This is a genomic window from Geodermatophilus sp. SYSU D00705 (genome assembly GCF_054050135.1).
On the sequence record NZ_JBJGYT010000036.1, the window covers coordinates 1 to 41,003 of the forward strand.

At 74.9% G+C, this 41,003-nt stretch carries 38 protein-coding genes; 15 read left to right on the plus strand and 23 right to left on the minus strand.

The annotated features are described in order from the left end of the window. Window positions 1-108: 108 nt before the first annotated feature. Window positions 109-1,179, minus strand: coding sequence for a maleylacetate reductase (locus tag ACI78Q_RS20265; RefSeq protein WP_456925252.1), 1,071 nt, complete (start codon window positions 1,177-1,179; stop codon window positions 109-111). 377 nt (window positions 1,180-1,556) lie between these two features. On the opposite strand from ACI78Q_RS20265, the gene ACI78Q_RS20270 reads away from it, so the two are divergent. From ACI78Q_RS20270 to ACI78Q_RS20280, 3 genes are all read left to right on the plus strand, one after another. Beyond that, entirely contained in the window at window positions 1,557-1,892 is a 336-nt protein-coding gene (locus ACI78Q_RS20270) for a hypothetical protein (protein ID WP_456925253.1), read from the plus strand. A 512-nt stretch (window positions 1,893-2,404) separates the two neighbouring features. Next, complete coding sequence (locus ACI78Q_RS20275; RefSeq protein WP_135147180.1) at window positions 2,405-2,608, plus strand: cold-shock protein; 204 nt, start codon at window positions 2,405-2,407, stop codon at window positions 2,606-2,608. A gap of 128 nt (window positions 2,609-2,736) precedes the next feature. Beyond that, complete coding sequence (locus ACI78Q_RS20280) at window positions 2,737-3,186, plus strand: DUF5709 domain-containing protein (protein WP_456925254.1); 450 nt, start codon at window positions 2,737-2,739, stop codon at window positions 3,184-3,186. A gap of 7 nt (window positions 3,187-3,193) precedes the next feature. Here ACI78Q_RS20280 and ACI78Q_RS20285 read toward each other — a convergent pair whose 3' ends face one another. Beyond that, window positions 3,194-3,739: a bifunctional adenosylcobinamide kinase/adenosylcobinamide-phosphate guanylyltransferase gene (locus ACI78Q_RS20285; protein ID WP_456925255.1), complete on the minus strand. Its 546-nt coding sequence runs from the start codon at window positions 3,737-3,739 to the stop codon at window positions 3,194-3,196. A 125-nt stretch (window positions 3,740-3,864) separates the two neighbouring features. Here ACI78Q_RS20285 and ACI78Q_RS20290 point away from each other — a divergent pair, with 125 nt between their 5' ends. Further along, a complete protein-coding gene (locus tag ACI78Q_RS20290) occupies window positions 3,865-4,557 on the plus strand; it encodes a Clp protease N-terminal domain-containing protein (RefSeq protein WP_456925256.1) in 693 nt (230 codons plus the stop codon). Between the two features lie 4 nt (window positions 4,558-4,561). Here the strand turns inward: ACI78Q_RS20290 and ACI78Q_RS20295 are convergent, their stop codons facing one another. Further along, entirely contained in the window at window positions 4,562-4,768 is a 207-nt protein-coding gene (locus ACI78Q_RS20295) for a hypothetical protein (protein WP_456925257.1), read from the minus strand. A gap of 166 nt (window positions 4,769-4,934) precedes the next feature. Then, window positions 4,935-6,332: a ferredoxin reductase family protein gene (locus ACI78Q_RS20300; RefSeq protein WP_456925258.1), complete on the minus strand. Its 1,398-nt coding sequence runs from the start codon at window positions 6,330-6,332 to the stop codon at window positions 4,935-4,937. A 339-nt stretch (window positions 6,333-6,671) separates the two neighbouring features. On the opposite strand from ACI78Q_RS20300, the gene ACI78Q_RS20305 reads away from it, so the two are divergent. Further along, window positions 6,672-7,694 carry an LLM class flavin-dependent oxidoreductase gene (locus ACI78Q_RS20305; RefSeq protein WP_456925259.1) on the plus strand — a complete coding sequence of 341 codons (1,023 nt, stop codon included), beginning with the start codon at window positions 6,672-6,674 and terminating at the stop codon, window positions 7,692-7,694. 88 nt (window positions 7,695-7,782) lie between these two features. On the opposite strand, the gene ggt is transcribed toward ACI78Q_RS20305, so the two are convergent. From ggt to ACI78Q_RS20320, 3 genes are all read right to left on the minus strand, one after another. Continuing rightward, window positions 7,783-9,579, minus strand: coding sequence for a gamma-glutamyltransferase (ggt, locus tag ACI78Q_RS20310; protein ID WP_456925260.1), 1,797 nt, complete (start codon window positions 9,577-9,579; stop codon window positions 7,783-7,785). Window positions 9,580-9,661: 82 nt separating this feature from the next. Then, window positions 9,662-10,540, minus strand: a complete 879-nt coding sequence (locus ACI78Q_RS20315; protein WP_456925261.1) for an alpha/beta fold hydrolase — start codon at window positions 10,538-10,540, stop codon at window positions 9,662-9,664. Window positions 10,541-10,586: 46 nt separating this feature from the next. Then, on the minus strand, window positions 10,587-11,117 hold the full coding sequence (locus ACI78Q_RS20320; protein ID WP_456925263.1) for a copper chaperone PCu(A)C: 531 nt from the start codon (window positions 11,115-11,117) through the stop codon (window positions 10,587-10,589). Between the two features lie 153 nt (window positions 11,118-11,270). Between ACI78Q_RS20320 and ACI78Q_RS20325 the strand changes: the two genes are divergently transcribed. The 3 genes from ACI78Q_RS20325 (at window position 11,271) to ACI78Q_RS20335 (ending at window position 13,282) form a co-directional block, all read left to right on the plus strand. Beyond that, entirely contained in the window at window positions 11,271-12,029 is a 759-nt protein-coding gene (locus ACI78Q_RS20325) for a hypothetical protein (RefSeq protein ID WP_456925264.1), read from the plus strand. A 21-nt stretch (window positions 12,030-12,050) separates the two neighbouring features. Beyond that, complete coding sequence (locus ACI78Q_RS20330) at window positions 12,051-12,542, plus strand: hypothetical protein (protein ID WP_456925265.1); 492 nt, start codon at window positions 12,051-12,053, stop codon at window positions 12,540-12,542. 101 nt (window positions 12,543-12,643) lie between these two features. After that, window positions 12,644-13,282, plus strand: a complete 639-nt coding sequence (locus ACI78Q_RS20335; protein WP_456925266.1) for a TMEM175 family protein — start codon at window positions 12,644-12,646, stop codon at window positions 13,280-13,282. On the opposite strand, the gene ACI78Q_RS20340 is transcribed toward ACI78Q_RS20335, so the two are convergent. The 4 genes from ACI78Q_RS20340 to ACI78Q_RS20355 all read right to left on the minus strand — a co-directional run bounded on the left by ACI78Q_RS20340 (window position 13,201) and on the right by ACI78Q_RS20355 (window position 16,026). Next, window positions 13,201-14,442, minus strand: a complete 1,242-nt coding sequence (locus tag ACI78Q_RS20340; RefSeq protein WP_456925267.1) for a cation:proton antiporter — start codon at window positions 14,440-14,442, stop codon at window positions 13,201-13,203. The genes ACI78Q_RS20335 and ACI78Q_RS20340 overlap by 82 nt on opposite strands. A gap of 15 nt (window positions 14,443-14,457) precedes the next feature. Continuing rightward, entirely contained in the window at window positions 14,458-14,898 is a 441-nt protein-coding gene (locus tag ACI78Q_RS20345) for a flavodoxin family protein (protein WP_456925268.1), read from the minus strand. Between the two features lie 15 nt (window positions 14,899-14,913). After that, the gene (locus ACI78Q_RS20350) at window positions 14,914-15,090 is read right to left on the minus strand and encodes a hypothetical protein (RefSeq protein ID WP_456925269.1); all 177 of its coding nucleotides are present in this window, start codon (window positions 15,088-15,090) and stop codon (window positions 14,914-14,916) included. Window positions 15,091-15,156: 66 nt separating this feature from the next. Further along, the gene (locus ACI78Q_RS20355; RefSeq protein ID WP_456925270.1) at window positions 15,157-16,026 is read right to left on the minus strand and encodes a tryptophan 2,3-dioxygenase; all 870 of its coding nucleotides are present in this window, start codon (window positions 16,024-16,026) and stop codon (window positions 15,157-15,159) included. A gap of 57 nt (window positions 16,027-16,083) precedes the next feature. Between ACI78Q_RS20355 and ACI78Q_RS20360 the strand changes: the two genes are divergently transcribed. Together ACI78Q_RS20360 and ACI78Q_RS20365 are read left to right on the plus strand one after the other, a co-directional pair. After that, a complete protein-coding gene (locus ACI78Q_RS20360; RefSeq protein WP_456925271.1) occupies window positions 16,084-16,473 on the plus strand; it encodes a hypothetical protein in 390 nt (129 codons plus the stop codon). Then, the gene (locus ACI78Q_RS20365; RefSeq protein ID WP_456925272.1) at window positions 16,470-16,667 is read left to right on the plus strand and encodes a DUF6186 family protein; all 198 of its coding nucleotides are present in this window, start codon (window positions 16,470-16,472) and stop codon (window positions 16,665-16,667) included. Before ACI78Q_RS20360 ends, ACI78Q_RS20365 begins: the two co-directional genes overlap by 4 nt. Before the next feature lie 154 nt (window positions 16,668-16,821). Here ACI78Q_RS20365 and ACI78Q_RS20370 read toward each other — a convergent pair whose 3' ends face one another. The 7 genes from ACI78Q_RS20370 to ACI78Q_RS20400 all read right to left on the minus strand — a co-directional run bounded on the left by ACI78Q_RS20370 (window position 16,822) and on the right by ACI78Q_RS20400 (window position 30,522). Then, on the minus strand, window positions 16,822-17,832 hold the full coding sequence (locus ACI78Q_RS20370; RefSeq protein WP_456925273.1) for a PDR/VanB family oxidoreductase: 1,011 nt from the start codon (window positions 17,830-17,832) through the stop codon (window positions 16,822-16,824). Window positions 17,833-17,835: 3 nt separating this feature from the next. Beyond that, complete coding sequence (locus ACI78Q_RS20375) at window positions 17,836-19,080, minus strand: aromatic ring-hydroxylating dioxygenase subunit alpha (RefSeq protein WP_456925274.1); 1,245 nt, start codon at window positions 19,078-19,080, stop codon at window positions 17,836-17,838. 24 nt (window positions 19,081-19,104) lie between these two features. Next, on the minus strand, window positions 19,105-20,598 hold the full coding sequence (locus ACI78Q_RS20380; RefSeq protein WP_456925275.1) for an MFS transporter: 1,494 nt from the start codon (window positions 20,596-20,598) through the stop codon (window positions 19,105-19,107). A gap of 29 nt (window positions 20,599-20,627) precedes the next feature. Further along, window positions 20,628-22,595 (minus strand): 3-oxoacyl-ACP synthase III family protein, encoded by a 1,968-nt coding sequence (locus ACI78Q_RS20385; RefSeq protein WP_456925276.1) that lies wholly within the window; start codon window positions 22,593-22,595, stop codon window positions 20,628-20,630. Between the two features lie 35 nt (window positions 22,596-22,630). Beyond that, on the minus strand, window positions 22,631-28,150 hold the full coding sequence (locus ACI78Q_RS20390) for an ATP-binding protein (RefSeq protein WP_456925277.1): 5,520 nt from the start codon (window positions 28,148-28,150) through the stop codon (window positions 22,631-22,633). A 48-nt stretch (window positions 28,151-28,198) separates the two neighbouring features. Next, window positions 28,199-29,014 (minus strand): 3-oxoacyl-ACP reductase FabG, encoded by an 816-nt coding sequence (fabG, locus tag ACI78Q_RS20395; protein WP_456925278.1) that lies wholly within the window; start codon window positions 29,012-29,014, stop codon window positions 28,199-28,201. Window positions 29,015-29,319: 305 nt separating this feature from the next. Then, the gene (locus tag ACI78Q_RS20400) at window positions 29,320-30,522 is read right to left on the minus strand and encodes a low temperature requirement protein A (protein ID WP_456925279.1); all 1,203 of its coding nucleotides are present in this window, start codon (window positions 30,520-30,522) and stop codon (window positions 29,320-29,322) included. A 147-nt stretch (window positions 30,523-30,669) separates the two neighbouring features. On the opposite strand from ACI78Q_RS20400, the gene ACI78Q_RS20405 reads away from it, so the two are divergent. Beyond that, the gene (locus ACI78Q_RS20405; protein ID WP_456925280.1) at window positions 30,670-32,511 is read left to right on the plus strand and encodes a hypothetical protein; all 1,842 of its coding nucleotides are present in this window, start codon (window positions 30,670-30,672) and stop codon (window positions 32,509-32,511) included. A gap of 11 nt (window positions 32,512-32,522) precedes the next feature. Here ACI78Q_RS20405 and ACI78Q_RS20410 read toward each other — a convergent pair whose 3' ends face one another. Next, window positions 32,523-33,533 (minus strand): YihY/virulence factor BrkB family protein, encoded by a 1,011-nt coding sequence (locus ACI78Q_RS20410; protein WP_456925281.1) that lies wholly within the window; start codon window positions 33,531-33,533, stop codon window positions 32,523-32,525. 82 nt (window positions 33,534-33,615) lie between these two features. Here ACI78Q_RS20410 and ACI78Q_RS20415 point away from each other — a divergent pair, with 82 nt between their 5' ends. Further along, window positions 33,616-34,086 carry a heme-degrading domain-containing protein gene (locus tag ACI78Q_RS20415; protein ID WP_456925282.1) on the plus strand — a complete coding sequence of 157 codons (471 nt, stop codon included), beginning with the start codon at window positions 33,616-33,618 and terminating at the stop codon, window positions 34,084-34,086. Between the two features lie 69 nt (window positions 34,087-34,155). On the opposite strand, the gene ACI78Q_RS20420 is transcribed toward ACI78Q_RS20415, so the two are convergent. The 4 genes from ACI78Q_RS20420 to ACI78Q_RS20435 all read right to left on the minus strand — a co-directional run bounded on the left by ACI78Q_RS20420 (window position 34,156) and on the right by ACI78Q_RS20435 (window position 38,413). Next, window positions 34,156-34,989, minus strand: coding sequence for an ABC transporter permease (locus ACI78Q_RS20420; protein WP_456925283.1), 834 nt, complete (start codon window positions 34,987-34,989; stop codon window positions 34,156-34,158). Continuing rightward, a complete protein-coding gene (locus ACI78Q_RS20425; RefSeq protein ID WP_456925284.1) occupies window positions 34,986-35,978 on the minus strand; it encodes an ATP-binding cassette domain-containing protein in 993 nt (330 codons plus the stop codon). The genes ACI78Q_RS20420 and ACI78Q_RS20425 overlap by 4 nt, the downstream gene beginning before the upstream one ends. Before the next feature lie 138 nt (window positions 35,979-36,116). Then, on the minus strand, window positions 36,117-36,797 hold the full coding sequence (locus tag ACI78Q_RS20430; protein WP_456925285.1) for a response regulator: 681 nt from the start codon (window positions 36,795-36,797) through the stop codon (window positions 36,117-36,119). Then, window positions 36,794-38,413, minus strand: a complete 1,620-nt coding sequence (locus ACI78Q_RS20435; protein ID WP_456925286.1) for a sensor histidine kinase — start codon at window positions 38,411-38,413, stop codon at window positions 36,794-36,796. Before ACI78Q_RS20435 ends, ACI78Q_RS20430 begins: the two co-directional genes overlap by 4 nt. Before the next feature lie 188 nt (window positions 38,414-38,601). On the opposite strand from ACI78Q_RS20435, the gene ACI78Q_RS20440 reads away from it, so the two are divergent. The 3 genes from ACI78Q_RS20440 (at window position 38,602) to ACI78Q_RS20450 (ending at window position 40,884) form a co-directional block, all read left to right on the plus strand. Continuing rightward, complete coding sequence (locus tag ACI78Q_RS20440; protein WP_456925287.1) at window positions 38,602-40,029, plus strand: cation:dicarboxylate symporter family transporter; 1,428 nt, start codon at window positions 38,602-38,604, stop codon at window positions 40,027-40,029. 123 nt (window positions 40,030-40,152) lie between these two features. Beyond that, window positions 40,153-40,563, plus strand: coding sequence for a VOC family protein (locus ACI78Q_RS20445; RefSeq protein ID WP_456925288.1), 411 nt, complete (start codon window positions 40,153-40,155; stop codon window positions 40,561-40,563). Between the two features lie 51 nt (window positions 40,564-40,614). Beyond that, window positions 40,615-40,884: a YciI-like protein gene (locus ACI78Q_RS20450; RefSeq protein ID WP_456925289.1), complete on the plus strand. Its 270-nt coding sequence runs from the start codon at window positions 40,615-40,617 to the stop codon at window positions 40,882-40,884. Window positions 40,885-41,003: the final 119 nt, after the last annotated feature.

Below are 41,003 nucleotides of genomic sequence, written 5' to 3' on the forward strand. Positions count from 1 at the left end.
CCGCTTTATTATTTTGGGTTTGTGTTTGTGTTTTTTTTTTTTCATGTGGGGTTGGGGAGGGGGGGGGGGGGGGGGGGGCCGGCCGCCCGCCCCCCCCCCCACGGCCTCTCAGGCGGGGTGCTCGCCCGACCAGGCGCGGTCGAGCAGCGCGGCGACCGATCCGACGTCCAGCGGCCGCGGGTTCGGGTAGGGGGCGGCGACGACCCGCTCGGCGATCGCGCGCAGCCCGTCGCGCGGCACGCCCAGGTCGGAGAGCGTCGTCGGCCCGTCGTGGGCCCGGGCCAGCGCGGAGACCGCCGCCACCGGGTCCGGCCCGGCGACGCGCCGCAGCCGGGCCGCCGCCGCGGGGGCCGCGGGCAGGTCGAAGGCCATGACGTGGGCCAGCAGCATGGTGTGCAGCTCGGCGTGCGGCAGGTCGAACGCCCCGCCCAGGGCGTGCGCGAGCTGGTGGTGCAGGCCCATCCGCGTCTGCGCCAGGCAGATCCCGGCCAGCCAGCCGGCCGCCTGCAGCCGGCTGCGCCCGGGCAGCCCGGCCGGGTCGGCCAGCACCTCCGGCAGCGCGCCGAGGACGCCGTCGACGGCCTCGGTCGCCAGCGCGTCGGTCACCGGGGATGGATCCGGTGCCCACAGCGCCTCGACCGCGTGGGCGAGCGCGTTCACGGCGCTGGTCCGGGTGAGACCGGCCGGCATGCCGACGGTGAGCTCCGGGTCGTAGACGACGGTGCCGGGGGCCAGCGCCGGGTCCCGCCGCGTCGTCTTCAACCCGTTCTCGGTCTCGCCGAGCACCGGGGTCACCTCCGACCCGGCGTACGTCGTCGGGACGGCGACCTGCGGCACGCCCGTCCGCGCCGACACCGCCTTGGCCAGGCCGATCGCCGACCCGCCGCCGATCGCGACGACGCAGTCCACGCCGGTCTCGGGCACCAGTGACATCGCCTCGGCGGTGACGGCCACCGGGGTGTGCACCGCCGGCCGGTCGAAGCGGGCGGCGAGTCGCGGGCCGAGCCCGGCGGCGACCGCGTCGGCGGCCGCGCCGGCCGAGCGGGTCGCCACCAGCAGCACCCGGCCGGCGCCCAGCCGCGCGACCTCCTCGGGCACGAGGCGGCGCGCGCCGGCGCCGGTGAGCACCCGGGTCGCCAGGGTCTCGTGCACGGTGACCGGGGTCGCCGTGGTGGTCATCGCCGCCTCCAGCGGATCGTCGGTCTGGGGGCGGCGGCGCGGGCCGGCGTCGCGGCGTCGCGGGACGCGGTCATGGGAGGGCTCCTGCGGGTGGACTCGGGAACGAGGTGCCCAGTGGACCTGGCGAGCACGCTCCGGCGCCAGTGATTCGCTCTCCGCACCGGACACGGCCGGGCGGCCGGCCCCTCCGCAGCCCCGGGCGTGGGACGCGGGCCGGGCCGTCGCAGGGCCGGGCGCGTAGCGTGGGGGCGCGGGCCGGTCCGGTGCCCGCACGGGGAACACCCGACGGACGCGCGACGCGCGCCGGGCCCCCGCGCCGACCCGGCGCCTCCCACCGCGGAGCGGAGCCCCGCCCCGCTGACGAACCGAAGGACCGCATGGCTGCACCTGCCCTCACGTTCCTGGCCCCGCCGTCGTCCACGACCGACGACACCGCCCCCGACCCGATCCCCGCCGTGCGGACCCGCTCCGCCGGCCGGTCGCCCGAGCGCGGCTCCCCGCGCGCCGGCGGGCTGCGGATGACCCGCGGCGCGCGGGAGGCGGCGACCGGCATGAAGCTCGCCGACGGCGACATCCAGCGCTGCCTCGACGCCCCCGACGACGTCTTGCCCGACCCCAACGCCCCCTCCCGTACCCGGTTCCGCCGCGGCGGGCTGACCGTGCTCGCCGGCGCGGACGGCATGGTGCTGCGGGTCAGCCGCGCCAAGCGCTGAGCACCGGGCGGCAGGGGTAGCGTCCCCCCGGAGCGAAGGGGGACCCCATCACCGGTCATCGCGGACGCTGCGCCGAAGCCCATCTCGGGTGCCCCTGCCGGGGTGACGAGACCATCCACGAGGAACGCTCCCGCGCGATCACCGACGCCCGGGCCCGAGGGGACGAGCCGGTGGAGTGCCCCGAGTGCGGCGCCCCGACGACGCCGCTGGCCATCGTCACCTGGGGCAACTGCCGGGCCTGCCGGACCGCCCACTCCCGCGTGACCGACCCGCTGCGCTGGTGACCCCCGGCGGCCGCGGGCACCCCCGACGGGTGGGTGTGACCGAACCGGCCCGGGCGCGGGCGCTGGATCCCGTACAGTGGGTCGTGGTCGCTGTTGTGCCTCTGCCTCGTTCACGGACGTCCGCAGTCGTCTCTGCCTGACGTTCCTCTCGGTCCTGCCGGTCGGTGCGGCGACCCCGCACCGGCACACGCCGGCGCGGACACCCCCAGCACGGAAACGAGAAGGCACATGGCCCAGGGCACTGTGAAGTGGTTCAACGCGGAGAAGGGCTTCGGCTTCATCGCGCAGGACGGCGGCGGCGCCGACGTCTTCTGCCACTACTCCGCCATCGTCAGCGACGGCTACCGCTCGCTGGACGAGGGCCAGCAGGTCGAGTTCGACGTCACGCAGGGCCAGAAGGGCCCGCAGGCGGAGAACGTCCGCCCCGTCTGACCTCCGCTCGACGAGGGGCCCCGGCGCACCGCGCCGGGGCCCCTCGTCGCGTCCGAGGGTGGTGCCGCTGCCCCCGTCCGGAGCAGGCTGGGGCGGACGATGGCGACGACGACGCCAGGAGGCGGCGCATGTTCCCGTACGGCACGCCCGACGACCTCGACGGCGAGAACGACTCCGGCGTCCTGGAGCCCGAGGACACCCTCGACGACCGCGGCTCCGACCCCCTCGACGAGGGCTGGTCCCCGGCCGAGCGCCCGTGGGCGGTCGACGACTGGGGCACCACCGGGGACGAGGAGGAGCGCGGGGAGAGCCTCGACGGCCGGCTCGCCCGCGAGCTGGCCGATCCCGTGCCCGACGACGGCGACGGCCTCGGCGACACCTCCGACACCGACGGCGAGCTGCTCGACGACGAGGTCGGCGACCTGCGGGCCGGCCGGCTCGCCGAGGACGACGACGGCACGGGCGCCGACACGGAGGCCGAGTTGGTCGCCTTCGACCGCGGGATCGACGGCGGGGCGGCGTCCGCGGAGGAGGCGGCGGTCCACCTGGTGACCGAGCGGGACCTCGACGACCAGTAGCGGGCGGTCAGCGCAGCCGCTGGGGGACGCCGGCGGTGAGCAGCCAGACGCGGTCGGCGGCCGCGGCCACCCGGGCGTTGAGGGCGCCGAGCTCGTCCCGGAAACGGCGGCCGGAAGGGGTCGCGGGCACCACGCCACTGCCCACCTCGTTGCTCACCGCCGTCACCACACGCCGCGTCCCGGCCCAGGCCGCCACGAGCCCGTCGACCGCCGCCGCCATCCGGGTGTCCGCGCCCGGCTCGGCGGACCACACCCCGCAGGCGTCCATCGTCCCGGCCAGCCAGGTGGTCAGGCAGTCCACCAGCACCGGTGGCCCGGGGCGGCTCAGGACCATGGCCAGGTCGAGGGTCTCGACGGTGCGCCAGGACGGCGGGCGGCGGGCGCGGTGCCGCGCGACGCGGTCGGCCCACTCCGGGTCGCCGGGGCCGGGCGCCGGGCCGCAGGCCACGAACTCCACCTCGCGCACCCGCGCCAGCGCCCGCTCGGCGAAGGTCGACTTCCCCGACCGCGCGCCGCCGAGGACGAGCACCCGTCGCGGCCGTCGGCCGATCACGCAGGCCGTCCGCAGGGGCGGGGGTCGGTCGGCATCGGCGTCCAGACGTCGGGAGCAGAGGCGCGGACACGGTAGCCGTCAACGCAGGGTTGACGCTGGCATGGCGTCAACCTACGGTTGACGGCATGACGCAGCCCGCCGGCGCCGTCCGGCTCGACGACCTCATCGCCGCGATCACCCGGGCCCACGAGACGCCCCTGGACCAGCTCTCCGGCGCGGTCCTGCTCGGTGAACACCTCGGCGAGGTGGCCGACCACCTCATCGGGCACTTCGTCGACCGGGCCCGCCGTGCGGGGGCGTCGTGGTCCGACATCGGCGGCAGCATGGGCGTCACCAAGCAGGCCGCCCAGAAGCGCTTCGTGGCGAAGGCGGGCGAGGTACCCCTCGACCCCAGCCAGGGTTTCAGCCGGTTCACCGACGAGGCCCGGGTCGCGGTCGTGCGCGCCCAGGAGGAGGCGCGCGCGGCCGGCAGCGCCACGATCGGCGTGGCCCACCTGGTGCTCGCGCTGGTGGCCGACGACGGCAGCCAGGCGGCCCGCGCCGTCGTCGCCGCGGGGGCGTCGCTCGACGCCGTCCGGCGGACCGCCACGGCGACGCTGCCGCCGGCCGCCGCCGACGTCCCCGAGCTGATCCCGTTCGACGCGCACGCCCGACGGATCCTCGAGCTCACCTTCCGCGAGGCGCTGCGCCGCGGGGACGACGCCATCGGCGGCGGGCACCTCCTGCTCGCGGTGCTGGAGGCCGAGGACGGCACCGGCGTGCTGGCCGCCCAGGGCGTCACGAGGGCCGCCGTCGAGGAGCACCTGAACCGGGGCTGACCCGTCAGGCGTGGCCGGACGGCGCCTCGTAGGGGTCGGCCGGCGCCTGTTCACGGGGCGTCTCCTCGACCGGGACGTCGGTGTCGCCGCGCGTGGGCACGCCCCGCTCCACGGGCGGATCCGGCGGCACCGCCTCGGCCGGGGTCGCGGGCGTGCGGGGCCCGTCGGCCGGGCGGCCCGCGGCCGCGTACTCGTCGTCCCGATCCGCCATCGCCGGACCTCCTCGTCCCCGGGGCTGTCCGTGGCCCCTACCCGCACGGGCGCGGGACCAGGCACGGCCACCGGGTCAGCCGTGGACCGCCGCCCACAGGACGCAGAGGCCGAGCAGGACCCAGCTGACGACCCAGGCCGCCGAGGTCGTTCCCGGAGTGCGCACGTCACACCGTCCCGAACTGTTCGCTGTGGATGCGGTCGGCGGGGACGCCGAGCCCGCCGAGGGAGTTCCGCACGGCGCCGACCATCTCCTCGCGCGCGCAGACGAAGTACTGCAGCGAGCGGTGGTGGGCCGGCAGGTGCCGGGCGAGCACGCGCTCGTCGATGCGCCCGCGCTCCCCCGGCCACGTCTCGGTGGGCCGACTGATCACGTGCACCACGGTGAGGTCCAGCCGGCCCCGGAGTCGCTCGAGCTGCCGGATCCCGGTGATCTGGTCCTGGGTGCGGTTGCCGAGGAACAGCCAGCACGGACGCCGGTCGCCCCGGTCGGCGAGGGTGGCCAGCATGCTGAGGAACGGCGTGACGCCGACCCCCGCGGCCACGAACACGAACCCCATCCCCGGGTGCCGCTCGAGGGTGAACGAGCCGTGCGGGCCGTCGACGTAGACGGTGTCGCCCAGGCGCAGCCGGCGGATGGAGCGGGTGAACTCGCCGACCTGCTTGATCGTGAACTCCACCCGGCGGCGCTCGGCACTGGAGGAGATGGAGAACGGGTGGTAGGTCGGGGTGAAGGCGGTGCGGCGCGGCAGGATCCAGGCGAACTGACCGGCCTGGAAGGAGAAGTCCTGGCCGCCGTGGCGGTGGGCGGGCTCCAGCCCGACGGTCACGCTGCCGCCCGGCTCCGGCCACAGCTCGACCACCTGCCAGGGTCGGCGCCGCAGCCGCAGCGGCTTGACCAGCCGCACCCACACCGCCAGCCAGAGGAACGCGGCGGTGTAGACCGCCCAGGTCCCGCGCACCCACGGCTCGCTGAAGTGGCGGCCGACGAGGAACGCGTGCCCGAGCCCGGCCAGCACGGTGGTCACGCCCATCAGGGAGTGCACGACGTGCCACACCGGATAGCTGATCCGCAGGGCCCGCCGCCAGATGGACGTCGCCATGAGCACGCCCAGCGCGGCCACCGACAGCCACGCGAACTGGGCGCGCAGCGGAGCGTCGAGGACGTCGAGCAACACCCGGTAGCGGCCGTCGGCCAGGAAGAGCAGCAGCGGGTGTCCGAAGGCCGCGACGACGGCGAGGAAGGAGACCTGCCGGTGGTAGCGCAGGACCCAGTCGATGCCGAACGGGGCGGTCGCCCGGGTGAAGCGGGCGGCGAGGGCGAACTGCAGCCCGAGCACCGACAGGGCGAGGAAGCCCAGCGCCACCGACAGGTTCACCACGAACCCCCGCCCGGGCTGGGCCTCGGTGGAGCACAGGGCCAGCGGGGCCGCTCCGAGGAGGGCGTGCAAGGCCAGCCACGCGACGGCCTGCCGCCCGGCCGAGGGCGCCCGGCGCGACCGGGGAGCGCCCAGGGCGACCGCGGGGTGCTCGGCGGTGATCTGCTCGACGAGGACCGCCGTCACGGTCGGCCCTCCACCGGCGCCAGGGGCCCGCGGATCCGGGGGTGGTGCATGTGCTCTCTCCAGTGCCGGGGGCATTCCGCTACGGGCGGTGTTCGGTGGGCGACTGTAGGTGAGCGACGACGGGCACCGTCAAGGCCGAGCGGCCCACCCGGGGCGACCTGCCTGGTCAGCCGCGGGTGTGTCGCTGCCCACACCGCCGGCCGACCGGCGCGCCGTCCACGGGCGTGTCGCGGGCCGGACGGGGACCGACCCGCGCCGGGATCCCTGTCGACACGTCGGCGACATCTGCCGACCGGGCGCGGTCGCGCCGGCTCCTGCCCCGTCGGCGATGATCACCGCATGCCCGCACCCTCGGCCCCGCTGCAGAAGCTGGGCTTCCTGACCATCGGCTCCTTCGACGGCGCCGACCCGGCCGCGGGTCACGAGACGACGCTGCGGGTCATCGAGCTCGGTGAGCGGCTCGGCTTCGACAGCGCGTGGGTGCGCAACCGCCACCTGCAGTACGGCATCTCCTCACCGGTCGCCGTCCTCGCCGCCGCGACCCAGCGCACCCGGCGCATCGAGCTCGGCACGGCGGTGATCCCGCTGGGGTGGGAGAACCCGCTGCGGCTGGCCGAGGACCTCGCCACCGTCGACGTGCTCTCCGGCGGCCGGCTCAACCCCGGGGTGAGCGTCGGCCCGCCCATGCACTGGGACGACGTCAAGGACGCGCTCTACCCGGACACCGCCGACGCCGAGGACTTCTCCTACGAGCGGGTGTCCCGGCTGCTGCGCCTGGTCCGCGGCGAGCGGGCCAGCACCTTCGCCGGGCGGGAGGGCGTGGTCGAGGAGTGGTCGGACCGGGTCCAGCCGCACTCCCCCGGGCTGGGCCGGCGGATCTGGTACGGCGGCGGGAGCCTGCGCTCGGCGCAGTGGGCCGGCGAGCAGGGGATGAACTTCCTGACCAGCAGCGTGGTCAAGGCCGAGGAGTCCGAGGACTTCGCCGAGATCCAGCGCTCGCACGTCCGGGCGTTCCGGGCCGCGCACCCCGACGGCACGGCGGCGCGGGTCTCGCAGGGGCTGGTGGTCATCCCGACCGACAGCGCCACGGCCGACCAGCGGGAGCGGTACGCCGCCTACGCCGCTGCCCGCACCCCGCGGACCGCCGCACCGCAGGGCCCGGCCCGGCTGCTGTTCGCCCGCGACCTGGTCGGCACGTCGGAGCAGATCGCCGAGCAGCTGTCCGCCCACGCCGGCTTCCAGGAGGTCACCGAGGTGGTGTTCGCGCTGCCGTTCAGCTTCACCGACGCGGACTACGAGCAGATCCTCACCGACATCGCGACCCGGCTGGGTCCGGCCCTGGGCTGGCGACCGGCCGGCTGACCCCGGCCACCCGCGGTCAGGGCGACCACGACGACGGCGCTCCCGCTCGTGCTCACCACCGGCGGCGGCGTCCGCTGGCCGGGGGCCGCTACCCGGCGTCGGCGAGGACGTCGTGGACGACGCCGGCGCTGCCGCCGCCGCGGCGCTCCGGCTCGGCCGCGGCCAGCAGCAGCCCGCCGGGCAGGAACTCGACGCCGGTCGCGGCGCCGATCTCGGCCACCTCGGCGAAGGCGTGCCCGCGGGCGGTGAGGTCCGCGCCGTGGGCGGCCAGGAAGGCCGGCTCGGCGTCCGTCGTGGTGCCGTTGCGGGAGCTGGCGCGGGGCGCGGTGATCGCGTCGGCCAGGTCGGCGTGGCGGTCCAGGCGGTCCACCAGCGTCTGCAGCACCGTGGTGATGATCGTGGCGCCGCCGGGTGAGCCGAGGGCGAGCACCGGCGCGCCGTCGTCCAGCACGATCGTCGGCGCCATGCTGCTGCGCGGCCGCTTGCCCGGCCCCGGCAGGTTCGGCTCGGGACGGGCCGGGTCCGCGGCGGCGAACGTGAAGTCGGTCAGCTCGTTGTTGAGCAGGAACCCGCGGCCGGGCACGGTGATCCCGCTGCCGCCGGTCTGCTCGATGGTGAGCGTGTAGGCGGCCACGTTGCCCTGGGCGTCGGCGACGGTGAGGTGGGTGGTCGACGGGCCCTCGCTGTCGCCGCCGACCGTCGTGCCCGCCGGTGCGGGACACGGCTCGTAGGCGCCGTCCGGGACTCCCGCGGCCACCGGCCGGGGAGCCGCACGGGCCGGGTCGATCGCGCAGGCCCGCTCGGCGGCGAAGCCGTCGGACAGCAGCTCGGCCAGCGGCACGTCGGTGGTCGCGGGATCGGCCACGTAGGCGTTGCGGTCGGCGAAGGCGACCGCCGACGCCTCCAGGTACAGGTGCAGGGCGTCGGCGTCGGACAGCGAGCCCAGCGGGAACCGCTCGAGCACGTTCAGCGCCTCCCCCACCGTCGAGCCGCCGCTGGACGGCGGCGCCATCCCGACCACCTCGAGGCCGCGGTAGCCCACCCGCGTCGGCTCCCGCAGCGGCGCGTCGTAGGCGGCGAGGTCGGCCTCGGTGAGCAGGCCGCCGCGCACCGCGGCGGCGCCGGCGGCCTCCGGCGGGTCCTGGGCGGTGCGGACGACGTCGCCGGCGAGCTCCCCGGTGGCGAACGCCTCGGCGCCCTCGGCGGCGAGTTCCTCGTAGGTGCGGGCCAGGTCGGGGTTGCGGAAGACCGAGCCCACCTCGGGCAGCGCGCCGCCCGGGAGCCACAGCTGCGCGGAGGCGGCGAAGCGGCGGAACTTCGCCTCGTTGTCCGCGGTCTGCTGCCGGAACGTCTCGTCGACGACGAACCCGTCCTCGGCCAGCCGGGTCGCCCCCTCCAGTGCCTCGGCCAGCGACAGCGTGCCGAACTCCGCCAGCGCGCGCTCCCACGTGAGCGGCGTCCCGGGCGTGCCGACCGACAGGCCGCTCTGCACCGCCTCCTGCAGGGGCAGCGGGGCGCCGGCGGCGTCGAGGAAGGCGTCCGGGCCCATCGCCTGCGGCGCGGTCTCGCGGCCGTCAATCGAGGAGACCGCGCCGGAGGCGGCGTCGTGGTAGAGGAAGAAGCCGCCGCCACCGACGCCGGCCGAGTACGGCTCGCTGACCCCGAGCGCGGCGGCCGCGGCGACCGCCGCGTCGGCGGCGTTGCCACCGGCGGCGAGGACCTCCAGGCCGATCCGCGTGGCGTCGGGGTCCACGGTGGCGACGGCACCGCCGGTGCCGATCGCGACCGGCTGCCGGTCCGGGGCGGCGACGGCCGGCGGGGCGGTGGCGACGGCGCCGGCGGCCAGCGCGGCGAGGGCGACCAGGGTGGGGGCACGGCGGGGCATGGCGACTCCCGGAGCATCGACGGCGCCGTCCCATCGCACACCCGCCCGGGTGCCGCCGCCATCCGGGACGACGACCGCCGGCTCAGCCGCGCAGCCCCGCGTACACCTGCGCGGCGTGGTCGAACACGAAGAAGTGGCCCTCGCCGGGGACCCAGTGCACCGTGCTGCGCGGCAGCAGCGCGGAGAGCACCCGGGCCAGCCCGACCGGCACCTGCCAGTCCTGGGTGCCGTGCCAGACGTGCACGTGCTGGCGCACCGCCGACAGCGGGAAGCCCCACGGCCGCAGCAGCAGCGCGCGGTCCTCGGCGACCGGGCCGGGCCCGTGGCGCAGGCCCTCTGTGAAGGTCGCGACCAGCAGCCGCCGGACGGCGGGACGCCCGAGGACCCGCCGGTCGGAGGGGTTCAGCCGCGCCTGCAGGTACCGCGGGATCAGCGCCGGGCGGCGGGCGGCCGGCACGAACAGCGGCTTGAGCAGCGCGGCCACCGGCGACGTGCTGCGGGCGGCCGAGCGCAGCTGGTGCGGCACCCAGTCCGGCCACGCCCACGGCCACGGGACGTCGGGCGGCGGCGCCCCGCCCAGCACCCCGACGCCGCGCACCCGGTCCCCGAAGGCGGCGGCGCAGGCCAGGGCGTAGGCGGCGCCGCCGGAGAGGCTGAGGACGTCGAACGGCCCCACCCCGAGGACGTCCAGCAGCTGGCGGACGTCGTCGGGCCAGTCGGTCACCCGCCGGCCGGGCCGCGGATCGGAGTCGCCGAAGCCGGGCCGGTCGGGCACCACGAACCGCACGCCCCACCGCCGGTAGTCCTCCGGGTCCTCCACGTGCCGCTCCAGCCGGGAGCTCGGCGAGCCGTGGCAGCCGAGCACCACCCGGCCGTCCGGGTCGCCGTACTCCGCGTAGGCGAGCACCCGGCCGTCGTGCAACCGGACGGTGCTCTCCCGGGGCCCCGCGCCGCCGTCCACGCCGCTGCCGTACCCGCGCCCGGCCGCTCGACCCGCCCCGTGCGGCTCAGTCCACCGGACCCGGGCCGGGGGCGACGGGCACGTCGAGGGCCACCTCCCCGGCGCTCCGGAAGGTGAAGGTGACCCGCACGGTGTCGGTGGGTGCGATGGGGTCCGTCACGCCCTCCAGCTGGAACCGCACCGGGCCGGTGACGGCCTCCACCTGGCCGCCGGCCGGTACCTCGATGCCGGCGGGGCTGGCCTGACCGGACTCGTCGAGCAGCTGGACCGACTGCGCGGCCGGCGTGGTGACGCCGACGAGCCGGTCGGCGTCCTCGGCGTCGTTGGTGACCACCCCGCGCAGCGGCACGGACGCCCCCGCCGCGACGGTGTCCTCGGCGTCGAGGAAGAAGTCGTCGAGCGAGACCTGGCCCACCGAGCCGTCGACCCCCGCGGTGTCGGGGGTCTCCTCCAGCGTCTCCGCCTCGTTGCCGGCGTCGCACCCGGCCAGCGCCAGGACGGCGACGACCCCGGCGGCGGCTCCGACGGCCGACCAGCGGCGGGGACGAGAGGGGCGGGGCGGTCGGGGCTGGGGCACGGGGCTCTCCCTCCGCGGGTCCGGCTGTCCGCGCGGACCGTCCCGCCTCTCCGGTCCGGACGCCAGGGGCGGCGGTCCCTCGGACGACGGCCTCTGGTCCCGCCCCCGCCTCCCCCGGCACCATCGGGGGCCTGGCGAGAGGGCGGTGGCGCTGTGGGCATCGAGCTGGAGCTCCTCCCGGCGCTGACCGGCCGGCGGATCGTCGTCGCCTGGATGCTCGGCGCGTTCCTGGTGACGTTCCTGGCCACGCGGTTCGTCACCCGCGCCATCCGCACCGGCCGGGGCCCCTTCCGGGACGCCAGCGTCGGCGGCGTCCACCTGCACCACGAGGTGTACGGGATCTTCCTGCTGCTCGGCACCGGCCTCGTCGAGCTGACCTACCGGCCCGCCGGTGCCTGGCAGAACGTGCTCGCCGTCCTGTTCGGGGTCGGCGCGGCGCTCACCCTCGACGAGTTCGCCCTGTGGCTGCACCTGGAGGACGTCTACTGGTCGCACGAGGGTCGCAGCTCGATCGACGCCGTCCTCTTGGCGGTCGTGGTGGGCGTGCTGCTGCTGATCGGCGCCAACCCGTTCGACGCCCAGCAGCTCCCCGGGGACGTGCCGCTCGCGCTGACGGTCGCGGTCAACCTGGCCTTCGCCCTCGTCGCGATCCTCAAGGGGCGGGCGGTGCTGGGCGTGGTGGGGGTGTTCGTGCCGCTCGTGGCGGCGGTCGGCGCGTTCCGGCTGGCCCGGCCGCACTCGTTCTGGGGACGCCGGTGGTACCCGGCCGGCTCGGTCCGGCGGCAGCGGTCGGAGGCCCGCTTCCCGCCCGGGCGGCGGACCCGCTGGGACGCGCTGGTGGACCTGTTCGCCGACGTGCCGCACACGGCGCGGCCCGGGGCCGTGGTCGGCGCGCCGCACCCGGAGGGGTGAGGCACCTGAGAGGACGGCGCGGTGGACACCGCCATCCCTGACGCCTGGCACGACTTCGCCGTGGCCACCGTCGGTGCCTGTGCCGCGCTGGCCGGCCTGATCTTCGTGGCCGTCTCCATCAACCTGGCCCGCATCCTGGAGTTCCGCGACCTGCCGGGGCGGGCCGCGCGCACCCTCGCGCTGCTCATGGCGCTCCTGATCGCCGGTGTGCTGGTCCTCGTCCCCCAGCCGGTCCGCGCCCTGGCCGTCGAGCTGGCGGCGATCGGCGTGCTGCTGGCCGCCACCGCGCTGCCGCCCCTGCTGCGCGGCCGGCCGGACCGCACCACCCCGCGGTACCGGGTGCTCGTGCCCGCGGCGACGGTGCTCCTGCCGGCCGCCGCGCTCGTCGCCTGCGCGGCGTCCCTGCTGGCCGGTGCCGGCGGCGACCTGTGGTGGCTGGCCGCGGCCATGGTCCTCGGCATGGGCGGGGCGACGACGAACGCGTGGGTGCTGCTCGTCGAGATCCACCGGTGAGGCCCGCGGCGCACGGACCCGCTCGCACCCCGTGGCGACCGGCGGGCGCCGGCGCCGGAGGGGGGTGCTGCCGGGAGCCCGGCGGCGGATCGTCTCCCCGCATGAGACCGGACTCCACCCGGCCCCGGACCGTGCCGACCGAGCGGGGGCTCGACCGCCTGGTCACCTTCCTCGACGCCGTCGTGGCGATCGCCATCACCCTGCTGGTGCTGCCGCTGGTCGACGTCCTGGCCGACGCGGAGCTGGACGACGACCTCGCCGACGTCCTCGCCGCGGACGCCGCCCAGTTCGGCGCGTTCCTGCTCAGCTTCCTGGTCATCGCCCGGCTGTGGATGGTCCACCACCGGATCGTCGAGCAGGTCGCCGCCTACGACCACGCATTCGTCCTGGTCAACTTCGCCTGGCTGCTGACGATCGTCGTCCTGCCGTTCACCACCCAGGTGGTCGCCGTCTACGGCAATGACCGGCCGGCCGTGGCGCTGTACATCGGCACCATGACGGTCAGCTCCGCGATGCTCACCGCGCTGACCCTCCTCGTCCGCGGCCGACCCGGCCTGCGGCGCGCGGGGGTCCAGCCGGAGCACCCCGCACCGGCGCTGGTCACCACGGGCACCTTCGTCGTCGCGTTCGTCCTCGGGGTGCTCGTCCCGGCGGTCAACTACCTCGCTCTCCTCCTGCTGTTCGCCACCGGGCCGCTGGAGCGGCGCCTGTTCCCCCGCGGGGCCGGGACGGCGGGCTGACCCTCCGGCTGCGCGGGGCCGAGGGCCACGGCCAGCGCGGGGAACAGCAGCACGGTGAGCACGCCGGCCCCCACGAGCGCGGCCGCGTTCTCGGGCAGCATCGTCCCGTTGCGCAGCCCGATCTCGGCCAGCGCGACCAGCACCGGCAGCGCGGTCGCCGTCACCAGCGCCGTCTGCCCGCGCTGCCGCCACGGCAGCACGCCGCGGTAGACCACCAGCGCCGGCAGCCCGCGGACGGCGAACATGAGGACGAAGAAGAGCACGACCCGCAGCGGCGCCTCCGCGATCGAGTGCAGGTCCAGGCTCATGCCCGAGTACACGAAGAAGACCGGGATGAAGAACCCGTAGCCGACGGCGTCGAGCTTGGACTCCAGGACCGGCGAGCCCTCGCCCGCCCACCGCCGCAGGACGACGCCGGCGAGGAAGGCCCCCAGCACGGCGTCGAGGTGGAACTGGTCGGTGACCGCGATCAGCGTGATCAGCAGCAGCATCGTGGCACGCAGCGTGATCTGGGCGGTCTCGTGCTGCCCCAGCAGGACCACCGTGGCCAGCCGCCCGCCGTCGCGCACCGCCCGGCGGCCCAGCCCGAGCAGCACCGCCAGCACCGCGACCGCCCCCATCGACGCCAGCGCGGTGAAGCGGTTCTGGGAGCCCAGGAACAGCGCGATCGCCAGCACCGGGAACAGCTCGCCCACCCCGCCCGCCGCCAGCAGGTACCGCCCGAGCCGCCCGGAGAGCAGCCGGTTCTCGCGGAGCACCGGCAGCAGCGTGCCGAGCGCGGTGGTGGTCAGGGCCAGCGCCACCGGCACGAACGCGCGGACCAGGCCCGCCGCGGCCAGCAGCGCCACCACGCCCAGGGCGAGGACCAGCGAGACCAGCCAGGCGACGACGGCCCGGCGCCCGGCGTCCTCCCGGAACAACCGCAGGTCCACCTCGTAGCCGGCCAGGAGGAAGACGAAGCCGAGGCCGACGTCGGCGAGCACCCGGACGCCGCCCGGTGAGCTCAGGCCCAGCACCTGCGGTCCGATGAGGATGCCGCCGACCAGCAGCAGCACGACCTGCGGCACGGGCAGGCGGGGCAGCAGCCCGACCACCAGCGGGGCCAGCAGCGACACCGCGAGGACGGCCACGAGCGCGTCGACCACGAGGACGCCGTCCACCCGGACCTCCCGTCGTCAGATGCTGACCGCGACGGTCGCCGCCAGCTCCCGGCAGGCCTCCAGGTCCGCCGGGCCGGGCGCGCCGACCAGGCTCAGCGGCGCGGCCACCTGCTTCCAGCGCAGCGCACCGGTGATCCGCGCGATGCTGGCCAGCGCGCCGGCGGTGTCGTCGTTGCCGTGCACGTACACGCCGTACGGCAGGCCCACCGTGGCGTCCAGGCACGGGTAGTAGACGGAGTCGAAGAAGTGCTTGAGCGCCCCGGACATGTAGCCGATGTTGGCGGGGGTCCCGAGCACGACGCCGTCGGCGGCGAGCACGTCGGCGGCGCCGGCCGACAGCGCCGGGCGCACGACCAGCTCCACCCCCTCCACCAGCGCGACGCCCTCACGCACGGCCTCGAGCACCGCCTGGAGGGTCGGTGAGGGCGTGTGGTGGACGACGAGCAGCTGGGGCACCGGCGGGCCGGCCGGTCACCGCGACCGGAAGTCGTGCGCCTCGTCGTAGTTGTAGTCGCCGCCGTCCTCGGCGGGGCCGGCCGAGGGCGGTGGCCCCGGGTGCGGAGGCGGCGGCGCCGCTGCGGCGCCCGCGTCGTCGTGGGCCAGGTCGTAGCCGTAGTCACCGGCCGGGTCCGTGGGGTCCTGGGTCATCGCGGCCTCCTCGCGCTGGACGGCGCCGCCATGCTCGTCCCCTCCGACCGGCCGGGACAAGCCCGTTCAGGTGCCGATCTCGGTGCGGACGGCGTACAGCTCGGGGAAGAAGGTGAGGTCCAGCGCGCGGCGCAGGAACGCCACGCCCGAGGAACCGCCGGTGCCGGTCTTGCCGCCGATCGTGCGCTGCACCGTGCGCAGGTGCCGGAACCGCCAGAACTGCACGTTGTCCTCGATGTCGACGAGGCTCTCGCACGCCTCGTACACGTCCCACGGCGCGGCGGGGTCCTCGTAGACCGTGCGGAACACCGGCACCAGCTCCGGCCGGAAGGTCCACGGCTCCCGCACGTCCCGGGTCAGCACCTCCTGGGGGACGGCGAAGCCGCGGCGGGCCAGCAGGCGGAGGAACTCGTCGTAGAGGGTGGGCTCCTCCAGCAGGCCGGCGAGGGCCGCGCGGGCGCCAGGGTCGGCGTCGAAGACCGCGAGGACGGCGGCGTTCTTGTTGCCGAGGATGAACTCGACGGCCCGGTACTGGGCGGACTGGAAGCCCGACGCGGCGCCGAGGACCCCGCGGAACTGGGCGTACTCCCGCGGGGTCAGGGTGGCCAGCACCGACCACTGCTCGGTGAGCGTGCGCTGGATGTTCTTGACCCGGGCCAGGCACTTCAGCGCCGGCGCCGGCTCGTCGTCGGCCAGGTGGCGGCGGGCGGCCCGCAGCTCGTGCAGCACCAGCTTGAACCACAGCTCGCTGGTCTGGTGCTGGACGATGAACAGCAGCTCGTCGTGGTGCTCCGGCTCGCTGCGCGGGTGCTGCGCGCTGAGCAGCCGGTCCAGGTCGAGGTAGCCGGCGTAGCTGGAGCCGCCGGGCAGCCCGGTGCGGATGGAGCTCTCCATCGGCCGGACCGAGCGGTCCGGGCCCTCCTCCGGCGATGCCATCCGCCCAACGTAGCTCCGGCCGGTCGGCGGCGTCCCGGGAGGCGCGATCATGCACGGGTGGCGCCTGTCCCCGCCGCTCGCCGGCTGACGCTGGCGGCACTGTCCGGCACCTGCGTGGTCACGGTCGCGGTCGCCGGTGAGCTGTCCGTGGGCGCGCTCGTGGCCGTGGCCGGAGCCGGCCTCGTCGTGTCGGGGGTGGCGCTCCTCCGCCGGGCCGGCGGGGCCGCGCCCCCCGTCGGCCGGCGCGGGCTGCCCTGGCTGGTCTGGCTGGCGGCGGCCGGCGCGTGGGAGCTGGCGGCGCTGGCCGACGGCGGCCTGCCCACGCTCAGCGACCTCGCGGACCCCGTGCTGGCCCACCCGCTCGTGCGGGCCGCCGCGACGGCGTGCTGGCTGGCGGCCGGTGCGTGGCTCGCCGCCCGCCCGCGCGTCGCCCGGCGGTCCCGGTGAGCGCCGGCGCGGTCGGCCCCGCGGGCTTCCTCGTCCTCCTGCTCGCCGCGCTCGCGCTGCAGTCCGCGGCCCGGCGCGGCGCCGGCCCGGCACCCGTCGGGCGGGCGGTCGCAGCCGCCATGCGGACGACGCCCGGCCGGCTGGCGGTCCTCGCCGTCTGGCTGTGGCTGGGGGTGCACTTCCTGGCCCGCTGACCCGCGCCGGCCGCTCGCGGCGACTCCTGCGGTGTTCCGCCCGCCTCTGCGGCCCTGCACCACCGCAGGAACGGCGAGAACACCGCAGAACCGGCGGCGACGACCGGCCGGCGGCGACGCCTGCGCCGGTCAGGACGGGGCCCGCCCGCGCCGGTCAGGGAACGTCGATGGTGACCGCGGCCGGTTGCCCGTCGGCGCCGGCCAGCCCACCGGTGCGGGCGCTGACCACCCGCGAGACGCAGCACTGCAGCCGGTCACCGGCCTGGTGCTGGGCGTCGCTCAGGAAGACGTCGCGGTGGTCGATGACCCCCTCGACACCGAGCACCTTGACCTGGCACAGGCCGCACTCGCCCCGTCGGCAGTCGAACATCATGTCCGCGCCGCAGGCCTCCAGCGCCTCGAGCATCGACACGTCGTGCGGCACGAGCGTCTCCAGGCCCAGCCGCGGGATGCGCACCGTGAACGCCTCGGGGGCGAACCGGCCGCTGCTGCCGAAGGTCTCGAACCGCAGGTCCGCCGGGCGCCGTCCGGCCGCGGCCCAGGCCGCCTTGATCGCGTCGAGCATCGGGGTGGGGCCACAGACGTAGAGCTCCCCGCCGTCGGGCACCCCGGCCACGAGCTCACCGACGTCGAGCCCCGTGCCCTCGTCGTCCACCCGCAGGTCCATCCGGTCGCCGTGCTCGGCCACCAGCTCGTCGGCGAAGGCCATGAGCGCCCGGGACCGGGCGCCGTAGACGAACCGGTAGTCCGCGCCGCGCTCCTTCAGCGCCTTCCCCATCGCGACCAGGGCGGTGATGCCGATGCCGCCGGCGGCCAGCACGTAGGCGGGCTTGCCGTAGCTGAGCGGGAAGTTCTGCAGCGGCTGGGTGATCGACACCTCCTGGCCGCGGCGCAGCGCGTGGACGTACGCCGACCCGCCGCGGCTCTGCCGGGCCAGCTGGACGCCGAGCACGATCTCGGTGCCGTAGGCCCCCATCCCGACGACGGAGTACGAGCGGACGTCGGCCCGGCCGTTGACGTAGACGCCGATGTCGATGTGGCTGCCCGGCGGGGCCGGTGCCTCCAGGTGCTCCGGTTCGAGCACCACCTGGCGCACGTGCTGGGCGACCTCGCAGACGTCGAGCACGCGGGCCCGCCGCCACTTCTTGGCGCTGGTGGCCGCCATCGCCTACAGCCCGCGGCCCATGAGACCGACGGTCGGCTGCTGCCGGTGCCCGGCGATGCCCCCGGCGACCTCGGCGGCCAGCCCCGTGCCCTCCTCGTGGCCGGCGGCGTTGGCCGCGGCGGTGACCGCGCCCATCGCCACCGCGGCGTCCCCGGAGGTCTCGGCCGGCGGGACGGCGTCGGAACCCAGCTCGGCGTCGATCATGCGCTGCACGATCCGGCGGGTCCACATGCTGCCGGCGTCGATGTTGAGGTTGTAGAAGTCGTAGCCGGGGTTGGCCTCGATGCCCCGTTGCTGGGCCTCGAGCATCACCTCGTCCTCGAAGAAGACCCCGGAGACGCCCTCGCGCAGCCGGGTGGTGATGACCTGCTTGTCCAGACACCAGTCGCGGGCGAAGGCCCACAGGTAGAAGCAGGTGCGGTCGGTCTCCGGGGTCATCGTGTTGATGACCGTGCCGGTGACGCCCTGGCTGCGGTCGCCCTCGGGCGCGCCGGTGCCGGCCTTGGCCACCCCGACGTCGATGGCCACGGTGGACGGCGCCGTGTAGTGGATGATCTGCCACCGGTCGACCGGGCCCTCGTAGTCGGGGAAGCGGTCCTGCAGGTTGCGCTTCCAGAACGGCGGCGGGTCGATGCCGAGCATCCACTTGGTCACCGTCACCGTCCGCTCGTCGTGGGTGACCTCGAAGTCGGACTCCGACAGCGAGTCGTGGCCGATGCTCGAACCGTGCACGAACTGCTCGTGCGTGAGGTCCATGAGGTTGTCGACGATCAGCTGGTAGCTGCAGTTGACGTGGATGGTCTTGCCGTCCCCGGCCCAGTCGGGGTGCTCGTTGACGTGGAGGTCCGGGATGAGTGCGGGGTCGGCCAGCGCGGGGTCCCCCGGCCACACCCACACGTACCGGTGCCGCTCGACCACCGGGTAGGAGTGCACGGTGGCGCTCGGGTTGATCGTCTCCTGCGCCGGCATGAACGTGGCGCGGCCGTCGGCGTCGTAGCAGATGCCGTGGTAGCCGCACATGACCTCGTCGTCCCCGCGCAGCTTGCCCATCGACAGGGGGGCCAGCCGGTGCCAGCAGGCGTCGGCGAGCGCGACCGGGCGGCCGGCGGCGGTGCGGTAGAAGACGACCGGCCGGTTGGCGACGGTCTTGGGCAGCAGGTTGCGGCCCACCTCGTGGTCCCACGCCGCCGCGTACCAGGCGTTGGACGGGAAGCTGCGGAAGGCGGCGTGCGCGACGGGCTGCGACATGGGGGTTTCCTCCGGGGTGGGGGCTCAGGCGGGGACGGGGTCCTCGTGGTGGGCCGGGGCCTCCCTCACCAGCGCGTAGAGGAAGAAGGAGACGATCATGATCCCGGCGGCGACGTAGACGCCGGTCGCCCAGCTGCCGGTCGCGTCGCGCAGGATCCCGCTGACCACCGGGCTGAGCACGGCACCGATCTCCGAGACCAGGTTGAGCATCCCGAAGGCCGAGCCGCGTTCCCCGGCGGGCACCAGGTCGCCGGTCATGCCCTGCACGATCGGCTGCAGGGCGTTGAAGAAGACGCCGGAGGAGAACAGCAGCAGGCCGAGCAGCAGCAGCGACGGCTCCCGGCCGCCGGAGATGCTCCAGCCGAAGACCAGCACGAGCAGGGAGTAGACGCCGGTGCAGACCAGGGCCAGCGGTTTGCGCCCGCGGCCGGTGCGCACCGCGCGGTCGGCCAGCCACCCACCGACCGGGAAGCCGAGGATGCCGGCGCCGGCGTTGAACGCCGCGGTGAGGGCCGCCGCGATCAGGCTGCTCTGGGCCGCCTCGCGGACGATCTGCACCGACCAGAAGCTGAAGAACCACAGGTTCCACAGGATCGCGATGTAGGCGACGTAGATCAGCCACAGGTTGCGGTTGAGCAGCGCCGGACCGCGCCCGGACCGCTTGACGCCCCTGACGATCACCGCGATGTACACCAGCGCGATGACCGAGGCGATGGTCGCGGTCAGCCACTCCGGCCACTCGAGGCTCTCGGCGAGCAGGAACAGCGCCACGATCACGACGAACGTGGGCAGGGAGAACAGCGCCAGCTGCGCGAATGGCGCCCCCAGCCGCATCGGGCCGCCGAGCCGGGCGCGGAAGAACGTGTAGGCGACGGTGACGACGACCAGCGTCGCGGCGGCGAAGACGAAGAACGGCATCCGCCAGGCGCCGTCCCCCATGCCGAGGGCGCCGCCCCAGTCGATGAGCACCGGGGTGAGGACGATGCCCAGGGTCAGGCCGATCGACAGGCCGGTGATGACCACGCCCAGGCCGAGGGTTCGCTGGGCCACCGGCGTGTGGTTGATGATCAGCGTGCGGTCGTTGGAGTAGAAGACGCCCTCGCCCAGACCGGTCAGCACGCGCGCGGCGACGAAGGCGACCAGGCCGGTCACCAGGCCGGAGACGACGGTGAGCACGCCCGCCGCCAGCAGGGAGACGACGATCATCTCCCGGTGGCCGTACCGGTCCCCCAGCCGGCCGCCGGGGTACTGGGTGAGCATGTAGCCCAGGAAGAACATCGAGCCGACCAGGCCGCCGACGGTCGCGGGGTTGCTCGCGTCGCCGATGAACCCGGACTCGGTCTCGATCATCCAGGCGATCACCGGTCCGGTGACCGTCCGGTCGGCGTAGCTCACCACCCAGCCGAGCAGCAGCACCGCCCACAACGCCCGGTACGGCACCACGGGGTGCCCGTCGCGGTGGTCCTCCAGCAGCCGCTCGTTGTCCGCGGTGTCCCCTTCGGGGGTGCTGTGCGCCACGGCTCCTCCTCCGCTCGGAGTGCTGCGGGTCAGCCGAAGGCGACCCCGACGTCGTCGGAGGGCTTGGGCAGCTCCCCCGGCTCAGGCTCGGTGGCCGCCGCGGCCGGCTGCTGCGCCGCCTCCGGTGCCGAGGCCGACTGCACCGCCACCACGGCGGGGTCGACCCGCATCACCGCGTAGCCCGCCACGGCGCCGGCGCCGAACCCGGGGGCGAAGATGCGCACCGGCCCGGTCAGGACGCCGTCGCGCACCGCGTCGTGGATGGCCAGCGGGATGCTCGCCGAGGAGGTGTTGCCGACCTGCTCGATGTTGAAGTAGAGCTGGTCGGCGGTCAGTCCCGCGCGCTCGGCCAGCTGGATGACCATCGTCTTGTTGGCCTGGTGCGGCACGATCAGGTCGACGCTCTCCATGAGCGAGCCGGCCCGGCCGTCGGGGTCGGGCAGCGCGGAGAGCTCCTCGATCATCTGCGCGAGGTACCGGCCGGCCAGCGCCTTCACCTGCGGCCCGAACACGGTGATGTTGTTGTCGAACTCCGGGTTGGGCCACAGGATCGAGTTCACCTCGCTGGCCGGCCCGCTGGCGTAGGTCTTCATGACCAGCAGATCGGGGTCGGCGCCCTCCGGAGCCGGGCCGACCACCAGCCCGGCCGCGCCGTCCCCGAAGATCATCCGCGAGGTGCGGACGTTGCCGATCTTGTCGGAGAACTTCTCCACGCAGACGACGAGCACCGGCCGCTCGACCTCCTGCAGCAGCCGGGTCGCGTCGGCCAGGCCGTAGGGCATGCCGGCGCACGCGGCGATGAGGTCGTAGGCGGCGGCGACCTGGTACATGCCGAGCTGGCCGCACAGGTAGGTGGCCAGCGACGGGATCAGCCGCGAGCTGGTGCAGGTGCAGACCAGCACCGCGCCGATCTCCTCGGGCTCGCGGCCGGCCTTGGCCAGCGCCGCCTCGGCGGCCTGCAGCGCGAGCTCCTCCACCGTCACCGAGCTGTACCGGCGCTGCTCGATGCCGGTCTTCTGGCTGATCTCCTCGGCGCTCATGGGCGACCAGTTGTAGGCGGTGTTGCGGATCAGGTCGTCGTTGCGGCACACCTGGTCGCCGTGCACCGCGGCCAGCGACTCCAGCCGCGGCATGACCCGGAAGTCGCGGCGGACGTCGATCTCGCGGTACGGCCGCGCCGGCTGCCGGGACTCCCGCGGCTGCGGCGCCGGCCGGCTCTGCGCGCCGTCCTCGAGCCGGCGGAGGAAGTCGCGCACCGCCTTGTCGCGGGGGGTGAAGACCACGACGTAGTCGTCGTCGGACAGCTGGCTCGCCTCGGCCAGCTCCACCTGGGTGCGGTCCCACGGGTACTGGTTGTGCAGCACCATCGCCCAGCGGTGCAGCGCCTCGAGCTCGGGCACATCCTCGTCGCAGTCGAGGATGTCGCGGTAGCCGTAGACCGGGTAGTCGGGGTCGTAGCTGGGCAGCCGGAAGGTGAGGCTGCTGGGCTTCTCCAGGAACTCGGCCACGGTCGGCTTGATCGCCGGCAGCGTGGTGGCGTGGTGCTTGCGGTTGCCGAAGACGTCGAACAGGACCCCGAAGATGCGGTCCTCGACCTCGGCGTCCCACTGCGCCTGCAGGGTCGCGTACGCCTCCTGCACCGCGGCGACCTTGGTCTCCCCCTCCTCCCACGGCTCGACGACCGGGAGGAAGACGTCCGGCCGGTTCCGGGGGACGTCGGCCCAGCGGGTGGGCCGCTTCTCGTACATGGTGATGGAGAACCGGTTGGCCCAGAACAGGTTGAGGGCGAGGTCGCGCATGAGCGCGTACCGCGTCGCGTAGCCGCCGGTCCGGACCTTGTCGAGGATGTCGGTGCCGCTGGGGGCCTTGGTCTCGAAGTCCCGCCGGATGACGCTGTCGAGCTGCTCCAGGGTCTCCACCGTGGAGAAGTCCAGCTCCGGGACGATGTTGGACGGGAACACCATGCGGCCGTGCCGGTTCAGGACGAACGCGTTCATGCCAGTTCTCCTCGGGGCTACGGGGACGGCGGGGGCTACGGGGACGGCGGGGTGGCGGTGCGGGCCATCCCCCGCTCCACCGCGTCGATCAGGCGCGGGCGGAGCTCGGCGGCGGGGATGATCGCGTGCACGGAGCCCATCTGCTGGGCGCGCTCGATGTTGTGGATCGCCTCGAACTCGGCGGCCACCTCACCGAGCTTCTCGGAGCGGACGGCGGTGCGCAGCTCGGCCAGCTGCACCCGCAGGTGCGCGGCCTCGACGCCGTCGGCGGCCGCGATGGCGGCCTCCAGCTCCTGGATGCGGGGGTCCTTCGCGGTGCGCTGGTCGACGTCCCGGGTGAAGACGACGGCGGCGGCCGGCGCCCCGCCGAGGACCGACGCGTAGGAGCCCTCGACGGCGAGGACCTCCATGTTGTCGTTGAGGACGCCGGAGAAGACGACGAAGGCGCCGCCGTGGTACCGGGAGACCACGCAGAAGACGATCGGCCCGTCGAAGTTCGTGATGGCCCGGCCGATCTCCGCGCCGTACTCCAGCTGCAGGTTGCGCAGCGACTCCGGGGAGCCGTCGAAGCCGGACAGGTTGGCCAGCACGACCAGCGGCCGGGTGCCGCTGGTGGCGTTGATCGCCCGGGCGGTCTTCTTCGACGACCGCGGGAACAGGGTGCCCGCCGTCCACTGGTCCGGCCCGTCGGCCGGGTAGCTGCCCCGCCGCGGGACCGGCCGGGACTCGATGCCCAGCAGGGTCACCGGGTGGCCGCCCAGGTGCGCGTCGTAGACGACGGAGGTGTCGGCGTCGGCCATGCCGGCCCAGCGCTCCAGCGTCGGGTGGTCGGCGTCGGCCACCGCGCGCATGACCGTGCGGATGTCGAAGGCCTTCTTGCGGTCGGGGTTGGTCTCCGGGGAGAAGATGTCGCCGACCCGGGTGAAGTCGCTGGCCGGGTGGGTGTGCGGGAAGTCGCGCACGTCGCGGTCACGCGGATCGGTGGTGCGGCCCGGGCGGGGCCACCGCTCCCCCGGCGCCCGGTAGGTGTGCTCGTAGTGCTGGGTGAGCAGCTGGCAGGCGGCGGTGAGGTTGGGCGCCCAGTACTGCGCCTGCCCGTTGGGCCCCATCACGCGGTCGTAGCCGCCGATGCCAAAGTTGTCCTCCGCCGACACCCCGCCGGAGTAGTCGAGGGAGTGCTTGCCGGTGAGCACCATCGCGCTGTCCGGCGTCATGACCAGGATGCCCTTGGTGTGCATGAGCATCGTGGCCTCGGCGTTCCAGTAGGGCTGGGCGCCGACGTTGATCCCGGCGACGACGACGTTGATCTCGCCGCCGGCCTGGGTGAACTCGATGATGCGGCGCAGCGCCCGGGAGACCCAGTCCATGTTCTCGGTGCCGCTGTCCATCGAGATGCGGGCCCCGGAGGACAGCGCGAACCACTCGACCGGGATGCCGCGCTCCTCGGCCAGGTCCAGCGCCGCCACGACGCGGGCGCACTCGGGCTCGGAGACGGTGCCCAGCTGCTTGGTCGGGTCGCCGAACAGGGCCACCCGGGTGACGCCCTCGGGGTAGCGCTCGGTGGGGGTGGTGACGACGCCGCAGACCAGCCCGGCGCGGTTGCGCCCCGGTGGCCGCTGGACCGGCACCAGCCGGCCGCGGTCGTCGAGGTCGTGCTCGACGAAGCTGCCGTCGGGCCCGGCCAGGTACGGGGCCAGCTCGTAGGGGTAGACCGCGCCGCGGGCGCGCGAGCGCAGCACCTTGTCGGTGTACTCGTCCAGCGGCCGCATCGGCTCGGTGGGCCGGTCGGTCATGTTCATGACCACGCCGGTGCCCGGCCGGTAGGAGAAGCGCAGCGCCACCTCGCGCGGCGGGCCGGCCTCCTCCTGGAGCCGGGCCAGCAGCACGATCTCGTCGAGCCCGGCCCCCACCGTCTGCGGCGCCGTGGTGCGGGCGATGCTGGCCAGCTCGGCCAGGGGCAGCTCGATCGACGGCCAGGCGTAGAGGAAGACCCGGTTGTGCTCCAGCGGCCGGCGCGACCGGCGGCGCGACTGGGAGCGCCGCAGCCCGTCGAGGCAGGAGGTCAGCAGCCGCTCCACGGTCGGGAACCCGACGATGTCCCCGCCGGCGTCCCGGACCGGAGTCAGGTCGCGCACCTCGGCCATGGCGATCAGCCGCTCGTCGCCCGGGTTGTCCTTCGCCCAGATGTGGAAGATGTAGGTGTCCTCCGGGGAGGGCAGCCGCTCGCCGTCGAAGTTCTTCAGCCGCCACAGGTTCAGCCGCTGCGCGGTCAGCGGGTGCAGGCCGCGGATGATCCGCTCCTCGGCCAGCCCGCCGCCGTCGACGTCCCCGGGCGCTGGTCGGAAGGTGATCGCCTCGACGTCGCCGTCGGGGGTGCAGACGCTCACCGTCACGCGGCGGCCGGCCCGCAGCGCCGCGCTCCCGATGAGCTGCTCGCGCAGGCGCGCGGACACCTCGTCGCCGTCGGCGGGCCGGTCGGGCCAGGAGAGGTAGAGGTCGACGACCAGGCCGGCCGGGTCGGCGACGCCGGCGAGCACCGGCTCGAGGGAGGCCAGCGCCGCGGGCAGGCCGCCGTCCTCGACCATGAGCGCGACCAGGTGCAGCCGGGAGCCGGCCAGCTCGTAGTCGGCGGTGACGCAGGACCGCCCGTCGAGCAGCGTGGTGCGGACGTCCTGGAGGGCGCGGCTGCGGTAGTAGCGCCGGGTGAGCACCTCCAGCACCGGGTCCGGGACGGTCGTCTCCCGCTCGAACCGCTGCGCCAGCAGGGTGATCAGCGGTTCGGGGCTGGCGACCAGCGCCTCCATGCGGTCCACGCCGGTGCGCGGGTCGCCCCGCTCGGCGGCCTCGTCGAGCTCGGTGAGCAGCCGCCGCGCGTCGTCCAGCACCTGCTGGCGGGCGGCGACGACGACCCGCTCCTCGAAGTGCCGGTAGCGGACGGCGCGGGCGAGGTCGCCCACCGACGGGTAGCGCAGCTGGGTGGCGACGACGAGCCGGTCGAGCACCTCGCCCACCTGCGCGCGCACCGGGTCGGCGGGCAGGTCGGCGGCGGTGAGCCAGCGGTCCAGCAGCGCGAGGACGGCGGGCAGCTGGTCGGCGACGCGCTGCTGGCCGAGGAAGACGCGGTGCACCGCCTCCTGCAGCGCCGGCACCGGCTCGAGGTCCTCCACCCCGTAGTGCCGCAGCGCCCGGGACAGGCGGTCGCGGAAGCTGTCCGGGAGGCCCTCCCGCTCGACGTCCAGCGAGTGCAGGTAGGAGTGGAAGTACTCGCGCGGGCTGTGGACCTGCTGGTCGGCCTCCTCCTCCTCGCTGGCCGGCCGGTTGCGCGAGAGCTCCGCGAGGTCGGCGAAGGTGGTGAGGACGGCGAGCTCGGCCTGCACGAGCTCGGGGTCGTCCACCGGCAGCTCGCCGCGGACGCGGCCGTACTCGGCGACCAGTGCCTTGGCGTGGGCGGCGTCGACGTCGTAGCCGGTGATCAGCGCCTGCATGCCGGCCAGCAGCGCCCGCGCACGCTCGCGGGCGTCGGCGGAGGTCTCGGTCACCTCGCCGCCGGGCAGCTCCACCCGGTCGCCGGTCGCCTCGCCGGCGTCCCCGCCGGCGCGCTCCAGGCTCACCAGCGCGGCGCCGGCGTCGACCTGCGCGTTCACCGCGGCGAGCACCTCGCGGACCCGGCCCGCGAAGGGCGCGCGCACCGCGGTCTCCATCTTCATGCTCTCGAGGACGACGATCGTCTGGCCGGCCTCGACCTCCTCGCCGGGGCGGGCGCGGACGGCGACGACCACGGCGGGGGCCGGGGCCCGCACGGTGCCACCGGCGTCCCGGCTCACCCGGTGGGCGACGCCGTCGACCTCGACCAGGTGGGAGCCGGGGGCGGTCACCGCGACGATGGCGTGGCGCCGGCCGCCGACGGCCAGCCGGCTCTCCAGCGGGCTGAGCCGGTCCAGCTCGACGTCGACCGAGCGGCCGTCGAGCTCCACCCGGTAGCGGTCGGGGCCGGTGCGGGCGACGGTGAGCCGGTAGACCTGCCCGCGGTAGCCGAGGTCCATGGGGCGGCCCACCCCGTGCGGGGCGCGTGGCCGTCCGCCCCGCGCCGAGGCCAGGAACGCCGTGCGCTCCCAGGCCTCCTCGGCGTCGGAGACGTCGATGGCCACCTGGACGAGGGCGATCCACGCCGACGCCGCGTCGGGGACGCCGCCGCCGGTGCCCTCACGGTCCAGCCAGCCGGTGTCCGCGGTGCCGGAGACCACCTCGGGCCGGTCGAGGAGGTCCAGCAGGAAGGACTTGGTCGTGGTGCCGCCGCGCAGCACGACGGTGGTCTCGCGAAGGGCGCAGCGCAGCCGGGCGAGCGCCTCGGGGCGGTCCCGGCCCCAGGCGATGACCTTGGCGACCATCGAGTCGTAGGCCGGCGGGATGACGTCGCCGACGCTCATCCCGGTGTCCACGCGGACCCCGGGGCCGGTGGGCAGCCGCATGAGCTCGACGCGGCCGGGCGCCGGGGCGAACCCGGCCTCGGCGTCCTCGGCGTTGAGCCGGGCCTCGATGGCGTGCCCGTTCGCCGGGGGCGGGTCGCCCTCCAGGCGGCCGCCGGCGGCGACGTGCAGCTGCAGCTTGACGATGTCCAGCCCGGTGACCTCCTCGGTCACCGGGTGCTCGACCTGCAGGCGGGTGTTGACCTCCAGGAAGGTGAACAGCCGCTCGTCGGGCTGGTACAGGAACTCCACGGTGCCGGCGCCGACGTAGCCGGCGGCCTTGACCAGGGCGATCGCCGAGCCGCGCAGGGCGGCGTCCTGCTCGTCGCTGAGCGCCGGGGAGCTGGACTCCTCGAGCACCTTCTGGTTGCGCCGCTGCACGGAGCAGTCGCGGACCCCGGGTGCCCACACCGTGCCGTGCTGGTCGGCGATGACCTGGACCTCGACGTGCCGGCCGCCCTCGACCAGCCGCTCCATGAACACGACCGGGTCGCCGAAGGTGCGCTGCGCCTCGGCCTGCGTGCGGGTCAGCGCCTCCTCGAGCTCGGCCTCGCTGCGCACCACGCGGATGCCGCGGCCGCCGCCGCCGCTGCGGGCCTTGACGATCAGCGGGTAGCCGATGGTCTCGGCGTGCCGGCGGCCCTCGTCGACGGTCTCGACCGGGCCGCCGCTCCACGGCGCCACGGGGACGCCGGCCTTCTCCGCCAGCGCCTTCGCCTCGATCTTGGCGCCGAGCAGCCGCATCGACTCCGGCGTCGGCCCGATGAAGGTGACCCCGAGGTCGGCGCACAGCTCCGCGAAGGCCGGGTCCTCGGCGACGAAGCCCCAGCCCACCCAGGCCGCGTCGGCGCCGCTGGCGCGCAGCGCGCGGGCCAGCTCGGCGTGGTCGAGGTACGGGTTGCCCGCGCCGGTCTCCCGGAGCAGGACGGCCTCGTCGGCGGCGCGGACGAACGTCGCCCGCCGCTCGGCCTCGGTGTGCAGGGCGATGACACGGGTCCGCGACCCGTGCTCGGCATCGAGCTCGCGGACGGCGCGGATGAGCCGCATGGCGGGCTCGCCCCGGTTGACGACGGCGATGCGGCTGAACACCCTGCACCCCTCCCGGTTCGGATCGGTCGGCTCGTCCCTCCCGACCTGTTACATGTCCAGGCCGCCGTTGACACCCCAGGTCTGCCCGGTGATGTAGGAGGAGGCGTCGGCGGCGAGGAAGTGCACGACGCGGGCGATCTCCTCGGGGCGGCCCAGCCGGCCGAGCGGGATCTTCGCCTTGAGCCCGTCGAGCACCTTCTCGGGGACGGTGTCGAGCATCTCGGTGGCGATGTAGCCCGGCGTGACGGCGTTGACGGTGATGCCGGGGCCGTCGGTGATGCCCTTGCGCTGCAGCTGCATGGCCGTCTCGAGGGCGAGGGTCTTGGTGAGACCGAGCAGGCCCGCCTTCGCCGACGCGTAGTTCGCCTGGCCGATGCCGCCGGTCTCACCGATGACCGACGAGATCATCACGATGCGGCCGCTGCCGCGCTCGAGCATGTGGGTCAGCGCGGCCTGGGAGAGGTAGAACGCGCCCGACAGGTTGACGTCGATGACCCGCCGCCAGTCGTCGGCGGTCATCTTCAGCGCCGTCTTGTCGGCGGTGATGCCGGCGTTGTTGACCAGGATGTCGAGCCGGCCGTGCTGCTCGATGACCTCGCCCACGGTGCGCTTGCAGTCCTCGGCGGACCCGATGTCGCCGCGGTGGACCGTGGCGTGGCTGGTGGGGAACGTGGCGCCGAAGTCGCTGGCGAAGGCCTCGGCAGCCTGGGTGTTGCCGCTGTAGCCGGCGGCGATGTCCGCGCCCTGGGAGGCCAGGCTGCGGCAGATGGCCGCACCGATGCCCCGGGTGCCGCCGGTCACGAAGGCGACCTTGCCGAGGAGCTTGTCGCCGGCTCGCGTCCGACTTTCCTGCGTGGCTGTCACGGAGACCTCCTCGGCCGGGGGCATGCCCAGTCGTTCCTGGCCGGAGACGGTCCGCGACTGCGGGCCGTGGGCTCCGGCACCGGTACGTCGGCAGCCTCTCGCTCCCGCCCGGTGCCGTCAAACCGGGGTGTGACGTGGGTCTCACCCAGTGGACGGCCGTCCCGGGGCGGCGCGGGCCGCTCGGTGCCGCGCGGCATGCTCCCCGACGACCTCTGCCCGGCGGTGTCCTTCCTCTGCTCCCGCAGCAGTGGCTTCATCACCGGGCAGTCGGTGGTCGCCGACGGCTGGGTCACGTTCCTCTGAGCTCAGGCCGGTGAGACCGGGAGCCGGCCGGTCGCCCGCTCCACCGTCCCGACCGCCACCACCGCGACCAGCAGGGCGGCCAGTCCGCCGACCACGGCCACCGCGGGCAGGTCCAGGAGCGCGTCGAGGCCCGCGACGACGGCGGCGGCCAGCGGCCACCACCAGCCGCGGCGGGTGCGGCGCGACATCCCGGCGTCGGTGACGGTGATCGACAGCAGGTAGACCACGACGCCGCCGGCGAGCAGCAGGCGGGTGCCCGGCGGGACGTCGCCCTGCCCGCTCTGCACGACCGCGAGCTCGAGGCCCGCGCCGACCGTGGCCAGTGCGAGGGTGAGGGGCAGCTGGGCGAAGACGTACACGTCGTGGGAGTGGTCGCTGGGGACCTCGCCGACCTCGTCGAGCAGGCGTTTCGCGCGGGCGCCGGCGAGGTCGAACCAGCTCCACCACAGCGCGGCCGCCAGCACGAAGCCGAGCAGCGCCACCGGCAGCGCGGACGACGACCACTGCGCGTCGGTCAGCCCGTGGGCGATCGCGGCGACCGACTCGCCCAGCACCAGGATCACGAACAGGGCGAACCGCTCGGGCAGGTGCTCGACGTGCAGGGGGACGTCGGCCGAGGAGCGGGTGGCCAGCAGCGGCACCAGCGCCTCGGCCAGCAGGGCGGCGGCCCACAGCCCGTAGGCCGCCGGCCGCGGCACCAGCAGCGAGACCGCCCACAGCGCGGCCCCCACCGCCGCCCCGGCCATGTACAGCCGGACGACCGGACGCGCCTCGGCCACGTGCCGGTACGCCCGCCAGTACTGCAGCAGCAGCGTCGCCCGCAGCAGCAGCTGGCAGCCCACGAAGACGGCGAACCACTCCCCCGTCGCGCCGGTGGCCGACGCGGCCAGCCCGACGACGGCGGCCATGCTGGCCAGCTTCAGCAGCCGGTAGACGACGTCGTCGTGGTCGAACCGGTTCGCGTAGAGGGTCGCGCTGACCCACGCCCACCACACGGTGGTGAACAGGCCGGCGAACAGCAGCTCCCCGTGCCAGGTCACGTCCTCCCGGAGCGCGATCGCGAGCTCCGCCACGACCAGGACGAAGGCGAGGTCGAAGAACAGCTCCAGGCGCGAGGCGGTGCGGCCCTCGCCGGTGCGCAGCTCCGGCCGGCGCACCGCACCCGACCCGGTCAGCGCGCGCCGCACGCCCTCGAGCGGCCCCATCCGGATCAGGCCCCGCGCCCGCGACGGGGCCCACTGGTCACGACGCGTGGCTACCCACACGAACCCGCTGCGCATGCGCCGGCCGGGCGGTCGTGCTCTCCTCGACCCGAGCACCGCAGGCCGGGTGGACGGTGAGAGGTCGAGCGCATGACCGTCGGGGACGCCGAGGACCTCGGGGTGGCCGCCCCGTCCGAGCCGCGCGTGCAGAGGCCGGTCGTCCGCTTCCCCTGGGACGCCCTGGGGCCGCACCACCACCGGTTCGCCTCGACACGGGAGGTGCAGGACTACAACGTCGCCCTGTGCCGCCACTGCGGTCTGCGCATCCTCCACCTCTGGCTGAACAGCCGGGACTGGGTCCGCCGCAGGACGGAGGCGGTGACCTTCATCGACGGCCGCACTGTCCGGCGCCAGGTCACCGTCGACTTCATCCTGCCGCCCTACACACCGAGCCTGGAGCTCGCCGGGAGGGTGCTCGACACGGTCCCGATGGCACTGCTGCAGAAGCGGAGCCTGGTGAAGTTCGACCTCCGCGACCACGCCGGCACCGCGCTGTCACTGCTCGGTCTCCGCCAGCAGCAGACACTGACCGCGGCGGCGCTCAAGGGCCTGGCGGCGTCGATCGGGGACGGCCACCCCGAGGCCGACCTCCCCCCGCCCGTCGACCGGCTGGTGGACCGGTTGGTCTTCGGTGACCGGCCGCAGGTCCACCAGGCCATGCGCGACCTCCTGCACGACCCCGGGTACCGGGCCCTCCGCGACGACGCCCTGTTCCTGATGACCTGCGAGCGGCTGCTCGACAGCTGGGTCATGTGCCTGCTCCTGCAGCGGGAGGACCTCACCCGGCGGATCGTCAAGTTCGGGTACGACGAGCCGCTGGACCTGCGCTACGAGGCGGGGACGACGGGGCTGCGCGCCCACCCGGACCTGGGCCGGCCGACCGCCTACAGCCTGCGGCCCGCCGACAACCGCACACGCCTGTCCCGCCTGCGGGCAGGTCTGGGCGTGGACCCGGTGCGGATCCGCTTCCCCGTCTACGCCGCCGAGAGCGCCCAGAGCTTCCACCTGGAGGTCACGGCCCCGCCCGGAGCGGTGATCCGGGCCGGGCAGGCCCTCGCCTCCAGGCCGACCGACCCTCCCGAGGAGGTGTCCACCGCCGGTCCCCCGGGCTCCGCCACGGAGGTGCTGGGCCGGGGTGCCGGGGACCTGCCCTTCGACCAGGTCTCGGGGATGCACCCGACGGTCGACCTGCACCTGACCGACGTCCCCTCGGGCGCCTTCTCTCACGCGCAGGTGGAGTTGCGCGCGGAGGTGAGCGGCTGGCTGCTGTCCATGACCATCGCGTGCTGGGTGAACAGCCTCATGCTGCTCGTGCTGACGCTCACCCGGTGGGGCGACGGGGGCACCGACGCCGAGCTGGCGGTGACCCTGCTGGTCGTCTTCATCAGCTTCGGCAGCACCGTCGCCGCCCAGCAGGACGCCCACCCCATGCTCAGCCGCCTGCTCGGCTTCGCCAAGGGACTGGCGGGGATCTCGACGCTGGCCGCACTCGTCGGGGCCGGCATCGTCGCCCTCGCGCCCGACCTCGACCACTGGCTGGTGCTGCCGGCTGCGGTCAGCACCCTGGTCGCCGGGGCGCTGACCCTGGCGGCGGTGCGGTCGCGACCATCGGCGCCCGGCGTGACGTCCCCGTGGGACTTCACCCCGCTGACCAGGGGTCGGCACGAACCCCAGGCCCCTGACTACCTGCCGCTGGAGCTGCTCTCCGACGACCGGCCGGCGGACGACGCGGCCGCCCGCCGGCAGCTCCGCTTCGACCAGCCGGCGGTCGTCGTCGCCACGGCCGAGAGCGAACGGCACCGGAGCCGCTGGTCGCCCGGGATCGACGAGCAGCTGCGGGAACGGCTCGAGACCGCGCTGCTCCGCATCGACGGGCGGGCCGGCACGGACGCCCCCCGCACCGACCCGGGCGACGGCGCCCCGCAGCCCTGAGCGGGGCCGCCTCAGTCCTGCGCGTGCGGCTCCGGCCGGCCGTCGTCGGCCCCCTCCTTCTCGAAGGCGACGTCGACCCGCTGGTGCCGCACCGCCCGCTGGGCGCGGGCGGCCTCGGCGAACACCCGCTCGTCGCCCTCGGTGAGGTCGTCGTGGTCGACGAACGGGGTGAGCAGCGCCCGGGGGTGGAGGGAGTCGACCCGGACGACGTTGACCTCCGCGCACAGCACCAGCGCGACGGCCGCCAGGTAGATGAACGCGACCAGGCCCAGGACCAGCGCGAACACCGCGTCGACGGCGCTGGCGTTCGCGACGACGCGGGCGACGTACACGCCGCCGAAGGACTGCAGGAGCTGCCACAGCACCGCGGCGGCCAGGGCGCCGGGGAGCACCTGCCGGGTGCGGAGCCGGCGCGCGGTGGTGATCCGGAAGCCGAGCACGAACACCGCGGCGTTCACCAGCACCGACCCCACGGTCACCAGGACGTGCACCGCCCCGCTGAACCCGCCGCCGTAGGCCGCTGCGCCGCTGCCCAGTGCGGAGAGCACGGTCGAGGCGAGCACCAGCACCCCGAGGGTGCACAGCAGCAGCAGGCTGCGGCCGCGCGCGGTGATCGGGTCGGGCCGGTTGTGCCGGGGCACGGCCCACACGGTGTTCATCGTGTGCTGCATCGCCTGCCCGAGCCCCAGCGCGCCGTAGAGGGCGACCAGCCCGCCGACGACCACCCCCGTGAAGCCGCCGCCGAGTGCCTCGGGCGTGCCCAGCTGCTCGCCGATGACGGGGAACTCGGCGAGCGCGGAGTCCAGCAGCTGCCGCTGCAGCTCGGGGTTGCCGGCCAGCACCAGCCCCAGCACGGTGGCCAGGAGCAGCAGCACCGGGAACAGCGCCAGGAAGCCGTAGTAGGTGATGAGCGCGGCGAGGAAGTGGCCGTCGTCGTCGAAGAACTTGTAGAGCACCGCGATCGGGAACCCCGCCGCGGGGTGCCGCCGCTGGAACCGGTCCACCCGTTCGGTGACTGTCATCGCGCACCCCTGTCGGCTCGGGTGCCCCACCTCTACCCCGTCCCGCCGACGGCCGCGCGCGCACGCCGGGTAGGAAGGGGCCATGGCCGACGCCTTCCCCGAACTCGCCGAGCTCGCCGCCGAGGAGCGGGAGCTGCAGTTCAGCAGCTTCACCAACGACGACGCCTGGGACCTCGGCGCCGCGCTCGTGGCGGCCGGCCGCCGGGACGCCGCGCCGGTCGCGGTCGCCGTCGTCCGCAACGGCCACCGGCTGTTCTCCGCCGCCCTGACCGGGGCGACCCCCGACAACGAGCGGTGGATCGAGCGCAAGACGCGGGTGGTGCACCGCTTCGGGCACAGCAGCCTCTACGTGCGGCAGGCCTCCATCGAGCGCGGGACGACGTTCGAGGAGGAGTTCGGGCTGGACCCGGCCCGGTACGCCGCCCACGGGGGCGCCTTCCCCGTGATCGTGCGGTCGGTGGGCCCCATCGGCGCGGTCGTGGTCTCCGGGCTCCCGCAGGTCGAGGACCACCGCATGGTCGTCGCGGCGATCCGTGCGCACCTGGGCCGCTGAGCCCGCGCAACTCCGGGGAAGGTGCTGCCCCGCGGCCAGTCCGGACCGCACGTTCCCCGGAGTTGCGCGTCAGCGGCTGCGGTAGAGCCGGGTGGTGACCGGCAGGAACACCGCGGCCAGACCGGCAGCCACCGCCAGGGAGACGCCGATCGCGACGCCGTCGGGCTGCCCCGCCATCAGCGACCGCGACGCCGTCGCCAGCACCGAGACGGGGTTGACCTCGACGAAGGCGGCCAGCGGCCCGGGCAGGGTGTCGGGGTCGACGAAGACGTTGGACAGGAACGTCAGCGGGAAGATGCCGGTGAACCCGGCGTTCATCACCGCGTTCGGCGAGCGCATGAGCAGCCCGAGCACGGAGAAGACCCACGACAGGCCGAACGAGAAGACGACGACCAGCCCCAGCGCCGCCACCACCCCGGCCGCGCCGCCCTCGGGCCGGTAACCGAGCACCACGCCCAGCACGATGATCACCGTGCCGGCGATCACGTACCGGACGCTGTCGCCGAGCAGCGACCCCAGCAGCGGGGCCGGACGCCAGATCGGCAGCGAGCGGAACCGGTCGACCACGCCCTTGGTGAGGTCGGTGTTGAGCGAGACGCCGCTGTAGACGGTGGTGAACAGCACCGACATCACCAGCATCCCGGGCAGGATGTACTGCAGGTACGCGCTGGTGGAACCGGCGATGGCGCCGCCGAACAGGTACGTGAACATCAGCACGAACATCACCGGCGTCACGGTGACGTCGAGCAGCTGCTCGGGCACGTGCCGGACCTTGAGCATGCCCCGCCAGCCGAAGGTGAGCGCCGCCGTGAGCGGGCCCGGGCGCGGCGGCCGCGCGGTGGAGGCGATGGCCCGGCGGACGGCGGCGGTGTCGGCCGAGTCGCGAGTGACGGTGGTGGTCATGACGCACGCTCCTGCGCGGGGGACGCGGGCTCCCGGTCGCCGTCCTCCGCGGCGTGGCCGGTGAGGGCGAGGAAGACCTCGTCGAGGCTGGGCCGGTCGAGGGAGAAGTCGGCGATGCCGACGCCGGCGCGGGCCAGCTCGGTCAGGCCGAGGGCGGCCGTCGCGGCGTCGCCGCAGGCCGCCGACAGCGCGGCCGGGTCGTCGCCCGGGGTCACCGGACCGACCGCCCGCTCCAGCACGCCGGCCGCCGCCGCCCCCTGGCCGGGGTCGTTCAGGCGCACGTGCAGCGAGCCGGTGCCGACCGACGCCTTGAGCTGCCCCGGCGTGCCCTCGGCGATGACCCGGCCCCGGTCGATCACCGCCAGGCCGTCGGCGAGCTGGTCGGCCTCCTCCAGGTACTGGGTGCAGAGCAGGATCGTCGTCCCCTCGGCGACCAGCGCCCGCACGATCTCCCACACCTGGTTGCGCGAGCGCGGGTCCAGCCCGGTGGTCGGCTCGTCGAGGAAGAGCAGCTGCGGCGTGACGACCAGGCTGGCCGCGATGTCCAGGCGGCGGCGCATCCCTCCGGAGTGGTGCTTGACCAGCCGGCCGGCGGCCTCGGCGATGCCGAAGGCCTCCAGCAGCTCGTCGGCCCGGGCGCGGGCCGCGGCGCGGCGGTGGCCGAACAGCCGCGCCAGCAGGACCAGGTTCTCCCGGCCGGTGAGCTCCTCGTCGACCGAGGCCAGCTGCCCGGTGAGGCTGACCAGCCCGCGGACGGTGTCGGCCTCGGTGACCACGTCGTGGCCCAGCACGCGGGCGTGCCCGGAGTCGGGCTGGATCAGCGTGGCCAGCACGCGGATCGTCGTCGTCTTGCCCGCCCCGTTCGGGCCGAGCACGCCGTAGACGGTGCCGGCCGGGACGGCGAGGTCGACGCCGGCCACCGCGCGCGTGGCCCCGAAGGACTTGGTGAGACCGGTGGCCTCGATGGCCAGTGCGGAGTGTGCGGTCATCGTGCTCCCTCAGCCGGGTGTCCGGGCGCAGCGTCCCCTCTCCCTCTGACGGAATGTCCGCGCCGGGCTCGTCGCCCGCCACCGGTTTTCCGCGGGCGTGCCCAGCGTCGGGGTTCGAGCGCACTGGAGGTCAAGGGGTCACCGCCAGCGGTACTCCAGCTCCGGGCGGCCGGCGCCCCCGTACCGCGGCGCGCGGTCGACCAGGCCGGTGTCGGCCAGGTACTCCAGGTAGCGGCGGGCGGTGATCCGCGAGGCGCCGATCAGCTCCGCGGTCTCCGCGGCCGAGAGCCCCTCCGAGGTGCGGACGGCGGTGACGACGGCGTCCAGCGTCTCCCGGCCCATCCCCTTCGGCAGCGGCGCGGGCCGGCCGGGGCGGACGGCGCCGAGCACGCGGTCGACCTCGTCCTGGCCGGCGGCGTCCCCCGCGGCCGACAGCCGCGCGCGGTACTCGGCGTAGGCGGTCAGCCGGTCGCGCAGGGCCGGGTAGGTGAAGGGCTTGAGCAGGTACCCGACGACGCCGTGCGCGGCCGCCGCCCGCACGGTGGACAGCTCCCGCGCCGAGGTCACCGCGAGGACGTCGACCGGCACCCCGGCCGCCCGGATCCGCCGGCACAGCTCGACGCCGTGGGTGTCGGGGAGGTTCATGTCCAGCAGCACGAGGTCGACCGGCACCCGGGCCAGCGCGTCGAGGGCCGCGGCCCCGGTGCCGGCGACGGCCACGGTGCCGAAGCCCGGCGTCCGGTCCACGTAGGCGCGGTGCGCCTCGGCCGCGACCGGCTCGTCCTCCACCACGAGGACGCGGACGTCCGGGGAGGTCACGGCGCCGCCCCGACCGGCGCCCGCACCGGCAGGGAGACGACGAACTGCGCGCCCGGGCCGGGGCGGACGCTGACCGTGCCCCCGTGCCGGCGCACCGCCTGCGCGACCAGCGCCAGCCCCAGCCCGCGGCCGAGCCCGGCCGGCGCGCCGGCGCTCTCCTTGGTCGACCAGCCCCGCTCGAAGACCCGCCGCACGTCCTCCTCGGCCACCCCGGGACCGGTGTCCTCGACCCGGATCTCCAGGTGCCCGCCGGTCACCTCCGCGGCCAGCTGCACCTCCCGGGGCGGGTCCCCGGCGAGGGCGGCGTCGATGGCGTTGTCGAGCAGGTTGCCCACGATGGTGACCAGGTCACCGCCGGGCAGGCCGGTCTCGCCCACCGCCGTCGCCGGGTCGATCTCCAGCAGCACGCCGCGCTCGTGCGCGGTCGCCGCCTTGCCCAGCAGCAGCGCGGCCAGCACCGGGTCGCCGACCGCGCCGACCACGCGGTCGGTGAGCCGCTGCGCGGAGGCGAGCTCGGCGGTGGCGAAGTCGACCGCCTCCTGGGTGCGGCCGAGCTCGACGAGGGAGACGGTGGTGTGCAGCCGGTTGGCGGCCTCGTGCGCCTGGGCCCGCAGCGACTCGGCGAAGGCGCGCACGCTGTCCAGCTCGCCGGTGAGCGCCTGCAGGTCGGTGTGGTCCCGCAGGGTCACCACGGTGCCGGCCGAGCGGTCGCCGGCTCGGGGCGGGGCCTGGTTGACCACCAGCACCCGGGTGCCGGTCACGTGCACCTCGTCGACGACGGTGCGCTGCTGGGTCAGCACCGCGGTCAGCTCCGGGGGCAGCCCGAGGTCGCCGACGTGCCGGCCGGCCGGGTCGTCGGTCAGACCCAGCAGCCGCCGCGCCTCGTCGTTGACCAGCTGCACCCGCCCCTCGCCGTCCACCAGGAGCAGGCCCTCGCGCACGGCGTGCAGCACCGCGTGGTGGTACTCGAGCAGCCGCGCCAGCTCCGTCGGGGTGAGCCCGTGGGTCTGGCGCTGCAGCCGCCGGCTCAGCGCCCAGCTGCCCAGGCCGCCGACGGCCAGCGTGGCCAGCGCCGTCCCGGCGATCCCGGGGACGGCGGCGGCGAGGTCCTCCCCGATCGCGGCGACGGTGATCCCGGCCGAGACGAGGGCGACGACGTCGCCGTCGGCGTCCACCACCGGTCCGGTGGCGCGCACGGAGGGGCCGAGGGTGCCGGTGTAGGTCTCGGTGAACGTCTCCCCCGCCAGGGCAGGGGCGATCGTGCCGCGGAAGGGGCGGCCGATCTGCTCGGGGTCGGGGTGGGTCCAGCGGGTGCGGTCGGGCGCGAGGACGGTGATGAACGAGGTGCCGGTGTCGGCGCGGACCTGCTCGACGAAGGGCTGCAGCACCGCGGTCGGGTCCGGGCCGGTCACCGCCCCGAGCACCAGCGGCGAGTCCGCGAGGCTGGCCACGATCGCCGTCGTCTCCTGCTCGGCGGCCTGCTGCACGGCCTGGCGGGCGTCGAGGTAGGCCACGGCCGTCGCGGTGAGGACGACGACGCCGACGACCAGCGCCTGGAGCAGCAGCAGCCGCCGCGCCAGGCTCGCGTCACGGCGGTGCGGCAGGAAGGCGGGCACGCGGCGAGTGTGCCGCGCGGTGACGCCATCGCCACCGGCACCGTGCCCGCCACGGCCGTCGTGAACGCAATGAACGCATGGGTGACCGCCGTCACCGCACCCGGGAGTGTGACTGGCGTCGCCCCGGACGGGGCACAGCACACCCGATCCGGGAGGCGAGTCGCCTCCGGCCGACGACAGGAGACGTCATGGCGTCAGGCACCGACCACGCGCAGCCGCCGGGAGCCACCCGGCGCAAGGACCGCACGCACTGGCTCTACATCGCCGTCATCGTCGCGGTGGTGGCCGGCATCGCGGTCGGCTTCCTGTTCCCCGGCTTCGCGACCGACCTGAAGTGGCTGGGAACCGCGTTCGTGGGCCTGATCAAGATGCTGATCGCGCCGGTCATCTTCTGCACGATCGTGCTGGGCATCGGCGCGATCCGCCAGGCGGCCAAGGTCGGCCGGATCGGCGGCCTGGCCCTGGGCTACTTCATCCTCATGTCGACCGTCGCGCTGGCGATCGGCCTGGTGGTGGGCAACATCATCCACCCCGGTGACGGGCTCCAGCTCTCCGACGAGCTGCGCGGCGAGGGCGCTGCACTGGCCGGCACCGCCGAGGAGAGCGGCGGCACCGTCGACTTCCTCCTCGGGCTGATCCCGACCTCCCTCCTGTCGGCCCTGACCGACGGGTCGGTGCTGCAGGCGCTGCTGGTCGCGCTGCTGGTCGGCTTCGCGATCCAGGCGATGGGCCGCTCCGGTGAGCCGCTCCTGCGCGGCGTCGGGCACCTGCAGAGGCTGGTGTTCCGGATCCTCGCCATGATCATGTGGCTGGCGCCGATCGGGGCCTTCGGGGCGATCGCGGCGGTCGTCGGCGAGACCGGCATCGACGCGCTGAAGAGCCTCGCGGTGATCATGATCGCCTTCTACGTGACCTGCGCGCTCTTCGTCTTCGTCGTCCTCGGGCTCATCCTGCGGCTGGTCGCCCGCGTCAACGTCTTCTCGCTCCTGAAGTACCTGGGCCGCGAGTTCCTGCTGATCGTGTCGACGTCCTCGTCGGAGACCGCGCTGCCCCGGCTGATCGCCAAGATGGAGCACGCCGGTGTGAGCCAGCCGGTCGCCGGCATCGTGGTCCCGACCGGCTACTCCTTCAACCTCGACGGCACGGCCATCTACCTGACGATGGCCTCGCTGTTCATCGCCTCGGCGCTGGGTGACCCGCTGACGATCGGCGAGCAGATCGGCCTGCTGGTCTTCATGATCATCGCGTCCAAGGGCGCGGCGGGCGTCACCGGCGCCGGCCTGGCCACGCTGGCCGGCGGGCTCTCGGCCCACCGCCCGGACCTGCTGGACGGCGTCGGCCTGATCGTCGGCATCGACCGGTTCATGTCCGAGGCCCGCGCGGTGACCAACTTCGCCGGCAACGCGATCGCCACCGTCCTGGTCGCCACCTGGACCAGGGAGCTCGACCGCGAGCAGCTGTCGGCGGCGCTGTCCGGGGAGAGCCCGTTCGACGAGACCACGATGATCGACGACCACGGCGACGCGGAGCCGCCGGCGTCCGGCAGCAACGCCGGCCCGGGCCAGCGGGACGCCGAGTCCGCCCAGCGGGAGGTCGCGCAGGCCTCGGTGCGCTGACGACGCACGCGCGACGCGGAGCGCCCGGGCCCCTCGCGGGCCCGGGCGCTCCGTCGTCGGTGCAGGGACGTCCGGAGTCGCTACGGTGACCGTCCCCGCAGCCACCCGGAGAGAGGACCGCCCGTGAGCTCCCGCCTGAACCCCTACCTCAGCTTCAGCGACACGGCCCGGCAGGCCATGGAGTTCTACCGCGGGGTGTTCGGCGGGGAGCTCTCGCTGAGCACCTTCGGCGAGGCGGGCGGGGCCGAGGGCCCCGACGCCGACAAGGTCATGCACGCGCAGCTCGAGACGCCGGCCGGGTACACGCTGATGGCCTCCGACACCCCCGCGGGCATGGACCGCAGTGAGGGCAGCAGCATCTCGGTCAGCCTCAGCGGGGACGACGGCGAGGAGCTGCGCGGCTACTTCGCCAAGCTCTCCGACGGCGGCACCGTGACCATGCCGCTGGAGAAGCAGATGTGGGGCGACGAGTTCGGCATGTGCGTCGACCCGTTCGGCGTCGCCTGGATGGTCAACATCTCCCAGCCCGCCTGACCGGCCGCGCCGCCGCGGTGCGCCGGCCGCGCCCGGTGCCACAGTGGCGGCATGCACCTGGTCCTGGAGTACACGCTGGCCCCGGACTACCTGGAGCGCCGGGCGGCGCTGCGCGAGGAGCACCTCGCCCTGGCCCGCGCCGCCCACGAGCGCGGTGAGCTCCTGCTCGCCGGCGCGCTGCCGGACCCGTACGACCGGGCCCTGCTCGTGTGGACCGCGCCCCGCGAGGTGGTGGAGCGGTTCGCCGAGACCGACCCCTACGTGGTGCGGGGCCTGGTGACGGGCTGGACGGTCCGCCCCTGGAACGTCGTCGTCGGCTGACGCTCCCGGGAGCATCGCAGCGAGCGCCAGCGAGCGAGGAGCGGACCGGGAGCGGAAGCCGACGAGTGGACGTCGTCGGCTGACCGGAGGCCGGGGACGCAGGAAACCTGCGTCCCCGG

What these genes read in the sequence shown, in the direction of transcription:
- ACI78Q_RS20280 (WP_456925254.1), top strand. Translation starts at nt 2,737, where the DNA reads ATGTTCCCGTACGGCACGCCCGACGACCTCGACGGCGAGAACGACTCC.
- ACI78Q_RS20295 (WP_456925257.1), bottom strand. Translation starts at nt 4,768, where the DNA reads ATGGCGGATCGGGACGACGAGTACGCGGCCGCGGGCCGCCCGGCCGAC.
- ACI78Q_RS20440 (WP_456925287.1), top strand. Translation starts at nt 38,602, where the DNA reads ATGGCGTCAGGCACCGACCACGCGCAGCCGCCGGGAGCCACCCGGCGC.
- ACI78Q_RS20290 (WP_456925256.1), top strand. Translation starts at nt 3,865, where the DNA reads ATGACGCAGCCCGCCGGCGCCGTCCGGCTCGACGACCTCATCGCCGCG.
- ACI78Q_RS20370 (WP_456925273.1), bottom strand. Translation starts at nt 17,832, where the DNA reads ATGGCGGCCACCAGCGCCAAGAAGTGGCGGCGGGCCCGCGTGCTCGAC.
- ACI78Q_RS20265 (WP_456925252.1), bottom strand. Translation starts at nt 1,179, where the DNA reads ATGACCACCACGGCGACCCCGGTCACCGTGCACGAGACCCTGGCGACC.
- ACI78Q_RS20415 (WP_456925282.1), top strand. Translation starts at nt 33,616, where the DNA reads ATGGCCGACGCCTTCCCCGAACTCGCCGAGCTCGCCGCCGAGGAGCGG.
- ACI78Q_RS20405 (WP_456925280.1), top strand. Translation starts at nt 30,670, where the DNA reads ATGACCGTCGGGGACGCCGAGGACCTCGGGGTGGCCGCCCCGTCCGAG.
- ACI78Q_RS20400 (WP_456925279.1), bottom strand. Translation starts at nt 30,522, where the DNA reads ATGGGGCCGCTCGAGGGCGTGCGGCGCGCGCTGACCGGGTCGGGTGCG.
- ACI78Q_RS20335 (WP_456925266.1), top strand. Translation starts at nt 12,644, where the DNA reads ATGAGACCGGACTCCACCCGGCCCCGGACCGTGCCGACCGAGCGGGGG.
- ACI78Q_RS20270 (WP_456925253.1), top strand. Translation starts at nt 1,557, where the DNA reads ATGGCTGCACCTGCCCTCACGTTCCTGGCCCCGCCGTCGTCCACGACC.
- ACI78Q_RS20355 (WP_456925270.1), bottom strand. Translation starts at nt 16,026, where the DNA reads ATGGCATCGCCGGAGGAGGGCCCGGACCGCTCGGTCCGGCCGATGGAG.
- ACI78Q_RS20410 (WP_456925281.1), bottom strand. Translation starts at nt 33,533, where the DNA reads ATGACAGTCACCGAACGGGTGGACCGGTTCCAGCGGCGGCACCCCGCG.
- ACI78Q_RS20350 (WP_456925269.1), bottom strand. Translation starts at nt 15,090, where the DNA reads ATGACCCAGGACCCCACGGACCCGGCCGGTGACTACGGCTACGACCTG.
- ACI78Q_RS20425 (WP_456925284.1), bottom strand. Translation starts at nt 35,978, where the DNA reads ATGACCGCACACTCCGCACTGGCCATCGAGGCCACCGGTCTCACCAAG.
- ACI78Q_RS20305 (WP_456925259.1), top strand. Translation starts at nt 6,672, where the DNA reads ATGCCCGCACCCTCGGCCCCGCTGCAGAAGCTGGGCTTCCTGACCATC.
- ACI78Q_RS20385 (WP_456925276.1), bottom strand. Translation starts at nt 22,595, where the DNA reads ATGAACGCGTTCGTCCTGAACCGGCACGGCCGCATGGTGTTCCCGTCC.
- ACI78Q_RS20420 (WP_456925283.1), bottom strand. Translation starts at nt 34,989, where the DNA reads ATGACCACCACCGTCACTCGCGACTCGGCCGACACCGCCGCCGTCCGC.
- ACI78Q_RS20450 (WP_456925289.1), top strand. Translation starts at nt 40,615, where the DNA reads ATGCACCTGGTCCTGGAGTACACGCTGGCCCCGGACTACCTGGAGCGC.
- ACI78Q_RS20275 (WP_135147180.1), top strand. Translation starts at nt 2,405, where the DNA reads ATGGCCCAGGGCACTGTGAAGTGGTTCAACGCGGAGAAGGGCTTCGGC.
- ACI78Q_RS20375 (WP_456925274.1), bottom strand. Translation starts at nt 19,080, where the DNA reads ATGTCGCAGCCCGTCGCGCACGCCGCCTTCCGCAGCTTCCCGTCCAAC.
- ggt (WP_456925260.1), bottom strand. Translation starts at nt 9,579, where the DNA reads ATGCCCCGCCGTGCCCCCACCCTGGTCGCCCTCGCCGCGCTGGCCGCC.